General features: G+C 38.1%; 54 protein-coding genes and 1 riboswitch (1 of these 55 only partly in view). Of the genes, 23 read left to right on the forward strand and 31 right to left on the reverse strand.

Going from position 1 to position 57,671, the window contains the following annotated elements; all coding sequences use genetic code 11:
* From ACSQ6I_RS22775 to ACSQ6I_RS22810, 8 genes are all read right to left on the reverse strand, one after another.
* On the reverse strand, window positions 1–56 hold the 5' end (the start) of the coding sequence (locus tag ACSQ6I_RS22775) for a hypothetical protein (RefSeq protein ID WP_438892540.1). 313 nt of this gene lie to the left of the window's left edge; only the first 56 of its 369 coding nucleotides appear in the window; it begins with the start codon at window positions 54–56; the stop codon falls past the left edge of the window.
* Between the two features lie 109 nt (window positions 57–165).
* Entirely contained in the window at window positions 166–1,218 is a 1,053-nt protein-coding gene (locus ACSQ6I_RS22780; protein ID WP_438892639.1) for a hypothetical protein, read from the reverse strand.
* Between the two features lie 402 nt (window positions 1,219–1,620).
* Window positions 1,621–2,025 carry a hypothetical protein gene (locus tag ACSQ6I_RS22785; protein WP_438892541.1) on the reverse strand — a complete coding sequence of 135 codons (405 nt, stop codon included), beginning with the start codon at window positions 2,023–2,025 and terminating at the stop codon, window positions 1,621–1,623.
* Window positions 2,026–2,386: 361 nt separating this feature from the next.
* Window positions 2,387–3,415: a serine hydrolase gene (locus ACSQ6I_RS22790; RefSeq protein ID WP_438892542.1), complete on the reverse strand. Its 1,029-nt coding sequence runs from the start codon at window positions 3,413–3,415 to the stop codon at window positions 2,387–2,389.
* Between the two features lie 111 nt (window positions 3,416–3,526).
* Window positions 3,527–3,937: a hypothetical protein gene (locus tag ACSQ6I_RS22795; protein WP_438892543.1), complete on the reverse strand. Its 411-nt coding sequence runs from the start codon at window positions 3,935–3,937 to the stop codon at window positions 3,527–3,529.
* Between the two features lie 83 nt (window positions 3,938–4,020).
* The gene (locus ACSQ6I_RS22800) at window positions 4,021–4,407 is read right to left on the reverse strand and encodes a hypothetical protein (RefSeq protein WP_438892544.1); all 387 of its coding nucleotides are present in this window, start codon (window positions 4,405–4,407) and stop codon (window positions 4,021–4,023) included.
* An 18-nt stretch (window positions 4,408–4,425) separates the two neighbouring features.
* A complete protein-coding gene (locus ACSQ6I_RS22805; RefSeq protein WP_438892545.1) occupies window positions 4,426–4,866 on the reverse strand; it encodes a hypothetical protein in 441 nt (146 codons plus the stop codon).
* 46 nt (window positions 4,867–4,912) lie between these two features.
* On the reverse strand, window positions 4,913–5,320 hold the full coding sequence (locus ACSQ6I_RS22810; protein ID WP_438892546.1) for a DUF1636 family protein: 408 nt from the start codon (window positions 5,318–5,320) through the stop codon (window positions 4,913–4,915).
* 378 nt (window positions 5,321–5,698) lie between these two features.
* A riboswitch (cobalamin riboswitch) is annotated at window positions 5,699–5,839 on the reverse strand.
* A gap of 875 nt (window positions 5,840–6,714) precedes the next feature.
* On the opposite strand from ACSQ6I_RS22810, the gene ACSQ6I_RS22815 reads away from it, so the two are divergent.
* The 8 genes from ACSQ6I_RS22815 (at window position 6,715) to ACSQ6I_RS22850 (ending at window position 19,855) form a co-directional block, all read left to right on the forward strand.
* The gene (locus tag ACSQ6I_RS22815; RefSeq protein WP_438892547.1) at window positions 6,715–8,217 is read left to right on the forward strand and encodes a dolichyl-phosphate-mannose--protein mannosyltransferase; all 1,503 of its coding nucleotides are present in this window, start codon (window positions 6,715–6,717) and stop codon (window positions 8,215–8,217) included.
* A 595-nt stretch (window positions 8,218–8,812) separates the two neighbouring features.
* The gene (locus tag ACSQ6I_RS22820; protein ID WP_438892548.1) at window positions 8,813–11,110 is read left to right on the forward strand and encodes an ATP-binding protein; all 2,298 of its coding nucleotides are present in this window, start codon (window positions 8,813–8,815) and stop codon (window positions 11,108–11,110) included.
* Window positions 11,064–11,510 carry a response regulator gene (locus ACSQ6I_RS22825; protein ID WP_438892549.1) on the forward strand — a complete coding sequence of 149 codons (447 nt, stop codon included), beginning with the start codon at window positions 11,064–11,066 and terminating at the stop codon, window positions 11,508–11,510. The genes ACSQ6I_RS22820 and ACSQ6I_RS22825 overlap by 47 nt, the downstream gene beginning before the upstream one ends.
* A 76-nt stretch (window positions 11,511–11,586) precedes the next feature.
* On the forward strand, window positions 11,587–12,750 hold the full coding sequence (locus ACSQ6I_RS22830; RefSeq protein WP_438892550.1) for an ATP-binding protein: 1,164 nt from the start codon (window positions 11,587–11,589) through the stop codon (window positions 12,748–12,750).
* Between the two features lie 1,266 nt (window positions 12,751–14,016).
* Window positions 14,017–14,754, forward strand: a complete 738-nt coding sequence (locus ACSQ6I_RS22835) for a helix-turn-helix domain-containing protein (protein WP_438892551.1) — start codon at window positions 14,017–14,019, stop codon at window positions 14,752–14,754.
* Window positions 14,648–17,374, forward strand: a complete 2,727-nt coding sequence (locus tag ACSQ6I_RS22840) for an ABC transporter transmembrane domain-containing protein (protein WP_438892552.1) — start codon at window positions 14,648–14,650, stop codon at window positions 17,372–17,374. The genes ACSQ6I_RS22835 and ACSQ6I_RS22840 overlap by 107 nt, the downstream gene beginning before the upstream one ends.
* Window positions 17,375–17,453: 79 nt before the next feature.
* Window positions 17,454–19,025, forward strand: a complete 1,572-nt coding sequence (locus tag ACSQ6I_RS22845) for an HlyD family efflux transporter periplasmic adaptor subunit (protein ID WP_438892553.1) — start codon at window positions 17,454–17,456, stop codon at window positions 19,023–19,025.
* Between the two features lie 86 nt (window positions 19,026–19,111).
* Entirely contained in the window at window positions 19,112–19,855 is a 744-nt protein-coding gene (locus ACSQ6I_RS22850) for a foldase protein PrsA (protein WP_438892554.1), read from the forward strand.
* Window positions 19,856–19,892: 37 nt separating this feature from the next.
* Here ACSQ6I_RS22850 and ACSQ6I_RS22855 read toward each other — a convergent pair whose 3' ends face one another.
* From ACSQ6I_RS22855 to ACSQ6I_RS22905, 11 genes are all read right to left on the reverse strand, one after another.
* On the reverse strand, window positions 19,893–20,630 hold the full coding sequence (locus ACSQ6I_RS22855) for a peptidylprolyl isomerase (protein WP_438892640.1): 738 nt from the start codon (window positions 20,628–20,630) through the stop codon (window positions 19,893–19,895).
* A 118-nt stretch (window positions 20,631–20,748) separates the two neighbouring features.
* Window positions 20,749–21,765 (reverse strand): aldo/keto reductase, encoded by a 1,017-nt coding sequence (locus ACSQ6I_RS22860; RefSeq protein ID WP_438892555.1) that lies wholly within the window; start codon window positions 21,763–21,765, stop codon window positions 20,749–20,751.
* A gap of 64 nt (window positions 21,766–21,829) precedes the next feature.
* Window positions 21,830–22,093 (reverse strand): hypothetical protein, encoded by a 264-nt coding sequence (locus tag ACSQ6I_RS22865; protein ID WP_438892556.1) that lies wholly within the window; start codon window positions 22,091–22,093, stop codon window positions 21,830–21,832.
* A 139-nt stretch (window positions 22,094–22,232) separates the two neighbouring features.
* Window positions 22,233–22,451, reverse strand: coding sequence for a hypothetical protein (locus ACSQ6I_RS22870; RefSeq protein WP_438892557.1), 219 nt, complete (start codon window positions 22,449–22,451; stop codon window positions 22,233–22,235).
* Window positions 22,452–22,491: 40 nt separating this feature from the next.
* Entirely contained in the window at window positions 22,492–22,707 is a 216-nt protein-coding gene (locus tag ACSQ6I_RS22875) for a hypothetical protein (protein ID WP_438892558.1), read from the reverse strand.
* A 600-nt stretch (window positions 22,708–23,307) separates the two neighbouring features.
* Entirely contained in the window at window positions 23,308–24,417 is a 1,110-nt protein-coding gene (locus ACSQ6I_RS22880) for a T3SS effector HopA1 family protein (protein ID WP_438892559.1), read from the reverse strand.
* A gap of 25 nt (window positions 24,418–24,442) precedes the next feature.
* Window positions 24,443–25,603: a phosphotransferase family protein gene (locus ACSQ6I_RS22885; RefSeq protein ID WP_438892560.1), complete on the reverse strand. Its 1,161-nt coding sequence runs from the start codon at window positions 25,601–25,603 to the stop codon at window positions 24,443–24,445.
* 334 nt (window positions 25,604–25,937) lie between these two features.
* Entirely contained in the window at window positions 25,938–26,678 is a 741-nt protein-coding gene (locus ACSQ6I_RS22890; RefSeq protein ID WP_438892561.1) for an amino acid ABC transporter ATP-binding protein, read from the reverse strand.
* A gap of 40 nt (window positions 26,679–26,718) precedes the next feature.
* Window positions 26,719–27,744 (reverse strand): amino acid ABC transporter permease, encoded by a 1,026-nt coding sequence (locus ACSQ6I_RS22895; protein WP_438892562.1) that lies wholly within the window; start codon window positions 27,742–27,744, stop codon window positions 26,719–26,721.
* A gap of 165 nt (window positions 27,745–27,909) precedes the next feature.
* Window positions 27,910–28,836: an amino acid ABC transporter permease gene (locus ACSQ6I_RS22900; RefSeq protein WP_438892563.1), complete on the reverse strand. Its 927-nt coding sequence runs from the start codon at window positions 28,834–28,836 to the stop codon at window positions 27,910–27,912.
* A 54-nt stretch (window positions 28,837–28,890) separates the two neighbouring features.
* Entirely contained in the window at window positions 28,891–29,961 is a 1,071-nt protein-coding gene (locus ACSQ6I_RS22905) for an amino acid ABC transporter substrate-binding protein (protein WP_438892564.1), read from the reverse strand.
* A 753-nt stretch (window positions 29,962–30,714) separates the two neighbouring features.
* Between ACSQ6I_RS22905 and ACSQ6I_RS22910 the strand changes: the two genes are divergently transcribed.
* Window positions 30,715–31,272, forward strand: coding sequence for a hypothetical protein (locus tag ACSQ6I_RS22910; RefSeq protein ID WP_438892565.1), 558 nt, complete (start codon window positions 30,715–30,717; stop codon window positions 31,270–31,272).
* A 79-nt stretch (window positions 31,273–31,351) separates the two neighbouring features.
* Window positions 31,352–31,996, forward strand: coding sequence for a DUF3318 domain-containing protein (locus tag ACSQ6I_RS22915; RefSeq protein ID WP_438892566.1), 645 nt, complete (start codon window positions 31,352–31,354; stop codon window positions 31,994–31,996).
* A gap of 131 nt (window positions 31,997–32,127) precedes the next feature.
* Here ACSQ6I_RS22915 and ACSQ6I_RS22920 read toward each other — a convergent pair whose 3' ends face one another.
* Window positions 32,128–32,925 (reverse strand): 7-carboxy-7-deazaguanine synthase QueE, encoded by a 798-nt coding sequence (locus ACSQ6I_RS22920; RefSeq protein WP_438892641.1) that lies wholly within the window; start codon window positions 32,923–32,925, stop codon window positions 32,128–32,130.
* Between the two features lie 202 nt (window positions 32,926–33,127).
* Here ACSQ6I_RS22920 and ACSQ6I_RS22925 point away from each other — a divergent pair, with 202 nt between their 5' ends.
* The 6 genes from ACSQ6I_RS22925 (at window position 33,128) to ACSQ6I_RS22950 (ending at window position 39,107) form a co-directional block, all read left to right on the forward strand.
* Complete coding sequence (locus tag ACSQ6I_RS22925) at window positions 33,128–34,177, forward strand: anti-sigma factor antagonist (protein WP_438892567.1); 1,050 nt, start codon at window positions 33,128–33,130, stop codon at window positions 34,175–34,177.
* Window positions 34,178–34,670: 493 nt separating this feature from the next.
* A complete protein-coding gene (locus ACSQ6I_RS22930; protein ID WP_438892568.1) occupies window positions 34,671–35,942 on the forward strand; it encodes a glycosyltransferase family 4 protein in 1,272 nt (423 codons plus the stop codon).
* Between the two features lie 227 nt (window positions 35,943–36,169).
* The gene (gene rsfS, locus ACSQ6I_RS22935) at window positions 36,170–36,631 is read left to right on the forward strand and encodes a ribosome silencing factor (RefSeq protein WP_438892569.1); all 462 of its coding nucleotides are present in this window, start codon (window positions 36,170–36,172) and stop codon (window positions 36,629–36,631) included.
* Complete coding sequence (locus ACSQ6I_RS22940) at window positions 36,628–37,128, forward strand: CGLD27 family protein (RefSeq protein ID WP_015216033.1); 501 nt, start codon at window positions 36,628–36,630, stop codon at window positions 37,126–37,128. The genes rsfS and ACSQ6I_RS22940 overlap by 4 nt, the downstream gene beginning before the upstream one ends.
* A 137-nt stretch (window positions 37,129–37,265) precedes the next feature.
* Window positions 37,266–38,219 carry an asparaginase gene (locus tag ACSQ6I_RS22945; RefSeq protein ID WP_438892570.1) on the forward strand — a complete coding sequence of 318 codons (954 nt, stop codon included), beginning with the start codon at window positions 37,266–37,268 and terminating at the stop codon, window positions 38,217–38,219.
* A gap of 444 nt (window positions 38,220–38,663) precedes the next feature.
* Window positions 38,664–39,107: a group I intron-associated PD-(D/E)XK endonuclease gene (locus tag ACSQ6I_RS22950; protein ID WP_438892571.1), complete on the forward strand. Its 444-nt coding sequence runs from the start codon at window positions 38,664–38,666 to the stop codon at window positions 39,105–39,107.
* On the opposite strand, the gene ACSQ6I_RS22955 is transcribed toward ACSQ6I_RS22950, so the two are convergent.
* Entirely contained in the window at window positions 39,108–39,398 is a 291-nt protein-coding gene (locus ACSQ6I_RS22955) for a hypothetical protein (RefSeq protein WP_438892572.1), read from the reverse strand.
* A gap of 44 nt (window positions 39,399–39,442) precedes the next feature.
* Window positions 39,443–39,955 carry a DUF29 family protein gene (locus ACSQ6I_RS22960; RefSeq protein ID WP_438892573.1) on the reverse strand — a complete coding sequence of 171 codons (513 nt, stop codon included), beginning with the start codon at window positions 39,953–39,955 and terminating at the stop codon, window positions 39,443–39,445.
* Between the two features lie 153 nt (window positions 39,956–40,108).
* On the opposite strand from ACSQ6I_RS22960, the gene ACSQ6I_RS22965 reads away from it, so the two are divergent.
* The gene (locus tag ACSQ6I_RS22965; RefSeq protein ID WP_438892574.1) at window positions 40,109–41,527 is read left to right on the forward strand and encodes a YcjF family protein; all 1,419 of its coding nucleotides are present in this window, start codon (window positions 40,109–40,111) and stop codon (window positions 41,525–41,527) included.
* Between the two features lie 179 nt (window positions 41,528–41,706).
* Window positions 41,707–41,913 (forward strand): hypothetical protein, encoded by a 207-nt coding sequence (locus ACSQ6I_RS22970; protein ID WP_016952965.1) that lies wholly within the window; start codon window positions 41,707–41,709, stop codon window positions 41,911–41,913.
* A 196-nt stretch (window positions 41,914–42,109) separates the two neighbouring features.
* Here ACSQ6I_RS22970 and ACSQ6I_RS22975 read toward each other — a convergent pair whose 3' ends face one another.
* Window positions 42,110–42,616, reverse strand: a complete 507-nt coding sequence (locus ACSQ6I_RS22975; RefSeq protein WP_438892575.1) for a hypothetical protein — start codon at window positions 42,614–42,616, stop codon at window positions 42,110–42,112.
* 66 nt (window positions 42,617–42,682) lie between these two features.
* On the opposite strand from ACSQ6I_RS22975, the gene ACSQ6I_RS22980 reads away from it, so the two are divergent.
* The 4 genes from ACSQ6I_RS22980 (at window position 42,683) to ACSQ6I_RS22995 (ending at window position 46,461) form a co-directional block, all read left to right on the forward strand.
* Window positions 42,683–43,837 carry a type IV toxin-antitoxin system AbiEi family antitoxin gene (locus tag ACSQ6I_RS22980; RefSeq protein WP_438892576.1) on the forward strand — a complete coding sequence of 385 codons (1,155 nt, stop codon included), beginning with the start codon at window positions 42,683–42,685 and terminating at the stop codon, window positions 43,835–43,837.
* A 1-nt stretch (window position 43,838) separates the two neighbouring features.
* Window positions 43,839–44,675 (forward strand): nucleotidyl transferase AbiEii/AbiGii toxin family protein, encoded by an 837-nt coding sequence (locus tag ACSQ6I_RS22985; RefSeq protein WP_438892577.1) that lies wholly within the window; start codon window positions 43,839–43,841, stop codon window positions 44,673–44,675.
* 19 nt (window positions 44,676–44,694) lie between these two features.
* Window positions 44,695–45,840 (forward strand): DNA cytosine methyltransferase, encoded by a 1,146-nt coding sequence (locus tag ACSQ6I_RS22990; protein WP_438892578.1) that lies wholly within the window; start codon window positions 44,695–44,697, stop codon window positions 45,838–45,840.
* A 252-nt stretch (window positions 45,841–46,092) separates the two neighbouring features.
* Window positions 46,093–46,461 carry a 2TM domain-containing protein gene (locus ACSQ6I_RS22995; protein WP_438892579.1) on the forward strand — a complete coding sequence of 123 codons (369 nt, stop codon included), beginning with the start codon at window positions 46,093–46,095 and terminating at the stop codon, window positions 46,459–46,461.
* A gap of 238 nt (window positions 46,462–46,699) precedes the next feature.
* Here ACSQ6I_RS22995 and ACSQ6I_RS23000 read toward each other — a convergent pair whose 3' ends face one another.
* The 5 genes from ACSQ6I_RS23000 to ACSQ6I_RS23020 form a co-directional block, all read right to left on the reverse strand.
* A complete protein-coding gene (locus ACSQ6I_RS23000; RefSeq protein WP_438892580.1) occupies window positions 46,700–47,959 on the reverse strand; it encodes an ISAs1 family transposase in 1,260 nt (419 codons plus the stop codon).
* A 254-nt stretch (window positions 47,960–48,213) separates the two neighbouring features.
* Window positions 48,214–49,818 (reverse strand): NAD(P)H-quinone oxidoreductase subunit 4, encoded by a 1,605-nt coding sequence (locus ACSQ6I_RS23005; protein WP_438892581.1) that lies wholly within the window; start codon window positions 49,816–49,818, stop codon window positions 48,214–48,216.
* A 260-nt stretch (window positions 49,819–50,078) separates the two neighbouring features.
* Window positions 50,079–50,612, reverse strand: a complete 534-nt coding sequence (locus ACSQ6I_RS23010; protein WP_438892642.1) for a hypothetical protein — start codon at window positions 50,610–50,612, stop codon at window positions 50,079–50,081.
* A 93-nt stretch (window positions 50,613–50,705) separates the two neighbouring features.
* A complete protein-coding gene (gene thrB, locus ACSQ6I_RS23015) occupies window positions 50,706–51,620 on the reverse strand; it encodes a homoserine kinase (protein WP_438892582.1) in 915 nt (304 codons plus the stop codon).
* 329 nt (window positions 51,621–51,949) lie between these two features.
* The gene (locus ACSQ6I_RS23020; protein WP_438892583.1) at window positions 51,950–53,650 is read right to left on the reverse strand and encodes an NAD(P)H-quinone oxidoreductase subunit 4; all 1,701 of its coding nucleotides are present in this window, start codon (window positions 53,648–53,650) and stop codon (window positions 51,950–51,952) included.
* A gap of 343 nt (window positions 53,651–53,993) precedes the next feature.
* On the opposite strand from ACSQ6I_RS23020, the gene ACSQ6I_RS23025 reads away from it, so the two are divergent.
* Entirely contained in the window at window positions 53,994–54,470 is a 477-nt protein-coding gene (locus ACSQ6I_RS23025; protein ID WP_438892584.1) for a DUF29 domain-containing protein, read from the forward strand.
* On the opposite strand, the gene ACSQ6I_RS23030 is transcribed toward ACSQ6I_RS23025, so the two are convergent.
* Genes ACSQ6I_RS23030 through thrS form a run of 3 tightly spaced genes read right to left on the reverse strand, consistent with a single transcriptional unit; the run spans window position 54,452 to window position 57,388 of the window.
* Window positions 54,452–55,273 carry a hypothetical protein gene (locus tag ACSQ6I_RS23030; protein ID WP_438892585.1) on the reverse strand — a complete coding sequence of 274 codons (822 nt, stop codon included), beginning with the start codon at window positions 55,271–55,273 and terminating at the stop codon, window positions 54,452–54,454. The two genes, ACSQ6I_RS23025 and ACSQ6I_RS23030, sit on opposite strands and share 19 nt — an antisense overlap.
* Window positions 55,274–55,312: 39 nt before the next feature.
* Window positions 55,313–55,501 (reverse strand): hypothetical protein, encoded by a 189-nt coding sequence (locus ACSQ6I_RS23035; protein WP_438892586.1) that lies wholly within the window; start codon window positions 55,499–55,501, stop codon window positions 55,313–55,315.
* A 57-nt stretch (window positions 55,502–55,558) separates the two neighbouring features.
* Complete coding sequence (thrS, locus tag ACSQ6I_RS23040; RefSeq protein ID WP_438892587.1) at window positions 55,559–57,388, reverse strand: threonine--tRNA ligase; 1,830 nt, start codon at window positions 57,386–57,388, stop codon at window positions 55,559–55,561.
* Between the last annotated feature and the right edge of the window lie 283 nt (window positions 57,389–57,671).

The raw sequence follows: 57,671 nt of genomic DNA on the forward strand, positions 1-57,671 counted from the left end.
AAATCCTCATTCTCAATGTCGAAGTCATCATCTTCAAAGTCGTAGGGGTTAATCATTGGTATTATTCCAGTTGCCCGGCATTTTGAGAGATGTTTTGAAGTAATGGTAATTGATAATGGTGAACTTGACAAACATCCTCTAAATTACAACTGCAAAAGTTCCTATTTAACTAAATTCCATCGTCTCTACAAACTCTAAAATATGCTGCTTGATTTCTTCAGCTTCCTTCTTAACAGAACTGGGAGTATTACCTTCAAAAAAGCTGCGCTGACTACTAACTATATACAAAAATTCCCCATTAATAAACGCCAGCAATCCTCGATAGGCATCTAATCTGATCGCACTTCCGTTATTTTCTTGTTTGGAAATTGTTGAGCCTTTAGGCATATCAACTAATACATAGTAATATCCATTTAAAATATCTTCTAGATATTCTGCGTATTTAATTTCTGCACCTTGGACATTGGCAAATATCGCCTGAGGTACATACTTTTCGATGATAATTGAGTGGAAATATTTTTCTTGTCCTTGAAATTCCATTTCCTCTAAATATTCTGGAGGGAGAGGATAATAATCAATTCTGAGCAAAGTCCCAACATCATCAGAAAAGCCGACTATTCCTTCTTGACTTTGAATTCTTCCCCCCTGTTCTGGGTTAACTGGAATGGGAACTGTAAAATTATCTAAAGGTGAATTATATATCTGCTGACCAAGGTCATTAAATATTACTGCTTCGGATTCTTCTGCTGCATATTCATCATCTTCTGCTTCTTCAATTGCAGCTATGACTTCCTTAATAATTTCCTCTGCTTCTTCGTCTTCTAGTTCTAAAGCTTGCTGTAGCTGTTTGATATAAGGCTGTTTTTGTGTGGGGATAGTCAAGTCTTCGTCATCTAAAAGCATGATTACCCCAGCCGCAAAGCCATCTAGTACGATTTCGTCTGAGAGGCTTGCGTATGCAGTGTTAAACAGTGATCCTAGTCCTTCATCTTGTGCGATCGCTACTAGTCTATCAACTATCTCTGTCATTTCCTCTTCTGAGTATTCATCAAAAACCTCAAATTCCCAAAGAATATCAATCAAACTCTCTGTATCTAAGTCTTCAATGGAAGAATCAACTATTGCCGTAATGACAGCTATAGCCGCTACCGCTTCTTCTGGACTCAGTGATTCTTCTGAGGTATCTTGTGAATCGAATATCTTATCATACTTTGTCATCATCTCTATCTCCTTCAATGGTTTTTTAGTAATAACCAATCACACACCAGTAATAATTGTTAGTTTATCAATGTAAGGAACCTTCTCTAGATATTATTTTAGTAATCTATATTACCAACTAAGCTGACAAGTTAAATCGGGACAATTGCACAGCAGTACTAAATGAGGCGAAAATATGAGAGATGTTGCAAAGGAGAAGCACAAAACAGTAGAAACTTGTCCTAATAGACATAGAAGTGAAAAAGAATGTAGAGACGAGAATCTCTACCCAGCGAACGTCTTTACAACGGTTCTAGGAAACGCACATTTAATTTTTGAAGATGTCTAATGAGCTTTCTTTGAGTATTGAGCAGGTTTTGATCCTGCCTTTTTAGTTTATTCTATACAGAATTATCTAAACTATTACTTATTGGGTTGAGCGATACGCATTTCAATATCTTCTAATGTGCGTAACAATAGACGTTTTGCTTGTAATTGCCAACCCCATTTTTGAATTCTATAAGCTGCAACAGTACCAACTACAGCCGCTAACAAGGCTATCGGTTGATTGAGAGAAATTCCAAATAACAACCCCAAGCCCGCAATTCCCCAAAAAGGTAAAGCTACTGTTTGTCTTTGCTCTTCTACTATTTCAGCAATTTTACTAGATTGCATTGTAGTTAATAATTCTTCTCTAATTTGCCGCTGTTCCGCTAATGATACAGATAAACCTATTTTACGGCGTAATTTTTCCATCTTACGGGCATCAGTGCTGTATTCAGTTAGTTCATCTTCCTCCATTTTTTGTAGTCGTTCTAATTGTGACATGATTATAAAAATATTCTTATCAGTCAAGGATAACACGGCACTATGAGCGATCGCTTTTATAAAAAATCCAAAAATTTAATCACTTCATAATCATATAAATGGTAAAAATTGCGATCGCATCTGGAGAAGGTTCCAAGCTATAGTTCGCATATATGCTAAATTAAGCGCATATAATAAAAATCTACTTTCAAGTCAAATAAAGACTTATAGCAATTTTATGTGAGGCTGCATAGAATCATGAAATCCATTAATTCATATTTATCCGCGTTTATCTGCGGTCAATTATTCTAGAAATCCTATTCTATGCAGCTTCATCCTAATTTGGTATTACAGCAGTTCTTAGATGACTGGAATAGTGAGTCTATAACCTTCCTTGGGTACTCACTTTTGGATGCTCAAAATAGCCATATACTACCTGAGAAACTTGACGAATAAAATCTTTTGCTCTAGCATCATGATTCGGTCTTCGCACGAAAATTCCTGCTAAATAACGCTTACCTGATGGCGTTTCAATGATACCTGCATCTCCTAATATAAACCGAAGTGTCCCTGTTTTGTGAGCTATCTTAGCACCAGAACCTAAACCAGAAGGTAACAAACTTCTATTATGACAACTATTCATAATACCTATTACTTGTGATTCACTCGTATCGGAAAGTAACTGATTATTTTCCATTAAAGCTGATAGTTTTACCAAATCTTTAGCGCTGGTTTTATTCGTTCCTTTAAAATCTCCCAGTCGATTTCGCATTACAGTATTTTGCAATCCCCAACTGCGAAATTTTTGATTTAATTTATTAATACCGCCTAAACGATTTATAACCATATTTGTTGCAGTATTATCGCTAATAGTCATCATCTTAGTTGCAGTTTCTAAGAGACTAAACTTACTTCCCACTCGCGCATACTGCATATTTCCAGAACCACCAACCATATGTTTACGCCCCATTACCAGGGTTTCATCTAGCTTGATTCTTCCTGCATCTACTTCTTGAAACAAAGCAATCAAAATAGGATATTTAATTGTACTGGCTGCTGCAAAAGATTTGTCTCCATTAACGTTTAAATAATCTCCTGTTTCTAAGTCCATAAAAAAGATTCCAGGAGAGAGAAATTTGTAGCGAGCCATTAATTTTTTAATGGGAGTTTGTAATTCTGAAATTTCTCTTCCCAGAGGAACTATACCAGTGAATTTACTAGTATTTGTAGCTTTGACATTGCTGATGATATCTGGGGGAATAAATTTAATTTCTGGTAATTGTACAGATAATTTATTTCGACTCCAGCTAGTTGGGTTATCAACTTGATTGGTGTTAGGATTTGCCTTAACTGGTGAAGACAACAGAAGAGTACTTGTGATACTAAATAGGAGTAATGAACGTAATTTCATGGAGTTTTGTGAGGAGAGTATTGAATTTACTTACAGATATTTTCCAAGAAAGTCAATGAAATCAGGATTAATTGACTTGGAGGTTGGTTTCAGAGTTCCGCTTATTTAACTTTATTTTAATAACTGCCAGAGTTGGATTTCATAACACAGATGTCGCTCAAAAATTGTGCGTGCTGCTAATCCTTCAATAATTGGTTTTTCCAACCAACGTCTAAATGCTAAACGGCCAAGTGTATGTAAAGGTGGGAGTGCGATCGCTATCATATCGGCAATATATTTGATAGTAGTCAACCCAAAAGTACGGAAGTTATCAACACACAAATCAATCGTTGGTGCAATTTGGGTGGAGATATCCTCAGTCTGAATTAAATTAAATCCAGCTTTTACTAAGGCCGCTTGCAGTTCCCTGGAAATATGACAATTATAAAAAATTCCCTCTCGGTATTCACTGTCAGAACGCATCATATCGGCAAGCAATAAATAGCCACCATTACTTAATAAACGAACTGTACCTTGAGCCAAATCCTCAACAGCAATATATTGACTACTTTCGCTGAATAAAACTAAATCGTAGGTATGTGATGAATCAAAATCCTCAAATCTCGTTAAGTAGAAAGGTACTTTCCCCCGGTATTCTTAATAAACCGTTCTTCCTGAACTGCATCAGGTGCTAATCCCTCAACACTAAAACCGCGATAGCGAAGCGCTACGGCGAAGCGCCGAACGCACAAATATGCCGCATTACCACCAATCCCACAGCCCACATCAAGTACCGTTTTTGTCTCTTTGGGAATAAAACTCAAAAGTTTAGCTGCATAGGCTTCCTGAGCTATACGCAAGCGATTGAGAGTCAATTCTTCCGCCGCACTAGGTAGTGGTTCCCAATAACCGTAATGAAGATAGGAGGAATTTGTCAGTCCCAGGTAATAATCTATAGCTGCGTTTTGGTAGCGGGTAGGTTTGGGAATATTGGTTGATTTTAGTTTTTGCATTAAAGAATAAAGTAATTTTTAAGGCATTAAGCTTGGTTGAAATTCTTCCCAAAGATTGCAAACTTGTTTGTAGCAATCCGATGGAGTAATCTTTAGCTTGTGTAAGAAATTGACCTCAATTTGAGGATGAGCCTTTAGTATCAAAATAATATCTTGATGAGGATTATATGTTGACACTGCTGGAGAAATAGATGAAATCATGGATTCATGAATTGATTGTGATCTCAAATCAAACCCAATCAAATTAGCCGGGATAAATTGCAGTCTAAAAGTAGCTTTATCAAGGCTGGTAATTGTAGGGTGACTAATTTGAGTATCGACATCACAAATCACCATTCCTCTCCCAAATGACATAAATCCCTTCCATGCTGTGTAACCTATTACCAGTAGATTAGTATGAATAAAGCTGTTTTGCCAGTAGCCAAAATTTCCTTGCCAAACACTATTTTCCGGTCGCATTTACCTACTCCTATAAAACTCTAATCTAGATAAATCCAGTTATTAATTAACAACAACTGACATTTAAGTTGATCCACTTATTTAGTGGGGGAATCTTTGCTAAAATACCTTTTTTCAAGGCTTCTGGACGTTCTGACCAAGGTAACAAACCATCCGCTTTAGCATAGTATAGATTTGCACATTCTAATATTGCAGAACTTTCATCTACGAGCAAATCACCAAAGAGATAGGTTGATTTTCCTGCTGCTGTAAAAGCAATCACACAAGAATGACTACAAGCACTCATACATTCAACCCCCTGAATGCAGAATTTATCCTGTATTGCTCTATCTTGTGCAAGTTGTTGAAGCTGTTGTAGTAGTTTTTCTCCACTACTTTCACCAACTCGTTTACCGTCTTCCCACTTACCACCACAAGTCGTGCAGACAAATAGAGTATGTTTTTGATTGAGCATTGATTAAAAAATGTGTAAGAATCAGTTAGAAACGCAGACATGAAAGTTTCTACAGCAGGACTACAGCAGTAACCTCTCCTGCAAACAAATAATGTTTGAAATCATTCCTTCCCTAAAAAAGGGCTGATGTCAATTGGTATATTTGATTCAATTGAAAACTGCTATGTCTATTTGACATTTGGAGAAATCTATTGAAGATAGCAGTAAGCGTCAGTCATATACGCTTCCCATCTTCTTGGATAAAAAGTTGTAAAAAATTAAATCGACTGTTAATAGTCTCAGAGTAATACACAATCTGTAGAGAATCTCTGAAGCTAAAATGATGAATTTTGATGGAAATATTCATGGATTTATTCATCTGTACCACGCAGATGGATATGGGTTATTTTACTTTCGGCGGGCATTCTGACTCAGAGACATAAGTCTCATTACAGCTGCGGGACAGCGTTGGATTTACACCAAACTTTCCCCCTTGCGTTTAATGGTTTTTTCATTAAAACCGACATCGACGACAAACATACAACAATTTTTGTTTGTTGTCAATGGGGGTGGCAGGATAATTTTATTTAGGTCTTGCTGAATTTAACTGCAATTACAGCAGATTGCCGTTAAATATTGATAATTATTCTGTTACTTTATCTCCGTAGGGATTACTAAAAGCTGGGTTTTTAATAAACAGCATGATTGAGGTTGAAGGGAACACCCAAGGTAAATTGTAAGCCTTGATAATTCCTTTGGGTATTTATTGTACCAACAATTTGATTGCGTGTTTCGACTGTACCATTTGTTTGATACCAGTTATATTACTTCTGGCTTCTTTTTCCCACCACCTGATGTGACTGCGGGTTTTGGAGATCCAGTAATTTATGGTGTGCAACTCAGATCGAATTTGTAATTAGCATTTTTGGCTTGGTAGGCATTAAACAAGAAATTTGATAGAATAATTTTGATTCTGGTAAAACTCAGGGTCAAATTTTTCTATGGATTTTTAAAACACCCAGCCTGGACAAAAGAAAATGCGTGAAATTCACAAGGATGTTAAAGAAATTGTTTATAATTATCAATCCTCCTTCTTTAAGCTCTGTATTCGGTTTTTAGGTGGTACTATAGCAGGGTTAGTAATGGTTATTTTTTGCCTGATTTTACGCATGAGTTTAGGTTAGAGAACTAACATCAAATGTTGTCTTCTACACATAAATTTTAAGTGTATTTTGTAGTTTAATCACAATATTTTGGAGACAAAAATTGTGGGAAGTATTTATAAATGTATTTGAATGTTTGGCTTGATAATTGACTTGCCAGCGCAAATCTATTTCTCAAGCCAGTAAAGTTGAGATTTTCTACTGGATGCAGTCTTAGTTTAATAGAAATATTTTCATATATCCCTTTAATCAATGACTAAAAAATGGTTTCGGACTGGCATGATAGTGATATTTATCCTGTCATTTATATTACGCTTTTGGGGTTTAGGGCGATTTAATACCCTCGTTTTTGATGAAGTTTACTTTGCCCAATTTGGTAATAACTATCTTACCCAAACGCCATTTTTTAATGCTCACCCACCGTTGAGTCAATATATAATTGGCTTTGGGATTTGGATTGGTAATCATATTCCCTTTTGGCAAAATACTGTAAATGGATTGACAGGTTCTTTATTATCCCCTTGGAGTTATCGGTGGATAAATGCTTTTACTGGTTCATTTATTCCTTTAGTAGTTGTTTTAATAACTTATCAATTATGTTATCGGTGTGGCTTTGCTTTATTAGCAGGGTTATTTACAGCTTGTGACGGCTTATTTTTAGTAGAATCTCGTTATGCTCTCAACAATATCTATATAGTTATTTTTGGTTTAATTGGGCAATGGTTTTTATTATTAGCTTTAGAAAAGCAAAATAAACAACGTTGGTTGTGGTTGGCTTTTGCTGGTGTTGGATTTGGGGCTTCTATCGCTACAAAATGGAATGGTTTATGGTTTCTTTTCGGTGCTTATGGAATGTGGATAGCAGCTTGGATAATTAACTGGTTGCAATCTTTTTCACCGTCACGCCATGTTTCTATGTTCTCTTATTTGCGGCCTTTAATTACTCCTGCAAATTCTAAAATTAATCATGAAGTTACTATTCAAACACCATTACAGAATCTAGCTCAGATAAATATTTTGCAGATGATATTCTGTCTGGGAATTATTCCCGCAGCAGTTTATAGTCTGATTTGGATTCCTCACTTGCAATTAGACACTAGGTATGGATTTATAGAAGTTCATCAGGAAATTCTGAAATTTCATTTGCAGTTAGGTGGTAACAATTCTAGTGTTCATCCTTATTGTGCTGCGTGGTACAAATGGCCATTATTAACTCGACCAATGGCTTATTATTATCAAACAACTCTAAGTTTTAAAGACCCTCTTCCTGTGTTTGGGCCTCCCTTACCTGCTGGTGCGGGGAAAGTAATTTATGATGTCCATGCAATAGGTAATCCGTTTTTGTGGTGGTTTGGCGTTGCAGCCATGATATTTTTAATCGGAATGCTGTTTGTAAAAATGGTTTTACCAGGGATACAGCAAAAACGCATCTTTGTTCCTAAAAATATGGGTGTTGATACCTGGATTGCTTTATATTTAGTGATTAACTATGCAGCTAATTTCTTACCTTGGGTGAAGGTCAATCGGTGTGTGTTTATCTACCATTATATGTGTGCGGTGGTTTTTACATTTATAGCGATCGCATGGTTTGTCGATCAATGTCTTCGTAGTTATCGTCGAGAACTGCGTGTACTCGGTCTTACCATCACTTTCGCTATCATAGCTGCTTTTGTGTTTTGGATGCCTATTTATTTGGGTTTACCTCTTTCTCAAGAAGATTATCACCTGCGGATGTGGTTTAGAACTTGGATTTGAGTCACTCACTTAACTAAGTTATTTTATTGATTATTCGCTTCATATAAGTACATAAAAACTGCTTAGTTAATCACCTGTATTTTACATTTCTTATCTGTATTCAGAATAACTGACTGTTACACTGTAAGCAGTTGGAAAATTCGGGTAACTCTACCCAATGACAACTGAAACTTGACATGATATTAGCCGTAGAAAAAATTAACTTGATTGGGAATGGCAAATTTAAAAATAGCTAATAATGAGGGTTTGAGTGATATTTTACTTAAGCTCTAATTATTACAGCTTAAGCATATTTCTGAAATAATCTGCGAGTTAATTTTCAAGCTAAGAGCGGTACATTTAGATAGAATACAAAACCTGACAGGTGAAAAATCTATCGCTAACTCTGCTCTTGACTGGGAATTTTAGATTTTAGATTTTAGATTTTAGATTAAAAAAATTTGGTACAAGCCCCGTCCTTGAGGACAGAAAAATAGTCAATCCAAAATCCCAAATTTTCAAGCTCTACACTTGAGGGTGGAGTCAATCCAAAATCCAAAATCGTAAATCCAAAATCGAGTGACGCACCTACATATATATAAAAAGGGGAATCGAAATGGATATAGCGTTACAAGTGCAGAATGTGAATGTTACCAGCTTGAAAGAAGCACCAATTCATGTTTCAAGCAAAATTCAACCTCATGGTATTTTGTTGGTTTTACAAGAGCCAGAGTTGAAAATATTGCAAATTAGCAATAACACGTTAAATGTTTTCGGAATTTCTCCTGAAAATATATTGCAGAAAAAATTAGAAGATTTAGTTGATCCTTTTCAAATAGAGAGAATTACATCGGGTTTAGCAGAAGAGAATTTAGATTTTATTAATCCTACCAAAATTTGGATTAGAAAAAAAGGTGATGAATACACTGTATTTGATGCCGTATTTCACCGGAACACTGAAGGGTTTTTAATCCTGGAATTAGAACCTGCTATTTCCCAAGAAAATATTCCATTTTTAAGCTTTTATCATTTAGCTAAAGCATCTATCAATCAACTAGAAGCTACTAAAAATCTGCGGGAATTTGGTCAAATCATCGTCCAGGAAGTCCGCAAGGTGACGGGATTTGACAGGGTAATGTTATATAAATTCGATGATGATGGACATGGTTCTGTTATCGCTGAAGAAAAAATCGAAAATTTAGAATCTTACTTGGGTTTACACTTTCCAGAATCAGATATTCCCAAACCAGCTAGGAAATTATTTATTTCCAATTCAATTAGATTAATCCCGGATGCTAATTATCAACCGATAGAAATATTTCCTGTCAATAATCCTCTCACTGAGCGTCCAGTTGATTTAACTAAGTCTAGTCTCAGAAGTGCGGCATCTTGCCATACGGAATATTTACATAATATGGGTGTTGGGGCTTCTTTGACTATCTCGTTGATTAAAGACCAAAAACTTTGGGGATTGATTGCTTGTCATCATCAAACACCCAAATATGTTTCTTATGAATTGCGAAAAGCTTGCGAATTTCTGGGAAGATTGATATTTTCAGAAATTTCTGCTAGAGAAGAAACTGAAGATTCTGATTATCGGATGAATTTGACATATATTCAATCACTTTTAATTGAATATATGTCCCAAGAGGATAACTTTATTGATGGTTTGGTGAAAAATCAGCCAAATCTTTTGGATTTAACTAGTGCGAAAGGTGCAGCAGTTTGTTTTGGGGGAAATTACACCTTGATTGGTGAAACTCCCAAAGAAGAAGACTTAATCTATTTAGTTGAATGGCTGAAGAATCATGTGGAGAACGAGGTATTTTATACAGATTCTCTCCCTAGCATTTATCCAGATGCTGTTAACTTCAAAAATGTTGCTAGTGGTTTGTTAGCTATTCCTATTTCCCAGCGAAATTATGTTTTGTGGTTCCGACCGGAAGTGATTCAAACTGTAAATTGGGGTGGTGATCCTAATAGGGCATTTGAAGTTAGTCAAGCACATGGAAATTTACGTTTGTGTCCCCGGAAATCATTTGAGTTGTGGAAAGAAACAGTTAGATTAACATCTTTACCCTGGAAATATGTAGAAATCAAAGCAGCATTGGAATTGCGGAAGGGAATTGTGAATATTGTCTTGCGTCAAGCAGATGAATTAGCTCAATTAGCACAAGATTTAGAACGTTCTAATGCGGAATTGAAAAAGTTTGCCTATGTCGCTTCCCATGATTTGCAAGAACCACTCAATCAAGTAGCCAATTATGTGCAGTTGTTAGAAATGCGGTATGAAGCGGAACTTGATGAGGATGCGAAGGAGTTTATTAACTATGCAGTAGAGGGAGTGAGCTTGATGCAGACATTAATTGATGATGTATTAGCATACTCCAAAGTAGACAGTCAAGCGATCGCATTTCAAGTGACAGAAGTAGACACAGCCTTAGAACGCGCTCTGAGCAATTTACGCAACCGTGTTTCGGAAACAGGTACTATTATTACCCATGACCCCTTACCTACCGTCATGGCTGACAGTACCCAGCTGATGCAGCTATTTCTGAACCTGATTGGTAACGCGATTAAATTCCGCAGTGAAGAACCGCCGCAAATCCATATAGGTGCAGAGAGACTAGAAGATGAATGGTTATTCTCGGTGCGGGATAATGGCATTGGCATAGATCCGCGATTTAGCGATCGCATTTTCATTATCTTTCAACGCCTACACACAAGAGATGAATATCCAGGCACAGGTATGGGCTTGGCAATTTGTAAGAAAATTGTCGAATGTCATCGAGGGCGAATCTGGGTAGAGTCACAACTCGGACAGGGCGCAACCTTCTACTTTACCATTCCAGCCGGAGGACGTGAGCGTGAGCGCAGAAACGGAAGAAACACACAAAATCATCTTTTTAATTGAGGACAATAAAGCCGACATTCGCCTCATTCAAGAAGCATTAAAAACTAGCACACTACCCCATCGGGTAGTGACAGTTAGGGATGGTATAGATGCTATGGCTTATCTGCGCCAAGAAGGCGAATATGCTGATGCACTACGCCCTGACCTCATCTTGCTAGATTTAAACTTACCCAGGAAGGATGGAAGAGAGGTGTTGGCAGAAATTAAATCAGATCCCAAACTTAAACGCATTCCTGTAGTAGTCTTAACAACTTCTAAAAACGAAGATGACATTTTCCATAGTTACGACTTGCACGTAAACTGCTACATCACTAAATCTCGTAACCTCAGCCAACTATTTCAAATCGTCAAAGGGATTGAGGAATTTTGGTTTTCTACCGCTACGTTACCATTAGAGTAAGCTGGAAAAATAGGAGAAAAATTTATTGTTCAGGACTCAAAAATCAGCAATTAGAGGGGGATTAAAGCAGAAAATTATGGCTGCGAGCTACTCAGTGAAAATCTTGTTAGTTGAGGACAACTTAGCCGAAGCTAGGTTGTTACAAGAGTTTCTCAAGCAAGCCCAATCTAAAAAATTTAGTTTAGTTCATGTCCAAAGATTACGGGATGCATTTGCAGAACTAAGTCAGCAGACTTATGATGTGATTTTATTGGATCTTACCCTTCCAGATAGTCAAGGATTATCATCGTTACCGCTTTTGATAGCTCAAGCTCCCAGCACACCAATTGTTGTTCTTACAAATACCAACGACGAAGAACTTGCTATCGAAGCGGTGCGACAGGGAGCGCAAGATTATTTAGTTAAAAGGCAGGTAAAGCCAGATATGTTAGTGCGATCAGTAGAATATGCGATCGCCCGGAAACAAGCTTTAGAACAGCTACGAACAGTCAATCAAGCATTAGAATCGAGGGTTGAAGAAAGAACTGCTGAACTAGTAAAGGCTCAAGAACTTTATCAGTGTAAATCTGAATTTGTCTCCATGCTTTCTCATGACATCCGTAATCCTCTCAATACTATTTTATTAGCGGCCGGATTGCTACAAAACAGTGATGATAAATTAACGAAAGAAAAAAAAGTTAATCATTTGCGGATGATTCGCTCTGCTATCAAAAATATGGCACAGTTATTAGATGAAGTAACCTTTATTGGTAAAGCTGATTCTGGTAAATTACACAGTAACCTCAAATGTCTAGATTTAGAGGCTTTTTGTCATCAAACCCTAGAAGAATTACATTTAACAGCTTTAGATAAACAAGTTACTATAGAATTCACCAGTTGTGGTGATTTTAAAGACACCCTGTGGGATGAAAGTTTATTACGGCACATTTTAGAAAATTTGCTCAGTAATGCCATTAAATATTCCCACCCTAACAGCACAGTCAAATTTGAAGTAACAAGTCAAGATCAAGTAGTCACTTTTCGAGTTCAAGATTGGGGCATTGGCATCGCCAAACATGACCAAAAACGGCTCTTTCAGCCCTTTATTCGGGGAGAAAATGTCGGCAGCATTTCGGGAACAGGTATGGGTTTAGCGATCGCTAAAAAATGCGTCGAAGCGCATGGGGGTGAAATTTACGTTGATAGTGAAATTGGCGTAGGGACTACGTTAACGGTGAATTTACCATTGATTAAAATGTAACCTTTTGTTCGATTAACGCTAAGGGGTGAATTTCAATTTTTACCCTGACTCTTGACCCTGACCAATGATTCCTTGATGGTACAAGCCCCCGGACTTATCCACTACCGTGTACACACAAGTGGGGAAATTGCTCTTTGGTTACCATAAAACCCCACACCTAGCCCCTCCCCGCAAGCCTACGGTGTACACACAAGTCAAAAAAAGTTTGATTTTTCATTGTTCTCTCGTTTATCTCGTTCCCATGCAGAGCATGGGAATGCTGCTCATTGAGGCTCTGCCTCCAATCTGGCATTGAGTCAGAGACTCAAAGAATGCATTCCCAGTCTCCGACTGGGAACGAGGAAAGTCTTATCAAGCTAGGTTTTTAGGACTTGTGTGTACACCGTAGGCAAGCGAGGAGGGGAACTGGATTTCCGGTTAAATCCTGTTTTCAATTCCATTTCTCAAACTCTTACTCTTTGCGCGACGGACACTTTTTTAACTATATATTAATCATTAGTTTCTGTAACGTTAACATAAAAAAATAAAATAAAAAATCTATAGAATATGTAACATTTGTTAACCATCTCCATTAGGCAAAATCTAGATGGTATTGTAGCTATTTTGGGAAATTAATTTATATAAATAATAACAATACAATAAAACACACGGAGATAATAATCCTTATTTTGCAGTAAATACAGACTTTATTTTCTCTATGTGTATAATGTAGTTTATATAATTAGCTACTAAGCAATTGCTTGGTTTATTTTAAAACGAGTAATTATAAATATGTCTTATTACTTATTGATTTGTAATTTAATCTCTACTTAAACAGAGTGTTCTAGACTGTCTAAAGTCAAAATTGACATCTAAAAACTATGGAAATTCACTGCACAAGTATTAAGTAATCGTGCAAAAAATTTGTATGGCTGAAAATGTCAATTACCTGCATAAAAACTGAAATTCGACAAGTTTATCGCTGTAATCAAAAAAGTGAGTAATCACTACAGAAAAAGACCACTTAGAGAACTCCACAAAAAGAAATGCCCAATGTCATTCTGAACGAAACGAAGTGTAGTGAAGAATCCTCCGAGATGCTTCGTTTCGCTTTGCTACACTCAGCATGACAAAACAGGATCATTTATTTTGTGGCTTACTCTTAAACGGATTAATTTGTCCAATATTACAGATGACATGGAACGTAAACGCAAGATTGCATTGAGGCCAAACTAGAGTAACTACTGACTTTAGTTTTTACCACTGTCAATTTTTAATGGGTGCATTATGTCATACTATCAGTCGGAAGTTGAGACTAGACAACTAAGTAATTTAACGGAAAGCAGTAAGTTTTTAACACCTTTTCAACGTAAACTTCTGCAAAAAAGTCTACAAGAGGATTACCCTGAGTCCTATCGCCAAAGAATTGAAATCATGTTATTGGCAGATAATGGGAAAACTCAAACAGAAATTTGTCAAATCCTGGGGTGTTGTGCAGCAACAGTCAGACATTGGATGCATATAGCGCGGATGGGGATGGCGCATCAATGGCAAGATTGTCCAATTGGTCGCCCGAAGGTAGTGAACGACCAGTATTTAGAGCGATTACAAGAACTGTTGAATAGTAGTCCTAGAGATCATGGCTATTCATTTCGACGGTGGACAACCAACTGGCTACAAAAACATCTAGCCAAGGAATTTGGGATTTCGGTGAGCGATCGCCATATCAAACGTTTACTCAAACAGCTAGGGTTATCCACACGCCAAAAACCCAGCAATCACCAAGACAACAACATTAAATCTGATCGTGAAGCCAGAATTTCGATTAATGACCTTAAAAACGTCAAAAAATCGGATAATTCCGAATTTATATCCATCAATTTTACAAAACTAAGTCAAGATAAAGATTCAGATATATATGGCGCACAATCTATCCGCTCAGTTGGTATCTCTACAACAAATCAACCATACTTTGGGCTATTCTCTCTCCGCAGCCGAATTCCAATATTATCTACCACAATTTAAAGAAAAAACCCCCAAAGTCGGCAAATTTTGGCAAGGAAATGATGTTGAATCAGGAATCTACATCGTTATTGCTGGTAAAGCCAGATTGCTAGACGAAGCGGGTGAATTAATCGCCACTCTTGAAGCCGGATCATCATTTGGGGAATTTACCTTATTTCCAGAGTCTGAATTTCAACCCTATGGTGCCAGGGCAAGTGTCAATTTACAACTTTGCTTTGTACCTAGTGCAGTTTTATCGCCTTTAATGGCTAAATATCCCCAAATTCAAGCACATTTATGGCATCAAGCACAAAAGCTCAATAGCCTACTCATAGGCTCAGATCCGACTTTAGAAGTAGTAGAGAATATCAATCCAAACCCAGAATTTTTAGCACCCCCAACAGTAGAAGCAAAATCAGAGCTAAAGATTAGCAAAGCCTATTTTCCTAGTCCTACACAACGAGTCAGACATTTATGGCAACACGTCATTAGGCGCTATCCGTTTTTTGCCCAACAGAGTGCTTCTGATTGCGGTGCTGCTTGTTTGGTGATGGTATCCCGGTATTGGGGGAAACGCTTTAGTGTCAATCGTTTACGGGACATTGCCAATGTAGACCGAAATGGTGCATCCTTGCGGGGGTTATTGACAGCAGCCGAAAGCCTGGGTTTCGCCACCAGACCTGTTAAAGCCAGCCTCAACCAGTTAGCAAAACAAAAATTACCTGCGATCGCTCATTGGGAAGGTAAACATTACATCGTTGTCTATGAAATAACCTCCAAACACGTTATAGTCGCTGATCCTGCGATCGGTCAACGCACCCTCAGCCACCTAGAATTTAAAGCCGATTGGACTGGCTATACCTTGCTGCTGCAACCAACAGCCATGCTCAAAGAAGCCAAAGAAACTTCCACACCTTTTTGGCAATTCTTTGAATTATTAAAACCACACTCTTTGATCATGTTGGAAGTCTTTATTGCTTCCATATTTATCCAGATATTTGGACTCATTACCCCCCTATTCACCCAATTAATATTAGACCGTGTAGTAGTGCAGCGTTCCGAACTCACTTTAACAGCAGTGGGCATAGGGTTGTTATTATTTAGCTTCTTCCGTGTAGCCATGATGGGCTTGCGGCAATATCTGCTAGATCACATGGCAAATCGCATAGATTTAGCCCTCATTGTTGGCTTTATTCGCCATACCTTCAGACTACCATTAAGCTTCTTTGAATCTCGTTATGTCGGGGATATTATCTCTCGCGTTCAAGAAAACCGCAAAATTCAACGCTTCCTCTCCGGTGAAGCATCATCTATCCTTCTCGATTTATTTACAGTTTTTATCTATGTGGGATTAATGCTTTGGTATAGCTGGAAAATGGCCTTACTTTCCCTAGTCATAGTCCCACCTTTCGCCTTATTAGCACTAATTGCCACACCTTTTTTACAAAGAATTTCTAGAGAAATATTTAATGCTGTTGCCAAAGAAAGTAGTTACCTAATTGAAGCCCTAACTGGTTTGCGAACCGTCAAAGCTACAGCAGTAGAACAAACAGTCCGTTGGCATTGGGAAGAGTTATTAAATAAAGAAGTAAAAACTAACTTCTCTGGGCAAATTATCAGCAATCGTCTACAAATTTTTAGTAATCTCATTCAATCATTAGCAACTACTGGGTTATTATGGTACGGGGCATATTTAGTAATTCAAAATGAATTAACGATTGGTCAATTAGTAGCATTTAATATGTTGCTAGGTAATATTATTACACCTTTTCAACGTTTGATTGTTCTATGGAATCAATTACAAGAAGTTGTGATTGCCGTAGAACGTATTAATGATGTTTTAGATACAGAACCAGAAGAAGATTTACAGCATCAACCACGGCAAAATTTACCCCAACTAAAAGGAAATATCCGCTTTGATAACGTCACCTTTCGTTATCATCCAGAAAGCGATATCAATATCCTAGAAAATCTCAGTTTTGAAATCAAACCAGGGCAAATGGTAGCACTAGTAGGACGTAGTGGTTCAGGCAAAACCACCATTTCTAAGTTAGTCCTGGGCTTATATCCTCCTACAGATGGGAAAGTTTTAATTGATGGACAAGATATTACAAGTATTTCCTTGCGTTCCTTGCGTCAGCACGTAGGAGTAGTTGACCAAGATACATTTTTATTCGGTGGCACAATTCGAGAAAATATTAGTTTAGGGCATCCTGGAGTACCTTTAATAGAAGTAATTGAAGCAGCACAATTAGCAGGTGCTGATGAGTTTATTAAAAAATTGCCAATGGGATATGAAACCCAAATAGGTGAAGGTGGAGGCTTATTATCTGGTGGACAAAGACAAAGAATAGCTATTGCTAGGGCGTTATTAGGTAATCCTCGATTGTTAATTTTAGATGAAGCAACTTCCCATCTAGATACCGAATCAGAAAGAATTATTCAGCAGAATTTAAACACAATCTTGAAAGGAAAAACTACCTTAGTAATTGCCCATCGTCTTTCTACAGTTAAAAATGCAGATGCGATTTTAGTACTAGACCGAGGTGTATTAATTGAAAGTGGAACTCATGAAGAATTAATGTCAAAACGAGGGCATTATTTCTATCTCAATCAACAACAGTTACAAAAAGTAGGCTAAAGGACACGGCTAGTAATTAAATCGCCAGATTGTCAAGAAGGAAAAATCAAAAATAAACAAATTTTATTAAGGGAAAAGAATGACAGATTTACTTAATGGACGGGTTAAAAATTCGCTAATAAAAGACGTATCTGAACACAATAATTTAGAAATTGCAGTACCAAAAGATGTATTTAAACAAAATGATTTAGCAATTGAAGAACCAGTAGAAATAGTAAATAGAGATGATTGGTCTGATATAACTAAAGAATCTCTTGATAGTTTACCTCAAGTTTGGACAAGGGGATTACTATATTTTCTGGTGATATTTGTATCTATAGTTTTACCTTGGGCAATCTTATCTAAGGTAGATGAAACTGGTACTGCTAGAGGAAGAATTGAGCCTAAAGATAAAACAATTAAACTCGATGCTGCTGTGTCAGGTACTGTATCCGAAATTCGAGTAAAGGAAGGTGATACAGTTAAAGCCGGACAAACTTTATTGTTGTTAGAATCAGAATTAGTAAAATCAGAATTACATCAAGTACAGGATAAGTTAGAGGGACAACTAAACCGATTATCTCAATTAAATTCTTCCAAAAATCAGTTAGTTGTATCTTTAGCAACTCAACAACAACAAAATCAATCTCAACAATTAGAAAAACAAGCCCAAGTAGACCAAGCACAACAGAATATTATTGCATTAAATAATGCCTATGAATTACAGAAAGAAGAAAGATTTTCTCAAGTCAATCAAGCACGACAAACCCTTGAACATAGTCGAACTACTAGTAGACTAGTAGGGAGTAGTTTAAGAAGTACTCAACGCGAAGTAGAACGATATAGCAAGTTAAACAAAGAAGGTATTGTTCCCGAAATCAATGTTGTTGAAAAGCAAGATATAGCTAAAGATAAACAACAATTACATGAACAAACTAAATCAGATGTTAAACAAGCTGAGTTACGTGTAACAGAACAACTAAATAGTTACGAACGCAATCTTCGCCAAGCTAAAGCAGATATTGAACAGGCTAAGTTGCGACTTAAAGAACAGGAAAGAGGATATCAAAGTCTAGTACGTTCTGGTCAACTAGCCGTTTTAAGAATTCAGGAACAGCAGAAAAACTTAGATACAGAAATTACTTCTCTACAAGCGGAAATCGCTCAAAGTCAAAGCCAAATTGAATCAATAAAATTTCAATTAGGACAACGAGAATTAAAGGCTACTGCTAATGGGACATTGTTTCAGTTACCGATTCAAAAAGCTGGATCAGTTGTGCAGTTAGGGACAATGGTGGCAGAGATAGCACCTCAAAATTCGCCTTTAATAATTCGAGCGCAAATGGCAACTACTGAAAGTGGATTTTTGCGGATAGGATTGCCAGTTAAGATAAAATTTGATGCTTATCCTTTTCAAGATTATGGAATAGTTGCAGGAGAGTTAATTAAAATTTCACCAACTACCATAGAAATAGACACACCTAATGGCAAAGTCGCCGCTTACAATTTAGAAATTGCTCTCAAACAGAATTGTATTACCTCTGCGAATAAATGTATTTCCTTGCATCCAGGAGATACAGCAACGGCTGAGGTGATTGTGCGTCAACGCCGAATTATTGATTTTCTAATTGATCCGTTTAAGAAGTTACAGCAGGGAGGAGTGAAATTATAGCATCAGCATTCAGAAAGAGGTTTAAAAATTGACAACAAAGGTGTAAATTTACTAGGTTTTTGTTTAATTAATTTAAGGATAATCTCATGTCACCAGCTATCACTATTACTAAAGAAGATATTCTTCAGCAAATTCAGTTTTCCTGTAAAATTCCTGAAATAATTGAGCAGATTGTTACTCGTAAAGTGATTATATCTACTGCTGAAGAAGCTGGAATCCAAGTAGAGACAGAAGAACTGCAAAAAGCAGCAGACCAAATACGATTAAGCAACCAACTTAATAGTGCTGATGAGACATGGAAGTGGTTGGAAAAACATGGTTTATCTTTAGATAATTTTGAAGAAATTGTCTACACTAATCTTATTTCTAGTAAGTTAGTTACTCATTTGTTTGCTGATCAAGTTGAACCTTATTTTTTTGAAAATCAACTCGATTATGCAGGTGTGGTGATGTATGAGATTATTCTCAATGATGAAGACTTGGCACTAGAACTTTTCTATTCTATCAAAGAAGGTGAAATGAGTTTTTATGATGTTGCTCACAAATATATTCAAGATCAGGAGTTACGCCGAAAAGGGGGATATCTAGGAACAGTCAGTCGTAGAAAATTAAAGCCAGAAATTTCTGCTGCTGTGTTTACAGTTACTCCTCCCCAACTGCTCAAACCAATTTATACTTCTAAAGGAGTACATCTGATTTTGGTTGAGGAGATTATTCAACCGGAATTAAAGAATGTACTACGCTTGCAAATTATGTCAGATTTGTTTTCTGAATGGCTAAAGCAGCAAGTTGAGAATATTGAGGTTTTGACAAATCTTGAATCGAGTTGATTAATTTTTTCTGTCTTCACCTGAAAGTCAAACTGTATTACTTCTGCATAACAGCCTGTAACCAACCTTGGAAGAGAGATTCTAGGATTTGATCTCTAACTTCACCTAGTTCAGGATGGAACCATTTTTCAATTCGGAGAATGTGGTAGCCCAATTTTGTTTGCACTGGACTAATAATATCTCCTTCTTGACCAAGTGCGATCGCTTGCGAAATCTCTGCCATAAGTTCTGTAACAAAGCGAACACCAGCAAATCCGCCGTTTTCTTTCGACTGTTTACCCTTAGAATACTCTAGCGCCAAGGCACAGAAAGAAGCACCTCCCTCCCGAATTTCTTGGGTGATTTTCATAGCTGTTGCCAAGTCGTTAACAAGAATCTGAGACAAAGCCACACGTTTATAGTTATCACGGTTGGCAAGATAATGAGAATCAACTACCTGACCAAAAAGATGTTCTTTCAATTTCTGCGTCAGCAGTGATACTTGAATACCCTGTGACCAATCCTCCACACTAATTCGTTGTTGAGATAGCCATGCGAAAGTTTCAGAAGCCGCTAATAACTTATGTTCCTGACGAAAAGTATCTCCGGCCGCTTGCAATTCTTCTTCAGAAACTGCAATATTTAACTGCTCACAAACTGACAAAATTAGCGCATCCTGTTCAGCTAAATTAGCAATTTCAGCTAATTTATAAGAGTAGCGCAGATACGCAAGTATTTTCTCATCAGTTAATGGCAAAATTTCTGTCAATGATAGCTTTTCTAAAGTTTCTTGCATAGTCATATACAGCACTTTCTGATGTTATGAGGTATAGTTTTTCATTGCCTGTAAAGGCGGGATTTCCCCGTCCTCGATTGTATTACATTCGACCGAGAACCGCTGTAAATGTAGATGTTTAAGGACGATAAATTAAACGTTCTTGAGGAATATGTGGAACTTTGTGCGGAAAACGATGTAAATCACCATACAAATTCAGATAATCAAGTTCCTCCGGCGTTAAATTACCCTTTTCCAGGCTAGTAATTGCAGCATCAATTTCATTTCGGTATCGCATACCTGTCAAACAAACGTCCACACAATTTTGGCTTAATGAATAACGATATAAATCAGGTACAGAAGGTCGCCAACACCCATCTGCTAAACCAGAAGGAACTTCCCACAAAGCACCAGTATGAGAGCCTGTAGACTTAAATGTAACAATTCCTGGTCTTTGTAAATTGTGGAAATCTAGCTGATTAAAAATCTGATTTTGAGCAGAACGGTGAGCAGAGTTATGTCTGACCATTACCACGTCTAGTAATGAACTGTCTAACCATTGACTAGCCAGATTTATATCGTGAAAAGAAGCACCAATATAGCGAACCACACCCATTTTTTTCATTTGCTCGGAAATGCCAAATGTTCGTTCTAGAGTGCGTTGATAAACACTATTTGCTCCCTTCATATCTGGAGAAATATCTAGACAATTCTGAAAAACTAGATGATCATCTGCATCTATCCAACCCCAAAAAAAGATATCAATATAGTCAATTCCTAGCTCTCCAAATTGATCTAACAGCGCCGCAAGTGCCATTTCTGGTTTTTTTATATAAGTTACAGTTGCCAGAACAACTTTCTCTCTAACTGAAGAACCCCGCTGACACAGTTGACGAATTGCTCCCGACATTGAAGAGTAAATATAGTGGTGCAAATCGCTGGAATAGAAAAAGTAATTGATTCCTTTTTCAAAAGCGTAGAGTGTATCCTCACTAGAGATACCACCACCACCACCCAAGCCTAAACAACTCACTGTTAAATCAGTTTTTCCTAGTTTCCGGTAAAAAGAAAAATTAGATTTGTGAGATTCATTAATTATAGAAATAGTTTGATTTGATGGGAGTAACTGATTATCTACAATGTCTACTATTTTCATCAGATTAATCTTGCTGCTTCTATGCTAATAAATTTGGTTATATTAACCTCTTTCGCTATACATATTAAGAATGATGTGAGTGATCTCTAAATGCTTTATAGGAAAATAGAACGATAAAAATTAAAAGTGTCAGCCAAGCAAAAATCACTTTTATTAAGGGTATTCCTGACACATTCCAGTTTATTAAATTATAATTACCAATATTTTCCATTAATGCTAGAGATATACCAAGAGATATAAAAGAAATTGCTCCTGCATAATCAGCATAAAAAATAAAAGGAATTCCCACCATGATACTAAATATAGCTAAAGCAACTCCAATACTCATAATGTTATTCTCCGGTTTTGGTAATGCTAGTTGAAAAACAAAATGTCAATCAATTATGGTTGAATTTAATTTTGAGAAATTGTGACAGTGATAAACAACTGTCACATAGTTCTCATTTATTACTTAATTATTTTCAGGACTAGAAAATTGCTTGAAATAGATTCACACCAGCTTTAGTAATTGCATAAGTTGCAGCCGCAGTCATACTAACAGCTAGAACAGCTGTGACAACAGCTGGAGAAGCTCCACCTTGAGTAAAGTCTAACTCAGAATCAGTTAATTCGTTCAAGTAAGTTTCGTTATCAAAAAGTAGATCAGCGCCAGCTGGATTTAAGTCACGGATAGAAATTGCAGACATGATTTAGCTCCTAAATTTACTATGTGTTTAAGTTGATTAATTATTTAACTGCTTCAGCGATCGCACTAGCAGCACTTAGAACACCACCACCAACAAACCACCAGCTATTTACAGCTACTGTGTAAATAATAACGGGTGATAATCCACCATTAGTACCAGTCAATTCTTGCTCAGTTAAGTCATTCATGAAACTTTCAGAATCCATAAACAAATCAGAACCAGCAACACTCAAATTGGAAATGCTAATAACAGCCATTGTTTTAATCCTTAAAGTGAATTTAAACTTCAGACTGAGCTTTTATTTACTCATGTCTTTCAAGTATTAATTATTAGTTATTTTCTCAGGCTAATCAATAGGTAGAGATTATTTAAAATGACCTTAAATAAATTATTTATGTCCCATTAAATTGAAATCTTTAATTTAATTCACTAACCAAAAAATCAGTAAAAAGAATTATTATAAAACGACTATTTTGGTTGTCTAATTATGTAATTTATTTCGCAAAATTAATTGACACACCTTACTAATATGCCAGTTGCGTAATACCAATTTTATGTGAAGCTGCATATAATAATGACATCAATTGAATTATCCATTCTTATCTGTGTTTATCTGCGTTTATCTGCGGTCAATTATTCTTGATATCTTATTCTATGCAACTTCAGATCAATTTGCTATAAGTCCTGTTTTAGAGGATGTTAGAAAACTTTGTCGTGTGGTATGTAACACTTGTAGATCCCCCTAAATCCCCCTTAAAAAGGGGGACTTTAAGAAATTTAGCCCCCCTTAAAAAAGGGGGTTGGGGGGATCTCAATCAATTCTGATACTTTTCAAACATCCTCTTAGACAGATAATTTATAAGGGGGCATAAATATCTTCAGAATTAGCATTCAAATAGGTACGCTGCACATCAATTCCTAAAAGAGAAAAATGCCCTAAAATAAACTGCATCTTCACCTCTGGAGAATTATCACCTTGATACCAAGCTTCCAGCAAACCATTAGCAACAATTTGACAGCGATTCATGCCAAAACTTTCCTGAGCGACAAACTTTTGGTCTGGTTCTTCTGCTAACCCTAATCCTGGTGCAAGCTGCATAGTAAATAAGGGAACTTCTGTTTGAAAATGCAATTTATTTTCACTATATACAACCTGTAAAACTTCCTTAACTACTTCATAATCATTTTTATCAAAATATAAGACTCCTGAATCGTACCTTCCGTAGTCTTTGGGGTTATACAAAACTTTGAAGCTAAAAGAAATTGCTAACTCATTCAATCTCTTTGTCAGACTCCTCATTACTGCACTAGTACCTTCAGGAGTTAAATTGAAATATATACGTACAGTTACAGAGTTATTTTTGGCATTTTCAAGATGACTAAAACCCTGATTACTAACTGCCATATAAAAACCATTTTGTACTCGATTTTTGGGCATCCGAATTGCTACTATATCACCCAATACAGCAGCTTTTTCAGTAGTTTTAAGATGTTTATCCCGTTGAATATGTAGTCTCAAACCACCCTTATTTACTGCTAAACTACCATCAGTTTCTTCTCTAATCACAGACCAACCAGAGTCAAAATAGCCTTCTCCACAATTACTATCATGTAATTGCTCATAAAATCCCATATCTATTCCTAGAAAAGTATTATTTTCCAAATCTAGAGGAAAAGTATTTTCTTCTCTATCCATTGCTAAGGCACTTCGCATAGAACCGTTATAATAGATACCATAAAGAAAACTCCGCAGTTGCAAACTCAAATATTTCTGCTGCATTTCTGCTGGCATTTTCTGAAACCGCTCAACTGCCTCAATTGGTAATTCTAAGGGTTTATAATCTGAATGGCGAATTGAGAAATTAGATTTAATTTCAATTTTAGTAACAATATCTTGGAGTATATCTAGTAACTGCCCATTTAAAGTAGCTGTTGACTGTCGTGGATGAGAATTTAATAATTGCATAATAATTTAGTAGCAATAAAATGAATTAAACAATAGCAGAACTAAGGCGAATTAATTCAGCAGCAACAGTACCAAAAATAGTTGGTATTGACTGTTCAGGACGACATAATAATGATTTAGCAACTTGAAGCATAGCAATGCCAGTATTACCAAAAGATTTTTGATATTGAATCATTGCTTGAATTTGTTGAATCAAAACAAAACCAGTAAATTGAACTACTCGCGGTAAGAAATCAGGACGATTTTTGATAATTTCTGGAAAGGCGTGGAAATAAGCTTGAGTTAATGCACCAATAGAAGGTTGAAGTAGTTCTAAAGGTATTATTGCCAAGCGCAGAGATTCTTCAATACCGAGGGAATTACTGATAACTAAGCTACTTAGCCAGATTTGTACATAGCTGCTGATAATTGTCCCTAAATCAAAAGCGGGGTCTCCCCAAGCAGAACGTTCCCAGTCAATTAGTCGGACAATATTATGGCGAGAATGCTGCCAATCTTTGTGCAGAAGGATATTATTTAGCTTCAAATCTTTGTGGGTGAGACAAGCAGGTGTTACAGATTTACCCAATTGTGCGATCGCTTGCCCCAAGCTATCATAACGTTGATATAAGGCAAAAAACTTTAATCCATCATCAGGCACTAGACCGAAAATTTCTGGTTCAACCCGTTCCAATCCCTGAATCATCCGCGATATTTGGTCAGGAATTAAATTATCGGAACTGTGAGAGAAGAAATCCTGGTATTCTTGATGGTTGAAAGTATCACGATGAATATTCCCTAAAATAGTACCAAGTTGCGTAGCGATTTCTACAGGAAAATTCTGTTCCTTTGTATAGAAATCCATTAAATCTCGATAATCATCCAAATATCTAAAGACAATAATGGCATTCTCTGGGTCAAAATGCAGCACTTCTGGTAGAAACAGCCGATAGTTATCAAGGTCGGGAAATTTTTGTAAGAACTCTTGAATTCGCCACTCACCCAAAAATTCACCAGCCGCTTTTCCTTCCTGATTGTGTCGTTCTTGCTTAACTAACAGCTTATGACCATCGGCAAAAGTCAGTAATAAATTAAAATTCTTGGCTGTCAGTGGTTCTATATGACTTGGAGGTTGCTCAGATTCATTAAATAAACTCTGTGCTACTAAATAATCAAAAACATTATGTGAATTTAAAATAAATGTCATACGTCAATAATATTGAAACTCTTAATACATTGGCATTGAGACTAAAATATAGATTGACATTTAACAGCAACCAAAGCAACTACTACAACCTAATTTTTAGGGACATAATTATTTTACTATTGACACAAATAAAACCGTAAGTCACATCGCTTAATTCTAGAAATTACTATGATATTTTCTGAATTTATCAAAATTGGCTGACTAACATCCGCCAACTCTAGTTACTAATATAGTGGTTTGCAGATCAGTTAGATACAATTTTAACCCACATTCCGCACTTCAAAAAGTAGCATAAATAATGGCAGATATAAATAACTTTGACTAATTTTCTTAACTAAAGAATTTGTGATAAAAACTTCCGTGTTCTTTCTTCCTTCGGTTCAGTAAAAAATATATCAGGAGTCGCTTCTTCAACTAAAGAACCACTATCCATGAGAATTACTCTATCTGCAACTTCCCGCGCAAATCCCACTTCGTGAGTCACTACCACCATTGTCATTCCCTCACTAGCAAGATTTCTCATCACATCTAATACTTCTCTCACCATTTCTGGATCTAATGCTGAAGTCGGTTCATCAAATAGCATGATTTTAGGTTGCATAGCTAACGCACGCGCTATGGCTACCCGTTGCTGTTGTCCACCAGATAACTGTCCTGGATATTTATTTGCTTGTGCTAAAATTCCCACTCTTTCTAAAAGTTGCATTGCTAATTCTTCGGCTTTAGCTTTTGGTAATTTCCGCACCCAAATTGGTGCTAAGGTGATATTTTTTAAAACTGTTAAATGGGGAAATAAATTAAACTGCTGAAATACCATTCCCGTTTCTTTACGAATTTTTTCAATATTTCGCAAATCACGGCTGAGAGTAATTCCATCAATACTAATATTTCCCTGTTGATATTCTTCTAAGGCGTTAAATGTACGGATAAAAGTTGATTTACCTGAACCAGAAGGACCCATTAAAACAACAACTTCACCCCGATTGATTGTTAAACTCACTCCTTGAAGAACGTGGAATTTACCATACCATTTGTGAACATCTTCAGCAATAATAATCGGTGTTTGTTCTTCCATAAATTTCAACCTCAACTTAATAAGTTTTTTAAATTACGAATTACGAATTAGTTAACTGTTTTTCTAAGCGTCGAGAAGCTAAAGACATTGAGTAACAAAACACCCAATAAATTAAGCCAATAAATATATATACTTCCGCATATCTCCCCAAAAACTGCGGTTGTGCCAAAATAGAGCGAGCAATTCCGGTTAGTTCGACTAATCCCACTAAAGATAAAAGTGAAGTATCTTTAAATAAGCCAATAAACTGTCCGACAATTGCGGGAATAACAGCACGCAAGGCTTGAGGTAAGATAATTAATATTAATACTAAAGGTGTATTAAATCCTAGTGCTTTTGCTGCTTCGGTTTGTCCTCTGGGTATTGATTGCAGTCCACCACGCACATTTTCGGCCATATAAGCGGCACTAAATAGCACGAGTCCAGCTATTCCTCTGATTAAGCGATCTAAACGTAAATCTGTTGGTAAAAATAAGGGTAACATGACTTGAGCAATAAATAAAATTCCTATGAGTGGTAATCCTCTGACTATTTCAATATAGAGAATAGAAAACCAACGAATTATAAATAATTTACTTGTGCGTCCTAATGCTAACAAAACCCCAAGGGGAAAGGAAAGGACAATACTAATTACTGCCATTAATAGGGTCAGCAGCAAACCGTTCCACAAATTTGTAGATACAGATTGTAAGCCTAATCCTCCTCCTATGAGCCAGAGAATTAGAGGGAAAGATAATAACCATGTTGGTGCAAGAGCAGGAATAATAAATTTAGAAAATTTGCGTTTTATGATATTTTGCTTTTTAGTAAATACACTCCAAGTAATCCCGCTTAAAGCTATAATGATTCCTAGAACTATCCAAAGTCGCCAATATAAGCTTTGAGGAAATCTACCAACTAAAAATAAGGGTAAGTTAGCTTGAATAACTCGCCATTGTGCTTGAGTAATTACCCAAAATAGGAAGCTTTGAATTAGCCTAAATATCAATACTGAACAGAAAATTGTTAATAAGCTGTTATACCAGTTACTAAATAAATTTTGGCGTAACCAAGTAAGTTGAGTCATTGGAAAAATTTGTTGTTTATCTTTATTTATCGTCAGGATTCAGAAAACAAAATTCAGTATGAATCAGGGTTTTTGAGTTGAGCTTGATAATTTCCTAAAAAACTCGCTTTTCTATATTTTTGATTTAACAAACATTCTGACTCCTGATTCCTGAATTCTTAATTGTTATCTTTCTTTGATTTGCACAGAACGATTTAACAAATTCATCATGAAGGAGATGATTAAGCTGAGGGTGAGATAGGTAAGCATAATTAATAACATCACTTCTACGGCTTTGCCGGTTTGGTTAAATGTGGTAGAAGCAACAAAATAAATATCAGGATAGCCGATAGCGATCGCTAAACTAGAATTTTTTGTTAAATTCAAATACTGGCTGGTAAGTGGGGGAATGATTACCCGCAAGGCTTGGGGAATAACCACCAACCGCATGACTAAACCGGGTTTTAGTCCTAAAGACCGTCCTGCTTCCCATTGTCCCTTAGCTACTGATTGAATCCCACCTCTGACAATTTCGGCGATAAACGCACCTGTGTAAAACGTTAATCCCAGCAGCAAAGTTGAAAATTCTGGAGAAAAGCTAAATCCAGGAAGTTCTACCCCATTTTGACTTAGGTAAACTAACCCCCAGACCGAAAATTTATTTTCTGCTTTAGGAAAACCAAGGAAAACAGCAAAGTACCAAAAGAGCAATTGCAGTAATAATGGGGTATTCCGAAAAATCTCTACGTAAACTATACTGATATTTTTCACTAACCAATTATCAGACAAGCGAGCGATTCCCGCTGTTATCCCTACAATTGTTGTCAGCAAAATTCCCACCACTGCTACCCGCAAAGAGTTGATTAAACCTATCCATAAAGCACGGGTATAGGTATCAGTAGGTTTATAACTAAGAGGAGTTTCGCCAATATCAAAAGATGCCTGTTGCTGAAGAAAATTAAAACCGAATTTAATACCTAATTGCTGTAAATTCCGGTTGAGATTCATCCCCAAAATAGCAACTATTGCGATCGCTAAAATTACAGCTATACATTGCGCTGCAATTTGCCAAAAGCGGTAATCACGCCATATCGGTGGTTTTGTATTAGTCATTGCTCCCCTTCGACTACGCTCAGGGCAAGCCTGCTCCCCTGCCTCCAGTCCCGATTACCGGAATGGGGGAGAATAGAGTAAACCCCCTTTTGTCCAAAGTTGATTTTGACCACGGGGGAGATTAAGCTTTGTTTGTGTACCCAGATTGCGATCGTAAATTTCACTGTAGTTACCGACGTGTTTGACTATCTTCGCTGCGAAGTCATTTGTTAAGCCAAGTCCTTCACCCAAGTTGCCTTCTGTTCCTAAAAAACGCTTGATTTCTGGATCATTACTGGTAGCAAATTGAGCTACATTCTGAGAATTAATCCCCAATTCATCAGCTTTAATGAGGGAATAAACCGCCCATTTAACTACATCACTCCATTGAGTATCACCTTTAGCGACTGCTGGGGCGAGAGGTTCTGAGGAAAGTAACTCATCGAGAATTACATTATCTTCCGGTTTGGGTAAAGTCGTGCGTCGAGAAACCAAAGCCGAACGATCAGCCGTCACACCATCACAGCGTCCTTCGGCATAAGTTGCAAAGGTAATATTAACGTCTTCAAAAACAACAGGTTTGTAGGTAATACCCCGTTTCCGCATTTGATCAGCCAGATTCTGTTCGGTAGTTGTACCAGTTTGAGCGCAAATCGCTTTGTTTTTCAGGTCTGCTAGGGACTTGATCCCGCTATTTTTGCGAACCATAATCGCTTGACCATCGAAAAATACTACAGGCGCAAAATCCAAACCAACTGAAGTATCACGGCTGAGTGTCCAGCTAGTATTGCGGCTGAGGACATCTATTTCCCCAGTTTGCAAGGCTGTAAATCTTTCTTTAGCGTTCAGGTTGCGAAATTCTACCGCATCTGGATTATCAAACAAAGCTGCTGCCACAGCACGACAAATATCTACGTCAATACCGCTATATTTACCGTCAGTTCCCACAAAGCTGAATCCTGGTAATTCACCACTAACACCACAAATTAGCTTGCTACGGCTTTTAACTGTATTTCCAATATTCCGAGTCACCTGCGTTCCTGGATTATTGGCTGTATTGCCTGTTGTGCCTGACTCACCACCACAAGCACCGAGGGCGAAAATTAAAAAAGGAGCGATCGCTAATATGAAAGCCGATTTACGCATAAATTTTCCAGATATTCAAGGTATTCAAGCTGAATGTATTGAGCAATAACGTATAAATTATTCTCATAATAGTACAAATAATCATTTTTATACTAGCAATAGATAATAATATTTATTCACGACAATTTGGAATGCTTTGCTATTGATATATGTCGCTAACAATTTAGATTTTAGAATCTTGAAAGCAAAACCTTGTCCGATTATTTATCGAACAGAATTCAGGAGTCAGAAGTCAGAATTCAGAATGAATTTTTTCCGACTGGCGCATGAATAAACGGGTTTAAAATCCCCACCAAATTGAAAATTTAGTGGTCTACCCTTCGGGAACGCCAAGGGCGAACAATCATTGGCGGGTCTGTAGCTTCCTTCCCGCAGGGTATCCTCCACTGATTGCATTCTGACGGATGTATTCTAACTTCTGAATTCTTATTCAAAATTCTTTGATATCCAGAAATCCTGTCAAGATATGAAGATAAAAACGAGGAATTTATTGTATTGAATAAAAATAATAAGCAAATAAAGTGATATATTTTAGCTATTGAGATTGGTTAATGCACCATTATTAATTAACCAATCTCAAACATGAGCTTACCAGAAATTCGGTACTCATTTTCACTTTTTTAGCTCTTTTTGTGGAATCTGAATAAATTCTACACGATCAAAAAAAAGAAGCTGCACCAATCTAAATCAAGACCCATAGCAGGTTAAACTAGGTCTGGTAACAGCCGCTCCACCGTTCCTTATGAGGCTTTTATGGGAGCTAATCTGAAACAGATAGCCAATTATTTAGACAATCTTGGCTGGGAATACCGTTGTGATGATGATGAAGACAGAATTATTACAGGTGTAGAAGCTGATAACTTAGAAGACTTTCTGATTGTTGTTCAGTTAGATGAGGAGGGAAAATTTTTCCGAGTCTTTGCGCCTCAAGTTCTAGCCGGAGTGAAAGAGCATCCTCACAAAGCATCTATTCTCCAGACAATGCTGGCCATTTCTTGGGAAACCAAAATGCTGCAATGGGAGTACGATCCATCCGATGGCGAAATCCGCGCCATTATTGAGTTTCCCCTAGAAGACTCAATTCTGACAGAAAAACAATTTAACCGTTGTCTCAGTGGATTAATTCAGGTTGTGGATAATATCGCCTTACCCCGACTCCAACAGGTGATGGCAACCGGTGAAGATCCTGGTAATATAGAACTTGGAGAAAGACTGTTACTTAGTATTCAGGAAGAAGCCCCAGGACTACTTGATCTGCTGGAAAAGGCTATGGCAGCTCGGAAAAAGCGGGGCAGTTTTCCAAATGAGTGAAGCGGATAATCACTGAAAATAGCTATACTCCAAAGTGATACCCTCACTATAATACTGAAATTTTTAAGGTTGGATTTTTATGACATCCTATACAACTTCCTCTGCCAAAGCGGAAATGAGTGAACTCCGGCGCTTGAAAAGCTTACTACCACCAGAATTGCAAAGTTGGGTAACGGTTGAAGGCACAACTGAGGTCAATCCACCCCTGGTTCGTTGCGAAGAAATTGGGAAAGACCAGGTAGAAATTCAAATTGACTTGGTGAAATGGGATGCTTTAGCAATGGATCAGCGTAATCTGCTGTTCTGGCACGAAGTTGCTCGTGTTCAAAATGACACAATTCCCAAAGATGGTTGGGAAATGGCAGCATTGGCAATTGGTTTAGGTGGTGCTGTCGGTGAATTATGGGTGCAGGATGGATTACTGCTAGTTTTAGCTTTAGCACTTTGTGGCGTATCCGGTTGGCGACTATATCAAAAAAATAATGGGGATAAGCAAATTAAAGAAATACTCGATGCAGACGAGAAAGCGATCGCACTGGCAACTCGCTTTGGATATAGTCTCCCCAACGCCTACAAGAGTTTAGGTAGCGCCTTAAAAACTTTAGTTGAAAACACTCCCAACAAGCGCCAGCGTTCTCGCTACGAAGCCAGACTTTCCGCCCTCAAACGCAGCGCCAACAAAGCCAAAGCCAAATCTAAAACTATGGATGAAGGCGGAATGTAAGACTAAGTGCTGAGTACCGAGTACCGAGTACCGAGTACCGAGTATTGAGTATTGAGTATTGAGTATTGAGTAAGAATTTTCTCTCCCTGCTCCCCTTCGACTCCGCTCAGGGCAAGCCTGCCTCCTGCCTCCTACATCTGCTTCAGCATTTTGTGAGTTTGGGGGATCACCCGCACTTGTTTAACAAATTGCTTCATCAAAGCTTGCCATTCTAAAACCTGGTCTGGGGAAGGTGCCAAAACTGGTACTTGACTGAATTGTTCAGAATCTGCCAAAGGTGTAACAGGTTGCAGAAATATAGGGATATCCTGATGTACTCCCCCGACTAACATCCCAGAACGTTTCAATTCGCCAGGATCTGTCCTTTGAGAGACAATTATCTTGACAAAAACCTCTAAATTTGCATCAAAGCAGAGTTGGAGAAATTTTTCGTGTTCTGTCCAATGAGTTTCGCCACTAACACTGGGCAGTTTTAAATCCATACCCACAGAATCAAGATAGGGGAGAATCATGGCTAATTGTTCTGGCCTATGCCCTCCAGTTTCCAGGTATATGGGTAAATTGGTGAGCGATCGCACTTCCGGGAGAAATTGTTCTAAAAAAGGGGCATGAAGAAGTGGTTCGCCTCCCGTTAAGCTGATGCTATCGTGTAAAGAAGGCAAGTTTTGCCTTTCCACCCATTGGAGCAAAATGGGCAAGGGAACAGGATTAGAGTGCATTTCAAAGTCTCTTAATCCAGGTGAACGCTCTATCTTACATACAGAAGGTGCATCCCATGTCTGGGCGCTATCGCAGAAGTGACAACGCAAGTCACAAAGACCAAAGCGAATAAAAATCTGACGTGTCCCGACATTCAGTCCTTCCCCTTGAATAGCAGAGAAAACTTCAACCAGGCGTGCGGTAGGTTTGACTATAGTTTTAGCAATCATGAGATGATAGATAGCAGTGCGAAATCGCACCTAGTCGTCACAGCAGCAAGTATGTTTTTAGCTTCTTGTTCTATTGTGAACTCTAGCACGCGATTTCTAAGCTCTCCGCTAAAAACTAGCCACTTGTCCTTAATCCTACTTTTTCAAAATTAGGTTAATTAATTTTCTAGGACAAAATTTATGTTTGGCAGATTAGATTTAGATGGCAACTAAAGTGCATAGCTTCATGAGTAGCCAACCCACAGAGGCAGATTTCCCAGTTACTTACCTTCAAGACACAGCAATCGTGCAAATGTCGATGCGTTTGAGCGTGCTTGAGGCTGTCAGCTTAAAGCAAACCTGCCGAAACTTAATGCAAGCTGATTCCCATCCCCAGCAAGTTGTCCTCGACTTCCAAAATACTATTTTTATGGATAGTAGCGGTTTAGGGGCTTTGGTAAGTAATTATAAATATGCCCAAGAACAAGGGATTTCATTCGTACTTCGTAATGTAACCCCCCAAGTGATGGCAGTGCTGAATCTGACAGGATTAGATCAGGTATTTTCTATTGAGTCTGTGAACAGCAGCAAACCAATAGAATCTAGTCACCCTGGAGATAGTCGGAAAGACGTTGCTCGGAAAGTAGATCCGCTACCTCAGACTCATCCTTCTGTCACTTCTTGGATGAAAAGACTGATTGACATAGTGGGATCATTGACAGGTTTAGTAATTACAGCGGTTTTATTCATTCCCATTGCGATCGCAATTCAAGTCAATGATCCCGGCCCCATTTTCTTCCGTCAAATCCGTTGCGGTTGGATGGGGAAGCGTTTTGATATTTGGAAATTCCGCTCAATGTGCGTGGATGCCGAAGCTAAGAAAGATCAAGTCAAAAATCAAGTAGAAGGCGCTTTCTTTAAAAATGATAACGATCCCCGCATTACTCGCGTAGGTCGCTTTTTGCGCCGCACAAGTCTAGATGAATTACCACAATTCTGGAACGTCCTCAAAGGTGAAATGAGCTTAGTCGGTACCAGACCACCTACCCCAGATGAAGTAGAACGCTACGAAGTCCCAGAGTGGCAACGTTTTGATGTCAAACCAGGAATGACCGGCGAATGGCAAGTCAACGGACGCTCGACAGTACGCAGTTTTGAGGATGTCATTCGCCTGGATTTACAGTATCAAAAAAATTGGACTTTCGTTTACGATTTAAGGCTGATTTTCAAAACTATAGCCATATTGTTTAACAAAAACAGTGGGGCTGTTTAGCCAAACCCGCAAACTGAATTTTTTTTGATATGTAATCTACTGCTAAAACTACCAAATTTAATTTCTGAATTTACCCAAGCCCAAAGCGGTTCTGGGTAAATTTAGCTGTTATTGATGGAGAGAGGAAATTCTGACTCTTGAATTCTGCTGTAGTTGACAAAAAGTACACCAGAGCGAGAATATTAGGTACACAGCAAATACATTTTTTCCATAAAAAAATTTTAAAAGTATTAATAACTACATTTTTATAGGTTGTAAAAGCTCAAAAATACAAAGTCTCAAATAGACTTCATGGAACATTTGCATCAAAAACTACATCTTCTTTAAGAAGCTAATATCAAAATTTACATAATCTTCAACGAAAATTTACTGGCAAATAATATGTATAAAGAGATAATAAATTTATACAGGTGTCTCTATGCTCCACAGTGACTTTAAAAACAAATACTGATTGTCGTTCAACAAAAAACCAGGAAACTCCGGCTAATTTTTTATGCGGATTTTAATTTACTCCTACAATTACCACCCAGAGCCTATTGGTATAGCCCCCCTAATGACTGAATTAGCAGAGGGACTGGTCAAACGTGGACATCAAGTACGCGTAGTTACAGCTATGCCCAATTACCCGGAACGTCAAATTTATCCAGACTATCGGGGTAAATTGTATTTAAACGAACAAAAGGAAGGAGTGGATATCCAACGTAGTTATGTTTGGATTCGTCCCCAACCAAACCTGTTAGATCGAGTGATGCTAGATGCTAGTTTTGTGATTACCAGTTTTTTACCGGCTATCATGGGCTGGCGACCGGATGTAATTATTACTACATCACCATCTTTGCCAGTGTGCGTACCTGCTGCACTTTTAGGATGGTTACGCGGTTGTCCTGTAATCTTAAATTTACAAGATATATTACCTGAAGCAGCTATCCACGTCGGTCTGCTGAAAAACAAATTGCTGATTAAAATATTTACAGCATTAGAAAAATTTGCCTATTCATCTGCCAGTAAAATTAGTGTAATTGCTGATGGGTTTGTAGAAAACTTACTTTCTAAAAATGTAGCAGCTGAAAAAATAGTCCAAATTCCTAATTGGGTTGATGTAAACTTCATCCGTCCATTACCACGAGAAGATAGCCCTTTCCGTGCTACACATAACCTGAATGGTAAATTTGTGGCTTTATATTCTGGCAACATTGCCTTAACACAAGGCTTAGAGACAGTGATTAAAGCTGCTGCAAAACTACGTGATATTCCAGAAATTGCTTTCGTGGTTGTCGGTGAGGCCAAAGGCTTGCAGCGGTTGCAACAGCAGTGTCTCGACTGGGGCGCAGATAACGTTTTATTATTACCTTTTCAAGCCCGAAAAGATCTGCCGCAAATGTTAGCAGCAGCAGATGTAGGTTTGGTAGTGCAGAAGAAAAATGTGATTTCCTTCAATATGCCATCAAAAATCCAAGTTTTACTTGCCAGTGGCAGAGCCTTAGTGGGATCTGTACCGGATAATGGTACGGCAGCGAGAGCAATTAAACAAAGCGGTGGTGGAGTGATTGTGCCTCCAGAAGATCCCCAAGCCTTAGCAACGGCAATTTTAGACTTGTACCAAACTCCGGAAAAGGTAAAAACCCTTGGTTACAACAGTCGTCAATACGCTATTGAGCAATATGCCTTTGAGCAAGCTTTAAATCAGTATGAAACATTGTGTTACTCATTGACAGCCGCACCTAAAGCAATTCAGCCCATAGTTGTCACTAAACCAGAAACTTAATAGGTTTTATGAGTATCAATGCATTTATTTCAAGATAAGCAAGTTTGTACAGATGGAACTTAGCAATTTATGTTTTGCCTAGATCCAGCGTGCTGCTAATTGTTAAGCAAGCCCCATAAACACCTATTTTTTTGTTAGTATTCAAAAAAACCTATTTACACAATTGCAAGTTTGTTGTAAGTACATCAGACAAATTGTTACAAAAGGAAAAAAGCACCTGAGGTTTAATGACTGATTATTTCCAAGGAAATTTCCCCCTACAATCTGTTCCACTGACAAAGAATACTGTGAACAGATCAATGGCTCAAACTGATGATGGCAGTGGCAAATTAGCTATAACCATCGCCGAAGCTGGGTCAGAACGCAAAGCTGGCGAGATTTTACTGCTCAGGGTAGCAGAGGTTTCTTACCTGTCTGACTACTTTGTGATGATGACTGGCTATTCTAGGGTACAAGTCAGAGCGATCGCAGCCGCAATTGAAGCCAAAGTTGAAAGCGATTTGCAACGTCGTCCCCTAAGGACAGAAGGAAAGGCTGAGGGAAGTTGGGTGCTACAAGACTATGGCGATGTGATTGTTCACATCATGATGCCAAAAGAACGGGAGTTTTATAATTTAGAAGCGTTCTGGGTTCATGCCGAACGCATTTCGCTACCAAACTCCGATGACGGTGAGGATAAGCCCAGATGATGAAATCCTCGGTTTCTAATTGCCCAGTTCCTACAGAACAACAACCGCTCAATGAGTACGAAGAGTTAAAAAATGCGTGGCTGTTTCGTGATAGCGCTGCCAAGTGGCGCGATTACACCAGCAAAATTTTTTGGATTTGGAGTTGGTCGTGGCTATTGGCAGGGCCTGTAGCTGCGGCCAGCTTTCCTCCACAAAAGAATATGGTTTATTTTGTGCTTTGTGGCGCGGCCACAGCGAGCGTTGGAGTAGTGATGGTATTGGTGCGGTTGTACTTGGGTTGGTTCTATGTGCGCGATCGCCTTTACAGTCCCACAGTATTCTATGAAGAATCTGGTTGGTACGACGGACAAACCTGGACAAAACCCCAGGAAGTCATCACACGCGATCGCTTGATTGTCTCTTACGAAATTAAACCCATTCTCCAACGCTTACAAATTACCTTTGCAGCCTTGGCTTTAATGTATCTTATTGGTACTATAGTTTGGCATTTGTTATAAATTAGTCATTAGTCATTAGTCATTAGTCATTAGGAACTCTTAACAAAGAACAGGGGAGAATAGACTACTGTCTATTGCCTATTGCCTTTTCCCTCTGACAATTGACAACTGACAACCTACAAAATAGATATAAACCCATGACAATGGGAAAACGAACACAGGCCACAGCACTGGAAGTCCGGTTGTTGCGGGAAGGTATTATCGAATCTCGGCATATAGTCCAGGCTGTAGTCAGCGACGAACGGGGACGAGTTCTGTCAGTTGCTGGCAACGCCGAAACCGCTGCATTTGTGCGTTCGGCACTCAAGCCATTTCAAGCCTTGGCTGTCGCCAGCACAGGGACACTAGAGCGATACGATTTGAGCGATCGCGATTTAGCCATCATCACCAGTTCCCACAAAGGAACCTTAGAGCAGGTGAGGCAGGTATTTAACATTATTTGGCGGGCTGATCTTGATCCATCTGCCCTCCAATGCCCAATTCCTAAAGATAAACGCAGTCCTCTAGAATACAACTGCTCCGGTAAACACGCCGGAATGTTAGCCGTCTGTCAGCAACGCCATTGGCCTTTAAACAACTACTTGGATCGTAAACACCCAGTCCAGCAGTTAATTATCACCAAAGTGGCAGAATTGCTGCGAATGCCAGCAGAAGAATTTCTCACCGCCCATGATGACTGTGGCGCACCCACATATTTGATGCAACTCAGTCAAATGGCTTCTTTATATGCGGTGCTTGCCTCTAGCAATAGCTTGGATATGGAGCGTGTCGTCCGCGCCATGAATCATCATCCCACTATGGTGGCTGGAGATGGGGAATTTGACACCGAATTGATGCGCCTAGCTCCCAGTGAACTTGTCAGCAAAGCTGGTGCAGAAGGTGTGCAGTGCATCGGCCGACTTGGTGAAGGCATGGGATTGGCAATTAAAGTCATGGATGGCGCCAAACGGGCAAAATATGCCGTAGCCATTCACCTGCTGCAACAAATGGGCTGGATTACTCCCAGCATTGCCCAGAGCCTATCTGAGAAGTTTATGAACCTCGGAAAATACAAGCGTTTGGAAGTAATTGGAGAATTATCGCTTTTGTAGTTGACAAACTTTTGACTTCGCGCTATATTAAGGAAGTCGAGAGACAAAAGCAACGCGGGATAGAGCAGCCTGGTAGCTCGTCGGGCTCAAGACTTAAGATTAACTAAACGCTTATCAGTTAGTCTTGTATTGGGCGGCATACGGAGAAATTTGTATGTGTTTATCTGTCAAACTCGGGGAAGCCAATAGCGCGGTAATCCCGAACCAAGCTCCAGAAATGGAGAAGGTGTAGAGACTGGGAGGCAGACACCCTAACGTTAACGACGAGGGTGAAGGGACAGTCCAGACCACAAACTAGTTTAACTAGGCAACGAAAGTTGTAGTTGGTAAGCATAACCCGAAGGTCAGTGGTTCAAATCCACTTCCCGCCACCAAATTAAAAAATCAAACCCTGTAATCTTAATTGGTTATAGGGTTTTGTTTTATGCTGATTTTATTTTGCAAATGGACACAAAGCTGAGAGGAGACATAGCAGAACAAGCTGCTGTTTTTCATGCTTTAAAACGTGGTTGGGGAGTTTTAAAACCTGTTGGTGATAGATTACCTTACGATTTAGTATTTGACGTTGAAGGAACTCTGATTAAAATACAAGTCAAATATGCTTGGTTTGATGAACCTTCTGGTAATTATGTAGTAGATAATCGCCGCACAAAAACAAATAGACGGATAATGGTTAGAGATGTTTATCAGCTGTCAGACTTTGATTTTGCGTTAGTATATATAGAAAATCTTGATCTGTTTTATATTTTCCCTGTGGATGTTTTCATTAGCTATGGAAGTGAAATACATATTGTAGAGGCTGAAAAAAGACAGCGCAAACCTCGTTCAGCAGAATATCGCAATGCTTGGGAATTAATCATAAACGCATTGACTCGTGCTGGGTGTTAATTATTGCTGTGCATTATTCCAAATTTCATAGAAGACACTCCACTCAAAAAAGTCCATTTCATCTCCTAATTTACCTGATTTAAATTGCTGATAAAAGCTGTTTGATGACATCTGATATTGTTTTTCAAATTGTTTTAAACGATTTTCTAAATCTAAGATATTTTGTTGACTTGATTGGTTAATTGTCGGAGATATTGCTAAGTTTGTAATTTTTAATTCTAATAGTTTTCTTTCTTCTTTAGATAAAGATAAAATAATTTTGGCTATAGATTCAACCAATTTTGTATTCATATCCATTTCCTGAAATTTTACTAAGTTGGCATTATTTCACAATTCTAGCCATTGTTCCAATCTTCACCACCTGGTAATTGAGCAAGATAATTATCTATGATGTCGGGTAATTCTCTATTTGTATAATTATATGTCATTGCTAATAACTCAGTTGCATTTAATATTAATTGGGGTTTATTTAACATTTGTGAAAGTTGCTGTCTTTTTAAAGTCCCATTCAAGACCTCTAAACTTGCATCTCCTATTGCTAGTGTAACTTCATCCTCAAGCCAAGCTGGCCATTCATCTTGATTGATGTAATGAGATTTTTTATTATCTTTTAAATTCACATCTTGAATCTCTGCGATTGCATAACGAATAGAAGCAGCCCAAGAATTTGTTAATCGCTGTTCTATTTGATTCTTGATTAAATGTATCAACAGAATCTTTAAAAAAGATTTAATTTGCCGCAAAATAGCCTTTTTACTCATTCCTTCTAATTCATCCACAATTGCCAAAGCATCTGTGTAACGTCCTTCTGTAATACTATTTCTGAGGTCGATCAATTCTTGTGTCATCGGTATTAACCTCAAGTTATAAATAAGTGAATATTTATTCAACCAGTACATAATTGTATTTTATAATTAAATCTGTTTACCTGTGGCACTCGAAAAAGCAGGTTTTGATCTATTCTGAAAGATAAAGCTATCCAAGCGCGGAGAATCAGAATTGTGAAGTTACATAAACCAATATTGGTGGGAGGACTGGGATTGTCCTTTTCCCTGTGGATGTTAGACACTTGGCATGATTCAATAGTCCAGGTGGGAGAATTCGGACTCCTGAGTGCTTTAGCGGTGGGTGGGGGTTTGTGGTTATTGCAGAAAAATCGCCCCGGTGAACAGCTAAATGATATGGTTGTAGATAGGGCATCTGTGGAAAGTGCGATCGCTCAAACAGAAGCTGTCATCAACCAACTTGCACAAGAAGCAGTCAACCATCCAGCTTTAGAAAGCCTACGCCAACAACTTGCTAAATTACCCTTAGAGTTAGACAGACGAGAAATTCAAGTTGCTGTTACTGGTGGAAAGTCAGTAGGTAAAAGTACAATTATTCAAATTCTCAAGACTTTAGATACAACATCTCTACATTTTTCAGAAACAGCACCTTTGTTTACAGAACTAGGTGAAAATTCCAATGTAGCTATTTTGTCAGCAGTGCAGAAATCTGATTTCGTTTTGTTCCTGACAAATGGTGATTTGACAGACTCAGAATTTCAAGTTTTGCAACAACTAAAAGCTGCAAAACAGCCGACATTGCTGGTTTTTAACAAACAAGACCAGTATATGCCAGATGAACGTGCGACAGTGTTGCAGTCATTGAAACAGCGAATGGAAGGAAATATAGTAGCAACAGCAGTAAATCCCGTTTCTGTGAAAGTGCGGAAACATGAAGCTGATGGTACTGTGCAAGAATGGATGGAACAACCAGCACCAGACATTCAACAGTTAACGCAGCAGTTAACCGAAATATTAGCGCAGCAAGGACAGCAGCTAGTTTGTACAACGACTCTGCGGAAAGTGCTGTTACTGAAAGCTGAGGCGAAAGATTGTTTAAATGGGGTGAGGCGCGATCGCTCTACACCCATCATAGAACAAAATCAGTGGATTGCTGCCGCTGCTGCCTTTGCAAACCCAATTCCCGCCTTAGATATATTAGCAACTGCGGCGATTAACGCCCAAATGGTAATGGATTTGGGTAATATTTATCAGCAAAAAATTTCCTTAGAACAAGCGCAACAAGTAGCCGGAACTATGGGAAGTTTAATGTTGAAATTAGGTTTAGTAGAATTATCTACAAGGGCTGTTACTGGTATTCTCAAAACTAACGCTGTTACTTTCGTTGCTGGGGGAATAGTAGAAGGAGTGAGTGCTGCGTATTTAACTAGAGTTGCTGGGTTAAGCTTAGTTGAGTATTTTGAACAGCAAGAAATAGCTTTAGAAACAGGAAATGGTTTGAACCTGGAAAAATTGCGCCAAGTTTTACAAACAGTATTCCAGCAAAATCAAAAAATGGCTGTTTTGGAAGCTTTTGTTAAGCAAGGTGTGAAACGGTTGTTACCGGAAGCGAAGCCAGTTGAAGTTGTCGGATAATTTCGCACCAAATCAGAAATTTGAAACCCGCTTTCACTGGAGTTATTCCCAAATAAAAAGCGGGTTTTATTTTTCAAATTGGACAAATTTACGGCAATTTTGAACAGATTGATGATGGTGTAGCAGTTATTCTCATAACATCTCTGATTTTCTCAGATGTTTACACTATTTGCGAACCTATGACACCTCAAGAATTTTTGGAAAATTTGGCTACAGCCGCAACAGATCCAGAAAAAATAATCGTTTTTGCACGATACTTAGATACAACTGCGCTAGATCATGCTACAACTCCAAGATGGAGAAGTATTCCTCACAGTACAGAAATTCAGTTCGCACTAAATAATATTGCTTTTCATTTAGAAGCACTTGCTGAAAAAGGCAATTAATGAAGACAATACTCGATAGGTTGTCTTCAGAGATACCTATCAAGTAATAATATCTTGTTGGATGAATTCGCGCAAATATCTATTATTTTGATTTCCATCTAAGCGAGGTACAGGAATAAAGAATTAACCGCAGATAAACGCAGATGTTTTTGTACCTCTGTAGACCAAGAAAAGCTATTATCAAGTTATAAAATAATTAATTTAACTGACGATGAACTGCAAATAGACAATCATTATATTGCTTATCAACTTCAAGATTTGTAAACGCCCAAGCGACTTTGTAAGGTTTTTGGTATTCTCCTAAAATATTTATCCGGTGACAAACATTAGAAATTTTAGTCAAATATCTATGATTTAAGGGTACATCACAAGCAAATATACCCTTAACTCTGTGTGTCGTACCTGTTATCCCTAAGCTATAATTAATCATGATTGCTACATAGTATCTATCCTCTGACGTATGGAGGACTTGAACTAAGTCATCATGAGTAACACCTAGCAAATGATCAGGTAATTTCAAAGCTTCGCTGGTATCTAAGGGTATATTTTGAGTTTTAACCCAGTCGAGAATTTCTTGATATTTTGTCAGTGCTGCACGTTTGCGGAAACAATATTTAATCTCGACAAATAAATTACTTATCCGGTATATTATTTGGAACAGTGTTAATACAAATCCGGTGAATATTCTCTGTAGATTAAACATTCTTACACCTTATATTTAGAATTCAGGTTATTAAACACTCTAATTAAACGGTATTTATAAGATCTTATGCAACCTAAGCATCCTTGGCTACAAAAATGTATACAAAAGCTGGAAGAATTACCCCAGATAGAGACAACAACGATTATAGAACCTTTTTTAGAAAAAATTCTTGCAGATGGGTTATTAACAATATATACGCCTCACAACAAGATCCAATATTTAGTTGAAATAAAAGCTCCCATTACTTTAGACACTGTTGATTCAAACATTAATTATATCCATCATCTGAAAGAAAAACTGAGCAATGATCAGAGAACACTGCTCATTACAGACTCACTTTCTGACGCAGTTCTGGATTCGTTGCTAGAAAACAATATTGAATTTATTGACACCACAGGTAATATTTACCTTAACAATTCATCACTATATATTTTAGTTAGAAGTAGTTCAACACAAAGCAAAAAATTCCTATCTGCTCCTAAAATTACTACCAGCACCCTAAAAGTTGCTTATGCTCTACTTCAAGATCCAAGTATTTTACAATATCATAATTTTGATTATGATTTAGAGCAGATCGTAAATGTTCCAGGTATTGATTATACTGATTATACGATTGTGAAACACAGTATTTTGAAAATAATAGCAAACGCTGCAAGTGTTGACTATGAAACTGTAAAATGCAGTCTAGAAACTTTGTATCAACTGAATTATTTACAGCGTCAACGCAGTGGAACATATCGAATTGAAAATTACACTAAACTCTTAGAAAGATGGGAAATGGGATATATAGAAAATTTGCGTCCAGAACTTTTGATAGGGACATTTAGCCCCAGAGAAAATATAGATTTTAAGGATATATCTGACCGAATCTTAGCAATAGCCCAAAATCAAAAAATTATAATTGGAGGAGAATTAGGTGCTGCAATTTTCACAGGTTATTTAAAACCTATCAGCATGACTATTCACATTCCCGAAGAAGAGAATTATCGTGTGATAACAACTATGTTGCGTCTCAAACCAGATCCAAAGGGTAATATTATCATTTTCAAGCAATTTGGGAATAAAAATCAGCCTCAATATCCCTCATCTAAACCTGTTGCAGACCCGTTACTTATTCATGCAGAATTGTCTTTATATCCAGATGAAAGACTAAAAGAAACAGCTAAACGTCTGTACGAAAAATGTATTATCCCCTATCAAGAAATTGCCGAAATGGTATAATATGAACGACTCAAATTATCCACTTAACTCAGAAACTAAAAAATTTCTTACTGATTTTAAATCTATCATTGATTCATTAGAAGTACCCATGCTGTTGATAGGCGCTCAAGCGAGATTGTTAATCTTTGATAGTCAATATAAAGTTCAAGGTCGAGCAACAAACGATTGGGATGTGGCGGTAAAATTGGATAATTGGGAGAGATATAATTTACTGATAAACACAATGACTACTGGACAAAATCCTCTGTTTAAAACAACCAGAGTCATTCACAAATTTATTCATATTGAAACTGGGCTAGAAGTTGATGTTATTCCCTTTGGAGATATAAGTAAACCCAAACAGGAAATTAACTGGCCTGATGGTAATCAAATGAGCATTTTAGGATTAGAAGAAGCTTTTGTAAATACAGAGATTATAATAATTGACAATGTAGAAATTCGGGTAGCCGATATTGATACTTTTATAGCCTTGAAAATATTAGCTTGGAATGAGAGAAGAGAAAATAAAGATTTAGAAGATATCATAACAGTATTGCTAAAGTCGGCTAATGAAGAGGATGCACAGCGTGTTTATGATGAATTTATCGACGAAATTATTGAAGGAAGATTTGAAGTAGATGAAGCGGCTATTATTTTTATAGGTAGAAATATTAAAAATAAATTCAAACCTGAAACTCTTAACAAGATTAACGAAATTATCACGCTAATTCTAAATCGCCAAAATAACTATATTCCGCCGTTCGTTTCTAAAAATTCAGAGGACTGGGATGAAGCTTTTGATAAAATAGTTAAACGTTTTGAATCACTTCAATTTGGATTAACTGATTTTTCTGAATAATTAGTAGACTAGGTTATTAATGAATGACACTATTTCCATCTTCTCTTTTTTTTCCGGTTCAGGATTTCTCGACTTAGGCTTTGAAACCACAGGCTATAAAATCGCTTACGTTAACGAAATATTCCCTCCATTTATGTCTGCATATCGCTATTCACGGGGAATTCTTCAACTTCCATCTCCTGAATATGGATATCATCAAGGGGAAGACGCAGACGTAAGCAAATTAATAGCAGGAACACCAGCACAACGTCTTAATGAATTAGTCAAAGATTCCCGTAAATCAAATAATATAATTGGTTTTATTGGTGGGCCACCTTGTCCTGATTTTTCTATTGGTGGCAAAAATAAAGGACATTTAGGAGATAATGGTAAACTCTCATCTGCTTATATTGAATTGATTTGTCAAAACTTACCCGATTTCTTTTTATTTGAAAATGTTAAAGGTTTGTGGAGAACGACAAAACACCGTCTATTTTATGAATCATTGAAAATAAAATTACAACAAGCAGGTTATATATTAACAGAACGGTTAATTAATTCTATTGAATATGGCGTACCCCAAGATAGAGACAGAATTATTTTAATTGGTTTTAGAAATAATTTTCTCAAAGATATAGGAATTAAAGATGATTTGACATTTCCTTGGGAAAAATATATTAAACATCCTCAAAATAAAGTATTTTCTTATCCTTGGAATAAAAGCCAAGCATTTAAAGAAGATTCTATAATTATTTGTCCTGAAAATATTCCTCCAGAATTAACCGTTGAATATTGGTTTAGAAAAAATGATGTTCTAAATCATCCTAATACTAAACATTATTTTCAACCAAGAGCAGGTATTACTAAATTTGCAACTATTGATGAGGGAGATGATTCTAAAAAGTCATTTAAACGTTTGCACAGATGGCGTTATTCTCCTACAGCTTGTTATGGTAATAATGAAGTACATTTGCATCCTTACAAAATCAGACGTATTTCTGTAGCGGAGGCTTTAGCTATACAATCTTTACCCGCTAATTTCTCACTTCCAGAAAATATGTCACTTACGAATATGTTTAAAACTGTAGGTAATGGTGTACCTTACTTAGCAGCAAAAGCGTTAGCTCAAACTATTCTTGATTTCTTGACAACTAGAGAACAGTTTGATGAAGAACAAGTCAAATAAAATACTTTGAAAAGATATTTTATAAAAACAAACCTAATAAATCCATATTTGTACTATCAATTACTTTATGGATTATTTTTTCAGATATAAAATATATTTCTAAGCAGTTCCTAAAAACAGGTAAATATTTTTTTAATGGTTTTGAAGCTTTAGCTAAATCACCTAATTTTTTAGGTGTAGATTCTTAAAAAAGAATATCTACCTAAAATAAGTTAATTTTACAGGCTATTTTTCACATTCTTAGGTATTTATATGGCTTATAACTCAGAAGAAATGCAACAGATTTTGGAAGTAGCTTTTGCCCGTCAGCAACAGGGAGAATTTACACGGGAACAGATTATAGAAATTGCATCAGAATTGGGACTTTCATCAGAGTCATTAAAAGCTGCGGAACAAGAATGGTTAACAAGGGAAATAGAAGTGAAAAAACAACATAAATCTAAAGCCCAAGAACGTAAGGAATTTAAATCACATCTGATTACTTTTGTCGGGGTAAATGTATTTTTAATTCTGTTGAATTTGTTGGTAAGTCCTTCATATTTTTGGGCAATTTTTCCCCTTTTAGGTTGGGGATTAGGTTTGTTTATTCATGCTATGAAGACCTATATTATCGAGTCTTGATAAATAGGATATTTAAAAAAACAACGCTTATCAAGCTTTGATAGTAGTCTGTAAACTTGAAAATGACAGGTTCAGTTATCAGGTGCGTCAGATGTCAAATTTCTGTTGATTGTTGATGAATTTTATCGAGTCTGACGCACCCTACAAAGTTACAAAGCAAGCTAATTAGGTGAGTTCTGAATCTGTCAATATCATCTTATCTTGTGCGTCTAACCCACCCAGGGTAAGAGCATCTCAATTAGGCTTGACACAAGGACTCGGAAGAATCTAAGGTAGAGTCAAGAAAACAAGAACTGAGAACCTGAATCATATAATCGTTATCCATAGCTGTTCGGTTCATTTTTTGTCGGAGACTGCGTTTGTAAGTCAGTTCTCGATTGAGGGCATTAAGAGCGATGCGTCGTAAAAGAGCAAAATTCCGAGGACTGTGGAAAGAGCGAATGCGACAAGCATCCTCAGCGAATGTACAGTCAAGAGTCCAATGAACCTGGTTTTCAATACCCCAATGTTTTCGGATAGCTAGACCAATAAGTTGAGCATTACTGTGTAAAGAAGTCAAATAAAATTGCACCTCACGGGTAGTTGTGTTCCAGAGATGACGCACTCGTACAACCATGACAACGCTTTGAAGTCCTGCCCATAGTCGGGGTTGATAAAGATTATTAATAGCAGAAACTGGAACAGACCAGACTTGACGAATTTCTCGACGATGATGTCCTTTTTCAACACGTTTTTCATAACTGACATCAATACCTTGAAATTGCTGTGCAGAGGCTTTTTTAAACCATTCTTCAACCTGATTGTAGAGAGTGGGATGATTTGCTTTGAGCGATAGGACATAATCTCCTGTCTTGTCGATAATCTTTTTAGCAATCTCTGTTTGTGTCCCCATTGCATCAATCGTGATAATGGAACCTGTGATATCCAGTAATTCTAATAATGCGGGAATAGCAGTAATTTCATTAGATTTATCTTCTACTTTCATCTGTCCCAAAACCAAACGTTGTTCACTCGACCAGGCACTAATAATATGGAGTGCCGATTTCCCTTGATTTCGGTCATATGAACCCCTAATTGTCTTCCCATCTATGGGGATTATTTCTCCTCCCATCTTGGTGACAAGGGTTTCTACCCATTGAAGAAAACAACGATTCAATTCTTCTGGGTTAATGAATTCAAATACTCGACGGAAGGTGTCATCAGAAGGAATACCGTGAGGTAATGCCAAAAACTTTTCTAACCACTGTTTTTTGCTAATGCCATAATTTTCCATGTCTTCCCATCCTTGCGCTCCAGCAATTACTGCTAAAATCGCAATTACTAAGATATCTGTAAGTTGATGCTTCTTCGTTCTCTCCACTCTGGGATCTTTAATTTCTTGGAAGTGCTGAACTAAACTTTTTTGAATACACTCAATATCTGTCACTTCTTTTAGCTTTCTCTCATGAGGAAAATTTTTCCGAGTATCGGCAGTTTTGTTGTCAAAGCCCTGAGACATATAGCCTATTTTTTAAGATTTTCAACTACAGCATTGCTGTCATCTCACTTATCTATGTTATCTGTCAAGTGTTTTTTCTGCGCAGTCTCTTACTGTTATTTTGTTAATTTTGTCAAGTTCACATTATACCAAATTAGATGAGCTTACCCTGCTAACCCACCCTGACTAAATATTAATTAGGGGTAGTTCTAAAACCACCCCTAAATCCCCTCTTATTTAAGATTTACTTGCAGAACCCTTTTAGGGCTTTATAATTACTCGGCTATATTAACAATTTCAGAACTCGCTAATGTTGGTGTTGTGAAGATTTGCGAGTACAAGTTTGTTGGTTGTTGATGAGCAATAACTGGTAATGCTTGACGAGCATGAGCAGCAACTTCGACTGTTTTCACATCATAAGCTTGTGTAGCTAACTTAGGATAGAAACCAATGCTGATGATAGGAAGCAATAAACAAGCGGTGATGAATAATTCACGAGGTTTAACATCAGATACTACAGCATCTAAATGTAATTCTTGGCTTTGCTCTCCGTAGAACACTTGACGCAACATGGAGAGTAAATAAATGGGGGTGAGAATTACGCCAACTGCTGATAAGAAGATGACTACAATTTTGAAGCTAGAACTGTAAACATCACTGGTGCCAATACCCAAGAATATCATTAACTCACCGACAAAGCCACTCATGCCTGGTAAAGCGAGAGAAGCCATTGAACCGATAGTAAATAGTGCGAAGGTTCGGGGCATTACTTTAGCCATGCCACCCATTTTATCCATCATTAAGGTGTGGGTACGTTCGTAAGTCACACCAGATAAGAAGAACAAACTAGCTGCAATCAAACCGTGGGAAACCATCTGTAACACAGCACCGCTGATGCCGATTTCTGTGTAGGAAGCAATCCCGATTAACACAAACCCCATGTGGGCAATTGAAGAGTAAGCCAAGCGGCGTTTGAGGTTGGTTTGAGCAAAGGCGCAACAAGCACCGTAAACTATGTTAACTACTCCCAAGACTGCTAAAACTGGAGCGAAAACAGCGTGGGCATCTGTTAGCATTTCCACGTTGAAGCGGATAAGTGCATAACCACCCATCTTCAACAATACACCTGCCAAAATCATGGAACCAGGAGCAGATGCTTCACCGTGAGCATCAGGCAACCATGTATGGAAAGGGAAAATTGGTAGTTTTACACCGTAAGCAATTAAGAAACCTGTATATAGTGCGAGTTCTAAAGCTTGGGGATATTCTTTCATTCCCAATGCTGTCATGTTGAAGGTGAAGTTATCACCATAGAATGCCATTGCAAAACCAGCTACCAGAATAAATATAGATGCTGCGGCGGTATAAATAATGAATTTGGTAGCTGCGTAGCGGCGGTTTTTTCCTCCCCAGATGGAAATTAGTAAGTAAACGGGTACTAACTCGATTTCCCACATTAAGAAGAACATTAGCAAGTCTTGGGCGAGGAATACGCCTAATTGGGCGCTGTACATCACCAACATCAAGGCATAAAATAATCGCGGCTTGTTTTCTACTTTCCAAGCCGCGAATACTGCGAGAGTGTTGATTAAGCCTGTTAAAAGTATTAGGGGCATTGACAAACCATCAATTCCCACAGCCCAGTTAAAACCAATCTGGGGTATCCAAGCATAGTTTTCTGTCAGTTGCAGGGCTGAACTTTGGAAGTCGTAGCTCTGCCAGAGGGCAAAAATCATTAATGCAAAGTCTGCAAATGCTACTCCTAGCCCGTACCAGCGGACGGTTTTGCCGTCTTTATCGGGAATGAAGGGGATGGCTAGGGTGGCTACTAATGGCAAAAAAATTATGGCTGACAACCAAGGAAGTTCTATCGCATTCATCACTTCTGACAATATATTTTTGGTTTCGCTTTTGTTTACATTATATTAAGGAATCGTTACTTTTGTAAACGAGTTGGCCCCTAATATTTGCTATTTTGGGCATAATTAGTAATAAATACTTACTAAAATAGGCTCGTGTCCATTCTAAAAGCAAAGTTTTGTAACGTCAACAAAAAAACGGCAACATCAGTTGCCGTCTTACGTTATAATTCCGATTTTTTATATGGAATTTACATTTCTACAAAATTGATATCGAGTCTTTACACAACACGGTTGACAATTGTCCATACTTCCCCATCGGAACGGACATAGGGAACGGAGATGGTTTTAAATCCGGTGATGAAGGGTTTGTAATAAACCTGCCAATACATGGGACTAAGTTCATCAGCGCAAGCTTTGAGGAGTTTGATTTCTTTGGCTAGTTCCTGTGCAAGTTGATTAACGTTTTGGGCGTGAACTTGAGCGATTTTTTTGGCTTCTTCTAGCTGCTGCTGCTGTTGAGAGATGCGGATGGATAGAGCTGAACGCTTGCTTAGATAGCCTTGCTGCTGTTGTATCTCTCTTTCTAAAAATGTGATACTTTCGGTGAGTGCTGCGATCGCATCATCAATGCCTTTGAGTTCAGCCGACAATTGCACATTTTCTCTAGCTTGGCGACGGTAAGCCTCAACTATTGCCTGGGGTGAATCATTCTCGCCAGACTCTATTTTATTATTAGTCAGTGTATTGCGTTCTTGCTGGAGCGCCTGAATTTGCGAATTAAGTTCTTTTATCTGTACCTGCATTTGCTGCATATCCATATATATATTTTGGTAATTGGTAATTGGTAATCGGTAATTGGTAATGGGGAGAAGAGTATTTATCTTTCTTCTGCCCCCTGCTCCCTGCTACAAAATTGTTGCCCCTTGAGTATCGAGGGGAAGCGATCGCACAATAGATGTAATTCCCTCTTGTTTCCAAGCATTTAACATGGCTGTTCCTACTGTTTTCGCTTCAGATGCATCTGCTAAAGCTAACAGTGTGGGGCCTGCGCCACTAATCACCATGCCATAAGCACCAGCAGCAACAGCAGCAGTATTCACCGCTTCGTAACCAGGAATTAAGGCTTGTCGATAAGGCTGATGTAACTTATCTTGTAAAGCTGCTTTTAACCATTCTTGGCGATTAGTTGCCAAACCTCGCAACAGTAAACCAAAATGAGCAATATTAAAAATCGCATCTGCACGACTGACTTCTGTGGGTAAAACTCGCCGTGCTTCTGAAGTTGACAACTCAAAATCAGGAATTGCAACTACTGGTACTATCTGCCGATGCCAGGTAATATCACAGATTTCCCAACCTGTTGGGCTAGTTGCAGCTAGACGACATCCCCCTAATAAAGCTGGTACTACATTATCAGGATGTCCTTCCATAGCGATCGCTAATTCCATCACCTGCAACTCAGACAAAGGTGAACCTGCCAGTTGATTAGCAGCCACCAAACCCCCGACAATAGCAGTCGCAGAACTTCCCAAACCCCTAGCCAATGGTACACCCAGCTTAATCTCTATTTTTACTGGTGGCGGTGTCTGCTCTATATATTGATATAACTTGACAAACGCCTGATAGAGCAAATTACTCTCATCAGTTTGCACCTTTTCGGCTTCAGTACCAGAAACTTGAATAATTAACCCACCCGCATCAAGGCGAGTGAACTTAACTTCGTTATACAGCTTTAATGCAGCACCAATGCAGTCAAAACCAGGCCCCAAATTAGCAGTTGTGGCGGGGACTTTAACAGTAACAGTAGAAATAACAGACATTTACATCAATTCAAATTTCAAACTTCCAAATTATCAGTCCCGTGCTTACAAACAGCAATGGATGAAATCTGGCAAATACTTACTAATCAACAAGCATCTCATGACCAGGACTCGTTTGCTCATCAGAAATGCCAATTAGTAGAAAATCAAAAATCTCGAATAAGCGGGCTGAAAAACATATAAGTAAAACTTTAGATAGCAATACTTTTGTAAGTGCAGGAGGGGAGGAGATAGACGTAATGCTGAAGCATAAAAATACCCGCTACTAAGGTAACGGGAGTAATCATTCACCAAAAGTTTGGTATTTTATTGAATAAGCGATACAACACTTAATTTTGCTCTAGCAGTAAAGTTCCTAAAACTGGCTTTGATTCAGCCTCTGAGAATTTTGGCACTAATAACCCATTGGCATAGATGCGGGGATTGGTTTGGGCAACTATACTATAAGACTGGCGAACATGAGCATTGATGGCGACAGTTTTCACATCGTACATCTGCATAGCCATCTTGGGATAGAAACCAATACCGATAATTAACACCAGAAAACAGGCAGCAATAAACACTTCACGCGGTCTAGCATCAGTATAAATAGTTTCGTTTGGCAGTAAACAATCTGTACCAAAACAAGCTGTTCCTTCATCTTCCTGATTTTCCAAACCTGCATTGTTAATGTCGCAGATTAGGTCTGCACCAGAACCATAAAATACCTGTCGCAGCATGGAGAGTAGATAAATAGGTGTGAGAATCACTCCTACAGCCGCTAGAAACACTGTAACAGTGCAGAATGTGGAAGTATAAACATCGCTACTAGTTAATCCTACAAAAACCGAAAGTTCACCGACAAAACCACTCATTCCGGGAAGTGCTAAAGATGCCATTGCACCCATTGTAAACAGAGCAAATACTTTCGGCATGGCTTGACCAATACCACCCATATCTGCCATTACCATTGTCCGAGAGCGATCGTAAGTAACACCAGCCAAAAAGAATAACACCGAGGCAATCAAACCGTGGGATATCATTTGCAACATCGCACCGTTGATTCCCAAATCGGTAAAGGAGGCAATACCCAGGAGTACAAACCCCATGTGGGAAATTGATGAATTAGCCAAACGCCGTTTCATATTCGTTTGGGCAAAAGAGTTCAATGCACCATAGATAATATTGACAACACCGAGAATGGCTAGAACTGGTGCAAAGTAAATATGTGCATCAGAAAGAAGTTCCAGATTAAGGCGAATCAGTCCATAACCGCCCATTTTCAACAACACACCAGCCAGAATCATCGACACGGGAGAAGATGCTTCACCGTGGGCATCCGGTAGCCAAGTATGGAAGGGAAAAATAGCAAGTTTGACCCCAAAGGCAATTAACAGCCCTGCATACAGTAGCAGTTGCAGGGTTAGGGGATATTCTTTATGTGCAAGTTCTGCAATATCAAAGGTGACATTTCCCCCACCGTATAGCCCCATTGCTAAGGCTGCGACTAAAATAAATATGGAAGCGGCGGCGGTATAAATCAAAAATTTTGTAGCTGCGTAGCGTCGCCGTTGCCCACCCCAAATACAAACTAGTAAATATACGGGAATCAGTTCGACTTCCCACATGATGAAAAATAACAGCAAGTCTTGGGCAACAAATACCCCTATCTGTGCTGAATATAGCACCAGCATCAGAAAGTAAAAAAGGCGTGGTCTCCGGTCAACTTGCCAGGCCGAGAAAATCGCCAGCGTGGTAACAAATCCTGCTAAAAGTACCAGCGGTACGGAAAGACCATCGACTGAGACTGCCCAGTTTAAACCTAATTGAGGCATCCAAGCATAATTTTCTACAAGTTGAAAGCTGGCACTACTAGCATCATAATGGTTCCAAAATGCGTAGCACATCAAAGCAAAGTCTGCCACACCTACACCCAGTGCATACCAACGTACCAGCTTGCCATCTTTATCAGGCAATATCGGAATCAGAAAGGAAGCAAGGAGTGGCAGCAGGATAATTGCAGTCAGCCAAGGAAATTGATCCGCTATCATGTCTATAGGAAAAAATACTTATCAGTGAATATTGTTATTGTACTAAACTTTTTAACTATTTCTTTATAAGTTTTTACACCAGGTTGACATATGGAGAATATATACCTAACAAAAATTTTATGCTTGGGATTGAGTAGATGAGATGGTGAGTAGATCAGAAAATATCTCAGGACTTACTCAACTGGCTTGCTTTGTAAGGTGAGTCAGATGCCGAAAATCTGTTCATTGTTACCTAATTTTGGAGTCTGACGCACCCTACAAGAGATATTTAGTGTGACTCTTGCGTAAGTCCTCTCTACTGCTTGATGATCTAAAATGGACTATTAGACGCACTGTTAAATGTATGACAGAAATTCAATTAGCCAAAACGGGTCTTTATAATCAAGATCAGTACCTATGGTTAGAGGATACAATCCTAAAACTCAAGGCGCGGGATTTTCATGGTTTGGATGTGGAACATTTAATTGAGGAGATGGAAATCTTGGCGAGTAGGGATAGGGCTGAGGTTGAAAGTCGCTTGATTGTGCTATGGGTGCATTTATTAAAACGGATTTATGTTAATAGTGAATATCATAATCGTGGTTGGGAAGTGACGATTCGAGAACAACGTCGCCAGTTAAGAATCCTTCTCAAACAATCTCCTAGTCTGAAGCGATATTTTACAGAAGTGTTAGATCAAACTTGGGAAGAGGCGCTGATGGAAGTTAGGGAAGATTATCCTCAAATTGAGTTTCCTGATTTGTGGAAGTTTAGCCTGAATGTTGATGTGCTTTTGAGTGAGAAGTTTTGGGATTTTGTTGATTATTCTTCCTCAATATAAGCTAAGGCTTTAGCTCGATAGTGATCCGCTAACTTCAATCTAGATAGTGAGTCATATTTGAAATTTTCAATCCCTAGAAATAATTCAGACCTTGTGTACCCAAGAATATCTTGCAGACAGCACTTGTATTTATCTAGCACTGTCGACACAACATCTAATATTTTCTCAACATTATCAGGACTACCTATATTTTGCTCTAGCTTTAAATTTTCTAAGTTATTAAGCCTATGAGCGAATTTATTTCGGTAACAATCAAGTTTTGATGATATATCCTCGTCTAAAACTTGATTAAACCACTCATTAATTTCATCATGGTTATGGGAGGTAATACCAAAATCATCTCTTATTTTTTTCCTACTTTCATATTCTTCTTTCTGAATCTCCTGTATCATATCGTTTTTCTCCTCAGTAGTGCAGTCCCTCTTTCCATGAGAGCCAATTATACCGAGACACTCATAAGTATTTTCATCTCCAGGTGTTTTATCTACTTGTGACAAAAGTTTTCCATTTTGCATAATTACTTTTGAGCAGAGAGAGCGTTTTTTGGCAATACCTTCGTGCAATGAATACACTTCAATACATAAGAACATTACTTCATGTTCAAGTCTTTTGAATGCCCCAATAAAGAGAATCTTACAAGCTTCCTCAGAGGCATCTTTCCAACTTTGGTTAAAAAACTCTAATTCCTGTCTAAACGCACTCTCTCTGGACTGAAGTATTGAAATAGTAGTAATAACACTTCTAATCTCTTGGAAAACTTCTTCATTCATATCCACAACTCCATCATTCATTAAATCTTCCATAAATCGCTTCTAAATCTTCTAACGCAGTGGAAGACAAAACTACTTGATAAGCCATTTATTCAACCGTTCTTCTACTACTACTTGTGAAATAGTTCCCTCTCTATGAGCCACTTCTAAACCCCGACTGACTTTTTCAATTACATATAAATGATATTGAATATCTTCAATTGAACAATCATCTGGAAGTTGCTTTAAAAGAGCTTGGACTTGATTTTTTGTGGTACTCATAATTTGATTTTGAGTTAATTTACTTTTGGGCTGGGATTTACCCAGCCTATTGTTTACTTAGAAGTTACTAAAGTTAGCGATCGCTCCTGTAATCTTCTCAACCACCTCATCTACAGTGATCGCACCCAATTCCCCAGATGCACGGGTACGAATACTCAAGCTGTTGGTTTCCACTTCCTTAGCACCAACCACCGCCATAACTGGGATTTTATCCTTTTCGGCGTTGCGAATCAACTTACCCAAGCGATCGCCACTCGTATCCACTTCCGCACGAATACCCAACGCAACCATCTTGGCTACAACCTCTTTGGTAAAATCTAACTGGAGTTCACCCACAGGTAAAAGCCTAATTTGCACAGGTGCTAACCATAATGGAAAATCACCCGCATACTCTTCAATCAAAATCCCAATCAACCGTTCCAAAGAACCAAACGGTGCGCGGTGAATCATCACAGGACGTTTGCGGGAACCATCTTCAGCCACGTATTCCAAATCAAACCGCTCAGGTAAATTATAATCTACCTGCACAGTTCCTAATTGCCATTCCCGTTCTAGCGCATCACTGAAGATAAAATCCAATTTGGGTCCATAAAACGCAGCTTCCCCAATACCTTCAAAATAATCCATTCCCAATTGTTCCACAGCGCGACGAATCGCACCTTCAGCTTTATCCCAAGCTTCATCAGAACCAATATACTTATCACTGGTTGGATCACGGAAACTGAGTCTAGCTTTAAAATTCTTTAGTTGCAGACTTCCAAACACCGACAAAATCAAATCTACAACATTCAGAAATTCGCTGTCTAGCTGTTCGGGAGTGACAAACAAATGAGAATCATCAACGGTAAAACCGCGCACTCTTGTTAAACCACCGAGTTCCCCAGATTGTTCATAACGGTAAACAGTGCCAAATTCCGCCAAACGCATCGGTAATTCCCGATAAGAGCGCAACTCACTCTTGTATATTTGGATATGGAAAGGGCAATTCATTGGTTTGAGGACAAAACCCTGTTCTAATTTAGCTGCTTCCTCATCTTCAGTCATTAAAGGAAACATATCTTCCTTGTATTTTTGCCAGTGTCCCGATGTTTTAAATAAATCAACTCTGGCAATATGGGGAGTGACAACAGGCAAATAACCCCGTTTTAATTGTTCCTTTTTGAGGAAGTCTTCTAAAGTAGTCCTCAACAAAGTACCTTTAGGAGTCCACAAGGGTAAACCAGGACCGACTAAATCGGAAAAGATAAATAAACCTAGTTCCTTACCTAGTTTACGATGGTCGCGCCGTAATGCTTCTTGTTTGCGGCGTTTGTATTCAGCCAGTTGTTCTGGGGTTTCCCAAGCTGTGGCATAAATGCGCTGTAACTGTGCTTTGTTTTCATCTCCACGCCAATAAGCACCAGCAACGCTTTCTAGTTCTATGGCTTTGGCGTTAATTTCCTTGGTGTTTTCTAAATGAGGACCGGCACACAAATCCCACCATTCATCACCTAAATGGTAAATGGTGATGGGTTCTTGTTTAATATCTCCCAGGATTTCTAGTTTGTAAGGTTCCTTAATTTCCTCAATCCGGCGTTGTGCTTCTTCCCGGCTGACTTCTTCTCTAACTACCGGCAATTTGCGATTAATAATCTTCACCATCTCTTTTTGGATGGCTTTCAAATCCTTATCGCTGAAGGGTTCTGGACTATCAAAGTCGTAGTAAAACCCATTTTCAATCCAGGGGCCAATTGTAACTTGCGCCTTGGGAAACAGCTTTTGTACGGCCATGGCCATCACATGAGAAGCAGTATGGCGAATCTTTTTTAATGTCTCAGATTCGCTGGTACGCGGTAAATAAATTTTTTCTGGTTGTTCTAGGTTTTGGGGTTCTTGATTAGGCGACATCGGCTGTTGAAGGCGAAGTGATTACAAATAGAGTTCTGAAAAATATCTTTTCAAAATCATAGTCCACTGGTTGATGACGCTGCCGCCATTACCTGTGGACTCTCCTAATTTATCACCCCAACTGAAGCGCAGCAGAACTTGGTAATAATACCAATTTTGCTCCTTAGCGACTTTTGGTAGGATATTTTGAATTTCTGTTTCCTCCTTTAGATAGATAAAGACTGATCCCCAGGGAACTGTACAAACCTCTTGCCAAAAGCATACAATTGTGTGTTGTATAGCA

The sequence above is a fragment of the Anabaena sp. WFMT genome (genome assembly GCF_051781005.1).
In the GTDB taxonomy this organism is placed as follows: domain Bacteria; phylum Cyanobacteriota; class Cyanobacteriia; order Cyanobacteriales; family Nostocaceae; genus Anabaena.

What these genes read in the sequence shown, in the direction of transcription:
- ACSQ6I_RS22780 (WP_438892639.1), bottom strand. Translation starts at nt 1,218, where the DNA reads ATGACAAAGTATGATAAGATATTCGATTCACAAGATACCTCAGAAGAA.
- ACSQ6I_RS22785 (WP_438892541.1), bottom strand. Translation starts at nt 2,025, where the DNA reads ATGTCACAATTAGAACGACTACAAAAAATGGAGGAAGATGAACTAACT.
- ACSQ6I_RS22790 (WP_438892542.1), bottom strand. Translation starts at nt 3,415, where the DNA reads ATGAAATTACGTTCATTACTCCTATTTAGTATCACAAGTACTCTTCTG.
- ACSQ6I_RS22800 (WP_438892544.1), bottom strand. Translation starts at nt 4,407, where the DNA reads ATGCAAAAACTAAAATCAACCAATATTCCCAAACCTACCCGCTACCAA.
- ACSQ6I_RS22805 (WP_438892545.1), bottom strand. Translation starts at nt 4,866, where the DNA reads ATGCGACCGGAAAATAGTGTTTGGCAAGGAAATTTTGGCTACTGGCAA.
- ACSQ6I_RS22810 (WP_438892546.1), bottom strand. Translation starts at nt 5,320, where the DNA reads ATGCTCAATCAAAAACATACTCTATTTGTCTGCACGACTTGTGGTGGT.
- ACSQ6I_RS22815 (WP_438892547.1), top strand. Translation starts at nt 6,715, where the DNA reads ATGACTAAAAAATGGTTTCGGACTGGCATGATAGTGATATTTATCCTG.
- ACSQ6I_RS22820 (WP_438892548.1), top strand. Translation starts at nt 8,813, where the DNA reads ATGGATATAGCGTTACAAGTGCAGAATGTGAATGTTACCAGCTTGAAA.
- ACSQ6I_RS22830 (WP_438892550.1), top strand. Translation starts at nt 11,587, where the DNA reads ATGGCTGCGAGCTACTCAGTGAAAATCTTGTTAGTTGAGGACAACTTA.
- ACSQ6I_RS22835 (WP_438892551.1), top strand. Translation starts at nt 14,017, where the DNA reads ATGTCATACTATCAGTCGGAAGTTGAGACTAGACAACTAAGTAATTTA.
- ACSQ6I_RS22840 (WP_438892552.1), top strand. Translation starts at nt 14,648, where the DNA reads ATGGCGCACAATCTATCCGCTCAGTTGGTATCTCTACAACAAATCAAC.
- ACSQ6I_RS22845 (WP_438892553.1), top strand. Translation starts at nt 17,454, where the DNA reads ATGACAGATTTACTTAATGGACGGGTTAAAAATTCGCTAATAAAAGAC.
- ACSQ6I_RS22850 (WP_438892554.1), top strand. Translation starts at nt 19,112, where the DNA reads ATGTCACCAGCTATCACTATTACTAAAGAAGATATTCTTCAGCAAATT.
- ACSQ6I_RS22855 (WP_438892640.1), bottom strand. Translation starts at nt 20,630, where the DNA reads ATGCAAGAAACTTTAGAAAAGCTATCATTGACAGAAATTTTGCCATTA.
- ACSQ6I_RS22860 (WP_438892555.1), bottom strand. Translation starts at nt 21,765, where the DNA reads ATGAAAATAGTAGACATTGTAGATAATCAGTTACTCCCATCAAATCAA.
- ACSQ6I_RS22865 (WP_438892556.1), bottom strand. Translation starts at nt 22,093, where the DNA reads ATGAGTATTGGAGTTGCTTTAGCTATATTTAGTATCATGGTGGGAATT.
- ACSQ6I_RS22870 (WP_438892557.1), bottom strand. Translation starts at nt 22,451, where the DNA reads ATGTCTGCAATTTCTATCCGTGACTTAAATCCAGCTGGCGCTGATCTA.
- ACSQ6I_RS22875 (WP_438892558.1), bottom strand. Translation starts at nt 22,707, where the DNA reads ATGGCTGTTATTAGCATTTCCAATTTGAGTGTTGCTGGTTCTGATTTG.
- ACSQ6I_RS22880 (WP_438892559.1), bottom strand. Translation starts at nt 24,417, where the DNA reads ATGCAATTATTAAATTCTCATCCACGACAGTCAACAGCTACTTTAAAT.
- ACSQ6I_RS22885 (WP_438892560.1), bottom strand. Translation starts at nt 25,603, where the DNA reads ATGACATTTATTTTAAATTCACATAATGTTTTTGATTATTTAGTAGCA.
- ACSQ6I_RS22890 (WP_438892561.1), bottom strand. Translation starts at nt 26,678, where the DNA reads ATGGAAGAACAAACACCGATTATTATTGCTGAAGATGTTCACAAATGG.
- ACSQ6I_RS22895 (WP_438892562.1), bottom strand. Translation starts at nt 27,744, where the DNA reads ATGACTCAACTTACTTGGTTACGCCAAAATTTATTTAGTAACTGGTAT.
- ACSQ6I_RS22900 (WP_438892563.1), bottom strand. Translation starts at nt 28,836, where the DNA reads ATGACTAATACAAAACCACCGATATGGCGTGATTACCGCTTTTGGCAA.
- ACSQ6I_RS22905 (WP_438892564.1), bottom strand. Translation starts at nt 29,961, where the DNA reads ATGCGTAAATCGGCTTTCATATTAGCGATCGCTCCTTTTTTAATTTTC.
- ACSQ6I_RS22910 (WP_438892565.1), top strand. Translation starts at nt 30,715, where the DNA reads ATGGGAGCTAATCTGAAACAGATAGCCAATTATTTAGACAATCTTGGC.
- ACSQ6I_RS22915 (WP_438892566.1), top strand. Translation starts at nt 31,352, where the DNA reads ATGACATCCTATACAACTTCCTCTGCCAAAGCGGAAATGAGTGAACTC.
- ACSQ6I_RS22920 (WP_438892641.1), bottom strand. Translation starts at nt 32,925, where the DNA reads ATGATTGCTAAAACTATAGTCAAACCTACCGCACGCCTGGTTGAAGTT.
- ACSQ6I_RS22925 (WP_438892567.1), top strand. Translation starts at nt 33,128, where the DNA reads ATGGCAACTAAAGTGCATAGCTTCATGAGTAGCCAACCCACAGAGGCA.
- ACSQ6I_RS22930 (WP_438892568.1), top strand. Translation starts at nt 34,671, where the DNA reads ATGCGGATTTTAATTTACTCCTACAATTACCACCCAGAGCCTATTGGT.
- rsfS (WP_438892569.1), top strand. Translation starts at nt 36,170, where the DNA reads ATGACTGATTATTTCCAAGGAAATTTCCCCCTACAATCTGTTCCACTG.
- ACSQ6I_RS22940 (WP_015216033.1), top strand. Translation starts at nt 36,628, where the DNA reads ATGATGAAATCCTCGGTTTCTAATTGCCCAGTTCCTACAGAACAACAA.
- ACSQ6I_RS22945 (WP_438892570.1), top strand. Translation starts at nt 37,266, where the DNA reads ATGACAATGGGAAAACGAACACAGGCCACAGCACTGGAAGTCCGGTTG.
- ACSQ6I_RS22950 (WP_438892571.1), top strand. Translation starts at nt 38,664, where the DNA reads ATGGACACAAAGCTGAGAGGAGACATAGCAGAACAAGCTGCTGTTTTT.
- ACSQ6I_RS22955 (WP_438892572.1), bottom strand. Translation starts at nt 39,398, where the DNA reads ATGAATACAAAATTGGTTGAATCTATAGCCAAAATTATTTTATCTTTA.
- ACSQ6I_RS22960 (WP_438892573.1), bottom strand. Translation starts at nt 39,955, where the DNA reads ATGACACAAGAATTGATCGACCTCAGAAATAGTATTACAGAAGGACGT.
- ACSQ6I_RS22970 (WP_016952965.1), top strand. Translation starts at nt 41,707, where the DNA reads ATGACACCTCAAGAATTTTTGGAAAATTTGGCTACAGCCGCAACAGAT.
- ACSQ6I_RS22975 (WP_438892575.1), bottom strand. Translation starts at nt 42,616, where the DNA reads ATGTTTAATCTACAGAGAATATTCACCGGATTTGTATTAACACTGTTC.
- ACSQ6I_RS22980 (WP_438892576.1), top strand. Translation starts at nt 42,683, where the DNA reads ATGCAACCTAAGCATCCTTGGCTACAAAAATGTATACAAAAGCTGGAA.
- ACSQ6I_RS22985 (WP_438892577.1), top strand. Translation starts at nt 43,839, where the DNA reads ATGAACGACTCAAATTATCCACTTAACTCAGAAACTAAAAAATTTCTT.
- ACSQ6I_RS22990 (WP_438892578.1), top strand. Translation starts at nt 44,695, where the DNA reads ATGAATGACACTATTTCCATCTTCTCTTTTTTTTCCGGTTCAGGATTT.
- ACSQ6I_RS22995 (WP_438892579.1), top strand. Translation starts at nt 46,093, where the DNA reads ATGGCTTATAACTCAGAAGAAATGCAACAGATTTTGGAAGTAGCTTTT.
- ACSQ6I_RS23000 (WP_438892580.1), bottom strand. Translation starts at nt 47,959, where the DNA reads ATGTCTCAGGGCTTTGACAACAAAACTGCCGATACTCGGAAAAATTTT.
- ACSQ6I_RS23005 (WP_438892581.1), bottom strand. Translation starts at nt 49,818, where the DNA reads ATGAATGCGATAGAACTTCCTTGGTTGTCAGCCATAATTTTTTTGCCA.
- ACSQ6I_RS23010 (WP_438892642.1), bottom strand. Translation starts at nt 50,612, where the DNA reads ATGCAGCAAATGCAGGTACAGATAAAAGAACTTAATTCGCAAATTCAG.
- thrB (WP_438892582.1), bottom strand. Translation starts at nt 51,620, where the DNA reads ATGTCTGTTATTTCTACTGTTACTGTTAAAGTCCCCGCCACAACTGCT.
- ACSQ6I_RS23020 (WP_438892583.1), bottom strand. Translation starts at nt 53,650, where the DNA reads ATGATAGCGGATCAATTTCCTTGGCTGACTGCAATTATCCTGCTGCCA.
- ACSQ6I_RS23025 (WP_438892584.1), top strand. Translation starts at nt 53,994, where the DNA reads ATGACAGAAATTCAATTAGCCAAAACGGGTCTTTATAATCAAGATCAG.
- ACSQ6I_RS23030 (WP_438892585.1), bottom strand. Translation starts at nt 55,273, where the DNA reads ATGGAAGATTTAATGAATGATGGAGTTGTGGATATGAATGAAGAAGTT.
- ACSQ6I_RS23035 (WP_438892586.1), bottom strand. Translation starts at nt 55,501, where the DNA reads ATGAGTACCACAAAAAATCAAGTCCAAGCTCTTTTAAAGCAACTTCCA.
- thrS (WP_438892587.1), bottom strand. Translation starts at nt 57,388, where the DNA reads ATGTCGCCTAATCAAGAACCCCAAAACCTAGAACAACCAGAAAAAATT.